The following is a 44,376-nucleotide window of genomic DNA, read 5'->3' as shown; positions in this document are numbered from 1 at the left end:
GTAAGCATCCGGCGAAGACCGCGCGCGGGTCATTTTCGGCTCAGGCGGCTTGATCAACGTTCCGGATGGCAGAGCGCCAATTCCATGGCAGCAGTTCGTCGAGCCTTTGGACGGGATGCTCGGCGATGCGCGCCAGAACGTCGGCGAGCCAGGCTTGCGGATCGACGTCGTTCATCTTGGCGGTGACGATCAGGCTGTACATCACCGCCGCCCGCTCGCCGCCGCGATCCGAGCCGCAGAACAACCACGACTTCCGACCTAAAGCGATGCCGCGCACGCCACGCTCCGCCGCATTGTTGGACAGGCAGATGCGGCCGTCATCGAGGAAGCGGGTAAATGCGCTCCAGCGCTTGAGCATGTAGTCCATGGCCTTGGCGACATCGTTGCTGCGCGAGAGCTTGGCGCGTTGTGTGCGCATCCAGGCTTCCAGATCGGCCACGAGCGGCGCGCTGAGTTCCCGGCGAACTGCCTGGCGCCTTTCGGCGCTCTGACCGTTGATGGTCCGCTCGATCTCGAACAGGGCGTCGATCCGGCGGACTGTTTCCAGCGCCAGCGGCGAGATCACTGCCGGCCTCTTGCCCTGAGCCTTGCGACGCGCATTCTCGGCCAGATCAGCCATCACGAAGAACGGCCGCCGGGCATGGACCCAGCACGCGGCTTCCAGGATCGGACCTGCGTTGCGGCCCGGTTCGTAAAGCCTGCCATAGCCGCCATAGGCATCGGCCTGGAAGATTCCGCTGTAGTTGGCCAAGTGAGCCTGGGGATGCTCGCCGGCCCGATCGCGCGAGTAATAGAACACCGCGCCCGGCGGGGCCTGCCCTCCAAAAGGCTTGTCGTCGCGCACATAGACCCAGATCCGGCCGGTGTCGGTCTTGCCTTTGGCCAGGACCGGAACCGTGGTGTCGTCCCCGTGCAATCGCTCGGCGCTCAGTACGTAGGCCTCGAGGCGCTTGAACAAAGGTGCCAGCGCCGCGGTGCAGCCGCCGACCTGGTCGGCCAGGGTCGACAGACTGATCGGCACGCCCTCCTTGGCATAGCGCTCCGCTTGCCGGTTCAGCGGCTGATGTTGACCAAACTTCTCGAACAGCACCATCGCCAGCAGGCTTGGCCCCGCCCAGCCGCGGGCAAGCACATGGAACGGCGCCGGAGCCTGGCTGATCTTCTCGCAATCACGGCAAGTAAACTTCTCGCGGACGTGCTGGATCACTTTCCAGGATTTCGGGATCACCTCCAGCGTCTCGGTGATGTCCTCGCCGAGCTTGGACAGCCGCGCGCCGCCACAGCAGGCGCACGCCACAGGTCCCGGCACGATCACCCGCTCGCGAGGTAGATGCTCCGGGAACGGCTGGCGTGACGGCCGCTTGCGCGTGAACGACGCCACCTTCGTGGTTTTGGCCGCGGCCATTTCGGCGGCGAGTTCGTCCTCCGTCGCCGAACTCTCCAGCTCCTCCAGCGTCAGTTCAAGCTGATCCAATAGCCGCGCGGTACGCTCCGAGCGCGGACCATGGCGGTCGCGGTTGAGTTTCTCGATCTGCAGCTTCAGATGGGCGATCAACGCCTGGTCGTCGGACTGCCGGGCACGGGCGGCCGCAGCCTCCGCCCGAGCAACGATCAATGCCGCTTGCAGCGTTTCGATGTCGTCTGGCAGCGATTCAAGGCCGTCACCCATGGCCCCGATGGAATCACAAAAGAGGCGATTTGAGGCGTCTTTTCTTCCGCACCTCAGAACTTTTTTGAGCCTATCCTGCGCTCTGTGGCCGCCACGTGTGCTGCGGATTGCGCCAGTCGATCGCCTCCAGCAGATAACTCATCTGCGCCGCGCTCAGCCCCACCACACCGCCCACCGTCGCCGGCCAGACAAAACGGCCACGGTCCAACCGCTTCGCGTAGAGCGACAATCCAATTCCATCGTGCCACAAGGCCTTGATCAGCGAACCGCCGCGTCCGCGGAACACGAAGACATCTCCGGCGAACGGATCGCGACCAAGGCTTTCCTGCACCAATAATGACAAACCCTGCATGCCCTTGCGCATGTCAGTGTAGCCGGTCGCAATCCAGATGCGTGCGCTCGAAGAGACTGGGATCATCGACGCTCCAGAACCTGCAGCACCCGCGCCAGGGCGGCCGCATCGACGCCCGCATCGACAATCACCCGACGATCCCGGCCAACGACGATCACCATCTGCCCGCTCGTCGCTGTGGCAGCAACCGCCGGCTCGACCTCAGCGGCAAGGACGACCCGCGCAAAGCCGGATTGCTCGCTTTGAGGGCTGATCGGCTCGGGACCGAACGAGCGCCGCCATGTCATCAGCAACGAACGTGATATGCCATGGCGTCTTGCTGTCGACGATATCGCGCGCGGCGCTTGAAAGCTTTCGGTCACGATCCGCAGCTTTTCGTCATCCGACCAGCGTCGCCGGCGACCAGTCTCGACCACCTCAAGCCGTTCAAGCTGAGTACTGCGCTTATGGCTGTCCATAAGGACTGTTACGCACCAATTGGACTAATCCAACAAGGCGGCCCTCGCCGGAGGGAGACGTGTCTGTTCATGGCGCATGATCTTCGAAATCAGGGTCTCTGATTGCAGGGCAGCGCCCTTAAATGCAGCCGGATCGCAAACCATCGCATCGCCGCCCAACTGGATGATGGCTCTGCTCATCGCGACTCTTCCGTCCAACGCCGACGCGATGCCAATGGCGCCATCCCGGCCCACCATTGCGCCCTCGGTGGTTTCGCCAGTCGCAAGCGTCACGACGAGAGACACCACCGCGCTTAGCGGGAAGTAAACGGAATTGATCGTGTCGCCAGCTTCGTACAGTACTGTTTTTTGCTTTAGGTGCGTGGCTTTGAGGTGAGGACGCAGAGCGGCCGCGTCGCTTGCGGACAGGGACGCGAGTATCGCGTTGGCGTGAATCATCATCTTTGCGCTCCCGGTTGAGGCGGGAGTGCAAGAACTCTCAGTCGCCGACGCCCAGATTAGTGGCCGGCAATGACGCACACTAACACGGGAGCAAAATCGGTTCTGCCCGATAGGCGACTCAATCGGACCTTTATCGCGATTTGCGGCGACAGGTCTCGTGCGGTGGCGCCCAAAACAACCGGAAATCCTGATTCTTGAGTCAGGTAGCGAACAGACGAGATTTTCCGAACGGACTTAGAAACGCATGGGGCGCGTGTAAGAGGACTTCCCCATGACCCAGGTGCGGAGACATATCAAACACGTATTGACCTTTGAAGAGCGGCTAGCTGAGGAGGCCAAGAGGTTTACGGAGGCGGCTGAGAAAGAGGCCCCTGGTAGCACGGCCCGCGAACTTCTTCTGCGCAGGGCGCGACAGGCCGAGACGGCTTCGCGCTTGACCACATGGCTTTCCTCGCCCGGATTGCGGTCATCGAAATGATTGGGTATCGGGCCTACGTCATGGGTCCTGACGGACATATTCGGCAACGCATCGACCTTTTATGCCAAGATGACGAGGCTGCTAAAGAACAGGCCGAAAAGCTGGTGGTCGGCCATGATATCGAACTTTGGCAACTCGATCGTAGGGTTGCGATATTCCAGCACGAAGGGTAAGCCGTTTCGGCTCGCTACCCTATCCCGAGCCTCGCGCCAAAAGGGTAAGGCTTGGAACAGAGCCGCGTCTTGAGCATTTCCAAGGCATGCCGCGCTATTTTTTCAATGTTCACAACTTGGGACCAGATACTGACGTCCAAGGCGAGGATCTGCCTGACGATGAAGCGGCGTGGCGCGAGGCCACGGTCTACGCCGGGGAGCTTTTCAAAGACGTCGATGGGAAGCTCCGTCCCGGGCAAGAATGGACCCTTGAGGTCACCGACGAGGCTGGAAACTCTATTTTCAACATCCACATCAGCACGAAGAACAAGAAGTAAGACCGCCTCTTCTGGTCTCGGTGTCCGAGTTTGAAAAAATCAAGCTAACCTGATCTAGCTTGTGTCGGGTAGCGAGCAGACGGGTTTTGGCTAGGGCGATTACCTTGAGAGCTTCCCGCCCGAGCCATTCTGCCGATGTCAAAGCCCGATCCCGAGTTGTTACCGATCCAGCGGCCGCCCTGCCCGAAGTGCCAGACGCGGATGGTTTTGACGGATTCATCACCCGGCCCCGAGGGATCTGATCGCCACCGATTCGAGTGCCGGAAGTGCGACCATTCCGAAACCCAAATGGTCGCAAGCGACCCTCTCAAGTCCGATGCAGTAGGCTGGCTACACGGCGAGCTAGGCCGTGACGATGCTGTGACTCACGAGGTCCAGGAAGGGCGACTAATCCCCAAGGACTCTGAGTGACGCTATGCGGGGACGCCCCAAACGAACCAAGTCGCAGCCGGTTGTGATCGAGATTGCAAGCCCGACTGCCCTGCAAAGAGACGGTCTGATTGTGCTTGATTTGGAGGATCAAGAGGCGGCTGTGAAAATGGCGCACAAGATTGCCGGAGCGACCGGCCGGGCGGTAACGGTCCGTGACCATGACATGGTTGAGATTGAGACGATCCCGGCGCCTAAGACGCAGTAAGTTTGCGACATATTTTTTGGCAGTTTGCTTGACGCCCAAAACAAGCCAACCGCGATTTGCGTGCATGTCCGATGTTGGCCCTTAGCCGACTCTTTAAGGTGGCTGACCATGTCTGCTCCCATGTGTAGAGCGGCTATTCATCCGAATCGAATTTGTGAGCACCCGCTAAGGAGCCGGACACGCCGCTCCGGTCTTCACCCAGGCCTCGACCAGTGCGCCGGCCTGCTCTTGCGTGCCCGGCACGGGCGAGCGGCCGAAGCCGGGCTTCCAGGCCCAGCCGACCAGGGTGTCCTTGCCGATATGGTCGATCAGGTCTTCCACCTTGCGTCCGCCATTGCGCGCGGGATCCCTGATCTGCTCGCAGATCTCGCCGACGGTCTTGCCCTCCCAGGCCATCTCGCGTGGCGCCAGATGCCAGTCGGGATGGCCGGGCATGCGGCCGGGCTCGAAATTGGCCTGCTGGTGGCAGCTGTTGCAGCGCATCGCCTCCAGGCCGTGGCCGTCGGCGCCGCGCGTGACCGGCGGCTGATGGAGGCGGGCATTGTCGCCCTGGTGTGGCCTGTCGCCGGCCGGATGGCAATTGGTGCAGCGCGGATGCGTCAGGACTCTTCCGAGCTCGGTGAAGATCGCCGCCGAGCGCTTCTCGGTGTCGCTGATCGCGGCAAAGCTCTCTGGCGAAGCCAGCGCGTGGCTCGCCGTCTCCGAGGCCGCGTAGGCCGCGCACAGGCTGCTCGCGAGCGCCGCGATCACGGCAATCGTCTTGAATCGTGCGTCGGAGATCATGGCTCGTGTGCCCCCAGGCACGCTCACTTGGTGGCGATGAGGTAGCGGTTTGAATCGGCGAGGATCACGTCACGCACCGCCTCGTGATATTTGATGTAACCGGTGCAGCGGCAGAGATGGCCATCGAGCGCATCCGCGATGGTCTGCTCCAGCGCCTCGCGCGCGACCGGCGCATGCGACAGTCGTTCCAGAAGCACCTGTCCCTCGTTGAGAAAGCCGGCGGTGCAGTAGCCGCACTGGAAGGCGAAGTGGTCGACGAAGGCTTTTTGCAGGGCCGAGAGTTCGCCGTCCTTGGCGTGCCCCTCGACGGTGCGGATCGACTTGCCGTCAAAATTCACGGCCGGGGCGACGCAGGTCGGGCTGGTGGTGCTGGTGCCATCGGGCGCGTCGACGATGATGGCGCAGCTCAGGCATTGCGCGGCGCCGCAGCCGAACTTGGTGCCGGTCATGCCGAGCATCTCGCGCAGAAAATCGTTCATCGAGAGGTCGTCGCGGACGTCCATCGGACCGTGCTTCTGGCCGTTGATGGTGAGGCTGAGGGTCGTCACGCGAGCACTCCCTTCAATAGGCTTGCGGTGACCGGCAGCGCGCGGAAGCGATGGCCGGTGGCGTCATGGATGGCGTTGATGAGCGCCGGCACGATTGGGATCATCACGACTTCGGCCATGCCCTTCGGTGCTTCGTCTGGTACTAGCGGCTTCAGCATCTCGATCTCGAGATCGCGGAGCGGCAGGTCGGAGCCGCGTGCGACCAGATAGCGCCCGAGATTCCATTCGCCGTTGCCGGGACCGCCCTCGAACGGCGGCAGCGTCTCCAGCAGCGCATAGCCGACGCCCATGGCGAAGCCGCCCTGGGATTGGCCCATCACCACCTCAGGCACCAGCGCGGTGCCACATTCGAACACGCTGTAGGCCTTGGCGATGCGCAAGCTCCCGGTCGCGCGCTCGATCTCGACGCGGACGACCGTGCCGCACATCGAGGTGTAGGCGGTGCCGATGCGGTTGTTGTCGGTCGGCGGAAACTTGACGCTGACACGGTTGATCCGTTCGAACTTGCCGTTGCCCCTGCGGATCGCCAGCGCGTCGATGTCGGCGCGGTATTGCTCGCCGAACAGCGGAAAGCGTGCCCGCGACCACGCCCAGCGGGAGAAGCTGTGCGCGACCGCACCGGTGACGAAGCCACGCGCATGGGCGGTTGCCGCAAGCACGGGGAGTGCCAGCGGCTCCAGGCCCGGCATCGTGAGCTGGCCGTTCTGCCAGCTTGCGATCGCCGATTGCTTGGCGCGGGGATCGGTCTTCGGGATGCGCCACAGCTCAAGCGCCGCGGGCCATAGGCCGAAGCGGAAAATGACGCGGGCGGCTTCCCCGGCGGAATGGGTGCCGACATGCGCGCCGATCGAGGAGCTCGTCGGCGAGCTGATCGCGGGCACCCAGCGCGGATTTTTCTCCGCGGCATCCTGGGTCTTCTGGTCCATGGTGGAGGGATCGCCGGACGTGACCAGTCCGAGCACGTCATAGCTGTCGACGCGGGCGACCGAGACCTCGTCGGCGATGACGCCGAGATGGCTTGCGACACGGTTGGCCAAGGCCGTGCCGATGCCGTTGCCCATCTCGACATGATCGCAATAGATTACGATCCTGCCGTCGGGGGCAAGCTCCACGCGTCCGAGCGAGCCGTCCGCGCCGGAGCCATAGTCTTTCGTCACGCAGGCGACCCCGGTGCCGACCAGCCGGTCCGACGATGTCTGCTTGAACTGGGCCCGCTGCTGCCAGATCGGATGCTGCTCGAGCTTGTCGAGGATTTCGGGTGTGCGCACCGAGACGATGTAGGGATTGCCGGTCATGGTCCGGCCGTTCTGGGGCAGCGCATTGCGCCGCCGGAACTCGATCGGATCGCGCTTGAGCTCGGACGCCGCCTCGTCGATCAGGACCTCCAGCGCCGTCATGGCTTGCAGGATGCCGTAGCCGCGCATCGAGCCCGCGCTCACGCCGCGCGAGTGCACCGCGACGGTCCTGACGTCGACCTTTGGAATGTCGTAGATGCCGATCGCGCCCGTGCCCGCGACGACGGCGACGCTGGCCGAGAAATGGGCGAGCCCGCCGCCGTCGAGCACGTGATCGGCGGCGAACGCCTTGATCTTGCCGGTCGCGCGATCGATGCCGATGCGCGAGCGCATCTTGATCGCGTGGCGCTTGATGCCGGCCTGAAACTGCTGGTAGCGGTCATGTGCCAGCCGCACGGGCTTACCGGGAAAGCAGACCGCCGCAAGCGCAACATAGAGAATGAAAGGCGTGTGATCGCGTCCGCCAAAGCCGCCGCCGACATGGGCGAACTGCGCGTTGATGTGCGCCGGCTTGTACGGCGCGCGGGCCTTGCCAAACAGATGCGCGATCGACTCCGCCGCCTCGTAGGGCGATTGTACGCCAAGCAGCAGTTCGAGGTTGCCGCCCTTGCCGTTGTACCAGCCGAGGCCGCATTCCGGCTCCAGGAACATCGGGTCGACCGATTGCGTCTCGAACTCGCGGTCGAGCACCAGCATGGAGGCGTCATCCGCTGCTAGCTCGGCGCGAATCTGCTCGCCATATTTCGCCGCCTTGGCGTAATCTGCCGGCATTTCCTTGGCGAGCGGCGACCACACCGGCAGCGCCGCGCTCTGTACTTTCTTCGGCGAGACCCAGCCGGCCTGGAGCGGCGAATAGACATCCGGCTTGTCAGGCGAGGGGCCTGCCACGCGGGTGAAGCGAAAGGCCCCGTAATCGGGGACGACGACAGGCCCGGTCTCCTCGCCGAATTGGACAAAAGTGCCGTCGCGCAGCGCGAGACGCGCCTGGTCGAAGGCGTCGAACTTTTCGAAGATCAAAAGCGCGACCGGCTGGCCGAGATAGAGCGGCGTCTTGCCGATCGGACAAAACAGGTCGCCCGCATAGAATTCCGGCACCTGCGTCCCGATCCGGTCGAGATCGGCGGCAGTCACCACCACCGACGGCTTGAGCGCGCCGCCGAGGCGGGCGAGGTCCATGCCGGTGTAGACATGCGTGGCGTCATTGGCGCGCACCAGGATCGCGTGCGAGGTGGTCTGCGGCCAGCCCGGCAGGTCATTGGCGCGGAAGTCGGAGGCGTAGAGCTTTGCGCCGGTGACCTTGGCGACGCCGTCGACACGGCCGGCGCCCTTTGTTGCGGGATTGAAGTTGCCGCGTCCCGGCAGCGTCTCGTGGGCTGCGAAGGGAGCTCCCGCCGCCGAAGCCAGATGCGACAGGCTGACCGAGATGCCTCCCGCCGATAACCACTTCACGAACTCACGTCGCGAAGGCCTCATGCTCAGATCCTTGTACAGGGTTTCGACGACATCATGATGCTCGCGGCATCGATGCCCGGAGAGTACGCGCCAATGCTAGCTCGAATCCGTCATGATTCGTCATACGACGATAGAAAGGGTCGGGGCGTTTACAACCGGTGAATGTCGTGCGCTTCCCGGATGGAATCGTCGTTCGCGCTTGCTTTAGAATCGAATCGAACTGAAGACGGATCGGCAACGGGGGCGAAACTCAAATGCAGCACGATCCGAACGACGTCTCTCCAGTCACGGCGGATATGACAAAGCTCTCGCGGCGCCAATTGCTCGATTACGGTCTCAAGGTGGGTGCGTTGTCGCTGGTCGCAGGGGCCGCGAAGGCCCAGCAGGCCATGCACGACCATGCGGGCGCATCGCACGCCGCGGACATGTCACCGACGATGGGGATGATTCCGGAAACCCCGGTCCCGGCGATGGATCAGCCGCTGCTCGAGCCCGAGGTGCGGCGGTCCGTCAACGGCGTGCTCAGCACCACCTTGCGCGTCGGCTATGCCTATCGCCAGATCGGCGGCGTCAGGCTCTGCGTCAGATCCTATGAAGGTGGCAGCCCCGGACCGACCTTGCGCATGAAGCCCGGCGAAACCCTGCGCATCAAGATGATCAACGACCTGCCGCCGAACCGCGATGGATTGCCGGCCGACATCAGCCATCCGCACCAGTTCAACAACACCAATTTCCATTTCCACGGCGCGCATACCAGTCCGAGCGGGATTTCCGACAACGTCATGCGCTCGATGGCTCCGGGCCGCAGCTACAACATCGAAATCGCCCTGCCGGCCGATCACACCAAGGGCACCTACTGGTATCACCCGCACCACCACGGCAGCGCCGATATCCAGATGTCCTCCGGCATGGTCGGCGCCGTCGTCATCGAGGGCGATTTCGCCGACGTTCCCGAGATCGCCACTGCCCGCGAGCGCCTCATGGTGCTGACCCAGGTGGTCTACGACGCGAGCGGCATGGTCGAGAATTTCGAGACGCTGTTTCCGGAGACTGCGACGCGCTTCCTCGCGATCAACGGGCAGCGGCGGCCGGCGATCGAGATGCGGCCCGGCGAGGTTCAGCGCTGGCGTATCCTCAATGCCGCCTATCAGGACGACATGCTGCTCGATCTCGAGAAGCACGATCTGCAGGCGATCGCCTATGACGGTATCCAGCTCGGCGCCATGCAGTCGCTCAAGCAGGTCCTGATCGCGCCGGGCCAGCGCGCCGATATTCTGGTGAAAGCAGGCAGCCCCGGCACCTACGCCTTCAACGCGGCGCCTTACGATCAGGGCCACCCTTCGCCGGTGGGGCCGCTGGCGCGCGTCGTGGTCTCAGGCGCGCCGATGGACATGAAGCTGCCGCGCGCCCTGCCGCCGGCGCCGCTCGCGGCCATCAAGGACACGGAGATCACCAACCGCCGCAAGGTGGTGCTGTCGGCAACCGCGCCGGAAGCCGACGCGGCCGGCCATTGGCAGGAATTCGAGTTCTTCGTCGACGGCAAGAAGTTCGACCCGGGACGGATCGATCAGCGGGTCAAGCTCGGGGCGGTCGAGGAGTGGACCATCGTCAACACCCATGAGCATGACGACCACGTCTTCCACATCCACACCAACCCGTTCCAGGTGGTCTCGGTCAACGGCAAGGCGCTGGCGGTGCCGGAATGGCGGGATTCCGTGATCGTGGAGCGCAAGGGCGGCGTGGTCGTGTTCCGCTCCCGTTTTCTCGATTTCACCGGCGTCTACATGCTCCACTGCCATATGATGAACCATGAGGAGATGGGCATGATGCAGACCGTGGAGGTCTACAAGCCCTAAGCTTCTGGGGGAATTGCGGGAATTTGACGAACGGCCGGGGCTGATCCGGGTCTGGCCGGGCTTCCCTTGGCGGCCGGCATGGCCTATTACGCCGCAGCGCAATAATTCCCCAAAAAGACCTCATGATCCGCCTCGACAACGTCAGCAAGCAAGCCGGCCACCAGATCCTGTTCATCGAAGCCTCCGCCGCCCTCAACAAGGGCGAGAAGATCGGCCTCGTTGGCCCGAATGGCGCTGGAAAAACCACACTGTTCCGGATGATCGCCGGTGAGGAACTGCCCGACGAAGGGCAGGTCTCGACCGACCGCGGCATCACCATCGGCTATTTCAACCAGGATGTCGGCGAGATGTCCGGCCGCAGCGCCGTGGCTGAGGTCATGGACGGGGCAGGGCCGGTGAGTGTGGTCGCGGCCGAGCTGCACGAGCTTGAGACCGCGATGGCCGACCCCGATAAGGCCGATCAGATGGACGAGATCATCGCCCGCTATGGCGAGGTGCAGCACGCCTTTGAGGAGCTCGACGGCTATGCGCTGGACGGCCGGGCGCGCGAGGCACTCTCAGGCCTCGGCTTCAGCCAGGAGATGATGGACGGCGACGTCGGAAAACTCTCCGGCGGCTGGAAGATGCGTGTGGCACTGGCGCGTATTCTTTTGATGCGTCCCGACGTCATGCTGCTGGACGAGCCGAGCAACCATCTCGATCTGGAAAGCCTGATCTGGCTCGAGAAGTTTTTGCACGATTACGAAGGCACGCTGTTGATGACGTCGCATGACCGCGAGTTCATCAACCGCGTGATCTCGAAAGTGGTCGAGATCGATTCCGGCTCGCTCACCACCTACGCCGGCAATTACGAGTTCTACGAGCAGCAGCGTGCGCTGAACGAGAAGCAGCAGCAGGCGCAGTTCGAGCGCCAGCAGGCCATGCTCGCCAAGGAGATCAAGTTCATCGAGCGCTTCAAGGCGCGCGCCTCGCATGCAGCTCAAGTGCAGAGCCGCGTGAAGAAGCTCGACAAGATCGAGCGGGTCGAGCCGCCGCGCCGTCGCCAGACCATTGCGTTCGACTTCCTGCCGGCGCCGCGCTCGGGCGAGGATGTCGTGGCCTTGAAGAATGTCCACAAGGGCTATGGCAGCAAGCGCATCTATGACGGGCTCGATTTCATGATCCGCCGCCGCGAGCGCTGGTGCGTGATGGGCGTCAACGGCGCCGGCAAATCGACGCTGCTCAAGCTCATTGCCGGTGCGAGCGAGCCGGATCAGGGCACCGTGGCGGTCGGCGGCAGCGTCAAGATGGGCTATTTCGCCCAGCACGCGATGGACCTGCTCGACGGCGAGCAGACGGTGTTTGAGTCGCTCGAATACGCGTTTCCGACCGCGGGGCAGGGTTCCCTGCGCGCACTCGCAGGCTGCTTCGGCTTCTCCGGCGACGACGTCGAGAAGCGCTGCCGGGTGCTGTCGGGCGGCGAGAGGGCGCGGCTGGTGATGGCCAAGATGCTGTTCGATCCGCCAAACTTTCTGGTGCTGGACGAGCCGACCAACCATCTCGATCTCGCCACCAAGGAAATGCTGATCACGGCGCTGTCGGATTTCGAGGGCACTATGCTGTTCGTCTCGCATGACCGGCATTTTTTGGCGACGCTGTCGAACCGCGTGCTGGAGCTGACGCCGGACGGCATCCACCAGTTTGGCGGCGGCTACACCGAATACGTCGCCCGCACGGGGCAGGAAGCGCCGGGATTGCGGTCGTAATCGGGATCGCCCTGATCGGTTGCCGACATTGCAAGTGACCGATCCATAACCGTGAACGGTCGCGACCGCGCAACCCTCGCACAATCCTCGCAGGCGAGGATCGCCTCGGGCGAGGTTGCGGGACGGGGCATGATCACCAAACTGAGACCGGTTTCCACGGCACCTCTGCCGTGCAAGATCTGTGGCGCGGAGGCCGCGCTGTTCGGCGTGGTCGATTTCGCCAAACACTGCAATGAAAAGCGCAGCAGGCGGCTGCCACTGTCGGGGACGCCGGTCTATTACCGCCGCTGCCAGCTCTGCGGGTTCCTGTTCACCGATGCATTTGACGATTGGAGCGAGACGAACTTCAAGGCCGACATTTATAACGACGGCTATATCGAGTTCGATCCCGACTACAGGGAGGCTCGACCCGCGAGCTGCGCAAAACTGGTGCAGGATTTATTCGGAGCGAGGAAGGCCGAGTTGCGCGTGCTCGACTATGGCGGCGGCGACGGCCTGCTGAGCGCAAATTTGCGCGGCTCAGGCTTCCTGGAGGCGCAGACCTTCGATCCCTTCGTGGCCGATTTCGCGCGGCCGCCGCAGGAAAAATTCGATCTCGTCACCTGCTTCGAGACGCTGGAGCACATGCCCGATCCGATGGCCGGTATCGCCGCCATCGCGTCAAGCACGGAGGAGGCCGGGCTCGTGCTGTTCTCCACGCTGGTGCAGCCGCCCGATTTCGAGATGCACGGCCTCAATTGGTGGTATGTCGGCCCGCGTAACGGCCATGTCTCGATCTTCAGCCGTGCAGCGCTTGTCCGCGCCTGGCAGCACCACGGTTATCAGACCGCGTCCTTCAACGACAATATGCACATGGCCTTCCGCACGCTGCCCGAATTCGCCCGGCATCTGCTGAAGCAGGCCTGACGGGCGTCCGACGGCGTTAGTCCTTTGTCTTGCCAGTGATTTCGGCGATCGTCTCGATCTCGTTGGTCCAGATGCCGCCGGAATAGCCTTGCGGCAGCCGGCCAAACAACTCCGGCGTATCGATGCCGGTCGAGAACTCACCTCCGCTGTAAGGACCGAGTACGAAAACGGCGCTGTTGGCGTCGTCCATGCGATTCAGGAATCGGTCAGGCCAGCCCCATAGCCAGGGGGCAACATTGATCGGAACCAGCACCATCGCGTTCCGGCAGGCCGCCGGCACCAGGCCGCTCCAGCCATAGCCGATATAGCGGGTCAGGCAGCTGCGGATTGCGCCGCGCGAAATGGTGCGGACGTCCGGAGTGAGGCGACGGATCATTTCGATCGGTTCATCACCACCATAGACCATGATCATCCGCCGTCGCTCGGCCGGCAGCGCGTTCAGCACGGCCGCGAGCTTATCGCCCTCGTTCGCGTCGCGGCTCTTCACATTGATGAGAAGCCGCCGGTCGGGGAAGGCGGCAAACACATCGGAGAGCGTCGGCATCATTCCGATGCCCTTGCCACGAAACGGGAAGGTCTTGCCGCCGTCGGCGGTGTAGCCATAGCCGATGTCGAGCATTTTCAGCTTCGCCATGGGCTGCTCGCGCGTGACACCGTGACCGTCGGTGCGGCAGTCGAGCGTCCAGTCGTGGAATACGGCGAACTCGCCGTCGGTCGTCGGATGCACGTCGAGCTCGACCAAATTGGCGCCGGCCTCGAAGCTTGCTCGCATCGAACGTATGGTGTTCTCGAGGTAGTCGTGCGTCGGCGGCAACATGCGCGCGGCAGTGCAGGTATCGTTCTTCAACTCGCGCTCATCGAAGCGTTGCGCCTTGCCGCGATGGGCGAGCAACACCGGTTTGCCGTCGCGATGCGTCGCCAGCAGGTTTGTGTTGTTGATGTAGACGCCCGCCGCAGCGGCGATCATGGCCGCCGTCGCAAATCCGCGTTTCCTGCCCACCGATTCTTCCCCAATTCCGCGATCATCGTCGGTGGCGTTTGGGGTCGATTTGCGGCGATCCTCACGCATGGGCGCTGCATGGGCGTTGCACGGCTTGAACGACGCTGTGCCGCCCGCTACGCTCTCCCAAAAAGGGAGCGAATAACCATGAAGCAGCTCAGGATCGGCGACATCACCATCGACGCGGTGATCGAGCGGGAAGGACCGTGGCGGCGGCCGCAGGATTTTTTCCCGGCCTATGACGAGGGCGTGTTCAAGCACCATCTGCCGACCATGGAGCCCGAGGTGTTCGATACCGCGCGCGGCATGATGGTCATCACCTACCAGACATTCGTCGTCCGCACGCCGCGCTACACCATCCTGGTCGACACCTGCACCGGCGAGGACAAGGGGCATCCGCCGCCGTTCGACTTTCCCGGCAAGGAGCGCTGGCGCAACGAGCTGTTCGCGCTCGGCATCGGCTTCGAGCAGATCGACTACGTGTTCTGCACCCATCTGCACATCGACCATACCGGCTGGAACACGACACTGCGCGACGGCCGCTGGGTGCCGACGTTCCCGAACGCCAAATACGTCTTTCACAAGGGCGAATACGCGGCCTGGGAGACGGAAAACGCCAAAGGCAACGATCCGCCCGGCACCGTCTTCCGCGACAATTGCCTGCCGATCGTTGAGGCCGGGCAGGCGCTGCTGGTGGATGACGATTACGCGCTCGACGACACCGTGACGCTGACGCCGACGCCGGGGCATTCGCCCTGTCATTGCTGCGTGAACATCTTCTCGAAAGGCCAGCGCGCGGTCGTCGCCGGCGACCTCATGCATCACCAGATCCAGTGCCGCGAGCCGGAATGGTCGTCCAAGCCGGATTGGGATGCGAAGCAGTCGGCGGTGTCGCGGCGGAAGTTTTTTGCTTCCGTCGCCGACACCGACACGCTGATCCTGCCGATCCATTTTCCGGCGCCGACGGTCGGACTGATCAAACCGCTCGGCGCCGCCTTTGATTACCGCTTCAAGCGGGAGTAGGGCGCTAGTAAGTGTAGAACATCCGCTGGATTTCCTTGGTGTCGGTCGTCTTGGTCAGCGCCAGCATCAGCAGAATGCGCGCCTTCTGAGGGTTAAGCGTATCCGAGACGACGAAGTCGTGTTCGTCGTCCTTGGCTTCCCCGTTGCGCGCGACGATGCCGTTGCCGACACGGCTGCTGCGAACGATCACGACACCCTTCTTGCGGGCCTCGTCGAGAGCCGGCTCGACCGCGGGCCGGGCCAGGCTGCCGTCGCCCGTGCCGGCATGCACGATCCCCTTGGCTCCGGCGGCGACAAAAGCGTCGATCGCGACCCGGTTCATGTTGGCGTAGCCGTAGACGATGTCGACTTGCGGCAGGACATCGAGGTTAGAGACGTCAAATTCGGAGTCCGCCGTGTGCCGCCGCGTCGATTGACGATAGAAGTATGGTTTGTTGCCCTGCATGTAGCCGAGGAAGCCGAGCTCCGGCGTGCGGAAGGTGTCTGCCGACGAGGTGTTGTTCTTGGTCACATCGCGAGCCGCGTTGATCTGATCGTTGAGAGCAACGAGCACGCCCTTGCCGACGGCCTCGTCACTGCCTGCGAGGATCACCGCATTAAAGAGATTGATGGGCCCATCCGCGCTGATCGCTGTCGACGGCCGCATCGCGCCGACGACGACTACAGGTTTCTTGCTCTTGACGACGAGGTCCAGAAAATAGCTGGTTTCCTCGATCGTATCGGTCCCGTGCGTGATCACGATCCCATCGACGTCGTCCTGCGTGAGGAGCGTGTTGACGCGCTTTGCGAGCTTGAGCCAGTAGTCATTGTTCATGTTCTCGCTGGCGATCTGGAAAACCTGCTCACCCTTGACGTTAGCCACCGTTTTCAGTTCGGGGACGGCGTTCAGGAGGGTCTCGATGCCCACCGTGGCTGCGGTGTAACCGACCACGGTGGTGCTGCTCGCCCCGCTGCCGGCGATCGTGCCACCGGTTGCGAGAACCATGACGTTGGGCAGACCGACGCCCCTCGCGTTCGCGGCTTCAAGACTGATGAACAGCGCGAACAGCAAGCTCACTGTCGCCATGATCTGACTACGCACTCGAAGTTGCAACATCTTGACGTCCCTCTCCTAGAAAGCCTCGTCGATCCGCCCCAATTCGCTCAGCACGCCATGATCCGTCAGCCGAGGCTTTCTGTCTAGGGTTGTGATGTCATCGAATGATTTGGATTGGGCGCTCGGCAAGCGCGGGGAGTTAGCTGATGTTCTTTGCGACACGGAAACACAAACGCAGATGGCCGGGACAAGCCCGGCCATGACGGAGTCCGTTTGCGGATTGCTCGCTAAAGAAGCAGTGAACGCGCAGCGATTACGCGCCCATCTCGCACTTCTTCAGAAAGCTGTTCTTGGCGGCGCCAGCGAGCGGCTTGCCGTCCGCGCTGACAGCCTTGGGCGTGCAGGCGTCTTCCTTGCACTTCTTCAGGAAAGAGGTCTTGGCAGCACCCGCCAAGGCCTTGCCGTCCTTGCCGACCGCCTTGCTCTCGCAGGTGTCGTCCGCGAGGGCCGAGCCTGCTGCAAAGGTGGCAACGATCGCTGCCAGGAAAATCCGCTTCATCATGGTTGTCTCCCTAAACCAAAAAAGATGGCGCACGAATTGGAGCCCGGAATCATGGCGCAATCAAGCAGGATCGGTGGACGGCGTTCGCGTCCGCCTCAATTTTTCCAACGGTCGAGGATGGCAATGGCCTTGACGAGTGCGTCATCCATGGCGGCTTGATTCCCGGGCGCGGACTGCCGCCGCGACGAGGGCTCGTCGAAATCATGGGTGGCACCGGGGTAGACGGTGACATCGATGCTGCTACCGGCTTGCCGCGACCTATCGGCGACGTGCTGGCATATCACGGGCGACACCTCCTCATCGTCGGTCCCGAGGAACATGGCGATCGGCGCTGTGGTCGAGATGGTCGATGCGAGCAGCGCGGCCTGCCCGCAGCCCGGATAGAACACGAGGGCGCCGCGATAGCCCGTTGCCTGTCTGCGTTGCCGGATCATCACGTTCAGTGCGGTGCTGCCGCCATTGGACCAGCCCTGGAGATAGATCTGGCCGGGGATGGCGTCGCCGCGTCCGAGCAGATAAGCCAGCGCACCTTCGGCATCGAGCGGGCGCACGGTCATTTCGTTGACGTCGGCGCGATCGGGATCGTCATGGGTGAAGCGGCCGAACCCGTGCGCCTTGCAGCGCGGGCCGAAACTGTCCGGCAGCAGGGCCAGATAGCCATGCGCCGACCAGTACTCGCCCCACATCGCGTGGCGTTTGGACAGTGTGGCGGCATTGCAGGGGGAAGCCGTGTCGTGACCGACATAAGTGCAGTCGGCATTGTCGTTGCTCGAATACGGCCCGCCGCGACCGTGCAGCATGACGACGGCAGGCCAAGGCCCCGGCGTGGTCGGCTGGAACAGGTAGCCGACGAGCGGCGTGCGGCCGTCGACGCTGGGAAAGTAGACGGTCTGCGGCGCGGCCGAGGCGTTCTCGACCGATAGCAGTGCCGCGATCAGGCCGATGATGATGCCAATGAGATGGTTGGGCAATTCGATACCGCCGGGCCGCAACGCGATCAAATCCCCCGCGCGAGCAGTGCCTTGAAATCGGCGCGCGCGCGTTGGGCCTCGGCGCGGGCGACCTCGGAGGCCTCGCCGAGGCCGAAATAGCCGTGGATCAGGCCGGCGCCTTCATGATGCTTCACCCGGACGCCGGCGGTCTCCAGCGCCCGCGCATAGGCCGCGCCTTCGTCGCGCAGGGGATCGAACCAGGCGGTGGTCACGACCGCGGGCGCAAGGCCTGCGAGCGACGCGGCACGCAGTGGCGAGACCCGCCAGTCCGCGGCGTGGCCGGGATCGGCAAGATAATGACCGGCAAACCACTCCATCACCGCGCGCGACAGGAAGTATCCTTCCGCATTCTCCGTTCGTGACAGATAGTGCGCGTTCTCCCGCGCATCGGCATAGCTGCCGACAACGTCCGTCACCGGATAGACCAGCAGCTGCGCGGCGAGCTTGATGCCGGCATCACGGCAGGCGATCGCGGTCGCTGCGGCCAGATTGCCGCCGGCGCTGTCGCCGGCCACGCCGAGGCGCTTGGCATCGCCGCCAAATTCCGCGACGCGGTTGAAGATGTCGCTGCTCGCGGCGAAGGCATCCTCGAACGCGCCGGGAAAGCGCGTTTCCGGCGGGCGCCGATAGTCGACAGAGATCACGACCGCGCCGGTCTCGATCGCCAGATTGCGCGCCTGCCGGTCATGGGTATCGAGATCGCCCGCGACCCAGCCGCCGCCGTGGAAGAACACCACGGTCGGCGCGGGACGGGCGCCGATCCGGTAGACCCGCGCATCGCGCGGGCCCGCGCCGCCCTTGACCTTGATGTCCTGCACGAGATCGACGGGCGGCGGCGGCACGGCCGCACGCGCGGCAGCCAGTGCGCGCAAGGAATCGCGGGCGCTCTGTGGCGTCATCGTTGTGGGATCGCGCAGCGGCAGCAGCGGAATGATCTGGGCGATGACGGGATCGAGCGGCGCGGGCATGGTAGGTCCTCACGGGGTGTGGCGGGTCCTCTTGGTCTTGCTTACGGGGTAGCATAGATTTCGCGCGCCGCATCGGCAACTGCCGAACGGGTATGCGCCAGGGAGGTAAAGAGGTGGAATTCGAGACGCTGATCCAGTCGCGCCGCAGCGTGCGCGGTTTCAAGAACGAGCCGGTGCCGCGCGCGGTGATCGAGGCGATCATCGACAGTGCCAAGCGCGCGCCGTCGTCGATGAACACGCAGCCCTGGCATGTCCATGTGCTGACCGGCGAACCGCTGGAACAGGTCCGCCGTCGCAACATGGAGGAGATGGTCGCCGGCGCCAAGGCCAAGCGCGACATCATCAGTCACGGCGAGTACCAGGGCGTTCACCGCACGCGCCAGGTCGACGTCGCCAAAAAATTGTTCGGCGCGATGGGCATTGCGCGCGACGACAAGCCGATGCGGCAGGATTGGGTGCTGCGCGGTTTCCGCCAGTTCGATGCGCCGGTCTCGCTGGTGCTCAGCTATGACCGCGTGCTCGACCCCGGCGCGGTCTGCCATTTCGATCTCGGCGCGCTCTGCTACGGTATCGTGCTCGCGGCCTGGGACCGCGGTCTCGGCTCCGTGATCAACGGGCAGGGCATCATGCGTTCCGACATCGTGCGCGAGGTTGCGGAGATCCCCGAGGACGAGGTCATCATGACCTGCGTCGCGCTGGGTTATCCCGACGATAGCTTCGCCGCGAACGCCGTTCGCTCCGATCGCGAGCACAACGAGGAGTTCGTACGGTTCGTCGGTTTTGTCGACTGACGCGACGGGCTGACTGACGCGACGGGCCGACTGGCGCGGAGCGGGAGATGATTCCCTCACGAAATTTTTCGTGCGGACTCCCCGCGGCCCCTTGCAATCTCGATCGCGCGGGAGGAACAATATGCGGACTGAAAGGTTTGATGCTGGCGCGAGGGAATTGACATGCGGCGGCTCGCTAGCCTGGTTCGACGGTTGTTCGGTACGCGAATGCGGCGCCCGATTGATGATGATCCAAGTCTTCCCTTCACTCCTGAAGAGTTCAGCAGGCTGGTTCGCAGCGGCAGACGCGAGGACATGAAGCTGCTTGCGGAAGGGCTGGCCTGCCGGTCTATCCCGCACCGCGTCAAATACCGGGCCACGCACTAAGGTGGGCTCGTGACGTCGTTCTTGGCGGCGGGTTCGCGCGGGCTCACCGTGTGAGCGCGACCTCTTTGAACGAGGTCACAAGCGCCTTCTCCAGCTTTCCGCTCATTCCGCAGAGAATATTGTAGGCCTCGTTGCGCGGCATCGTCGGCTTGTAGTGCCGGTGCTCGATCAGCGCGGCGAAGATGTCCGAGATCGTGAGAATGCGCACGATGTCGTTGATGTTCTCACCGCACAGCGCGTCCGGATATCCGCTGCCGTCGAGATATTCGTGGTGATGCCGGACGGCATCGAGAATCTCCGGCGAAATTTTTTCGTGATCCTTCAAAAACTCGTAACCCGCCGTCGGATGGGTCTCGATCATGGCGCGCTCGTCGGCATCGAGGCGGCCGGGCTTGTCCAGGATTGCAAGCGGGATTTTGGCCTTGCCGATGTCGTGGAACATGGCGGCCGTGTACAGGCGCTCCAGATCGGTCTTGCCGACGCCGAGGCTCAGGCCAAAGTCGATCGCCACGCCGGTCACGAGCAGGCAGTGCTGGTAGGTTCCCTCGTGGTGACGCCGCACCGTCGTGAGCCATTCGGACAAGCCGTGCTCGGTGATGCGATCGGCGATCTGGCGGCCGGCCTCCTTGGTGCCGTCGACGTCGAGGGGCGCGCCGAGCGTCACCGCCGTGAACATCGACGCGATGGCGGTCGCCGCGGTTTCGACGGCGTTGTCCCGTTGTGGCGTGTTGCCTGACGAAGCCGATGACGGCTCGGCCGGGTCAGCCAGCGCCGCCAGCAGCTTGATCTTGTTGATCGTGCCGGGAAGCACGAACGTGGCGCCGAGGGCGTAGGCCTGCGAGATAGTTGTGTGCGAGGAGTGCTCGACGAGGAAGATACGCTTGGTGGCCTTCGCGAGCTTGGCGGCCCGCTTCTTGATGGCTGCAATGGTGCCGGTGTCACGCAGCTCCGCGCGGATGACGATGGCGAACGGCACTTGGGACAGCTTCGCTTCCGCGTCGAGGCGCTCGCCCGCGACGGTAAACTGCTGTTCGAGGATCGAGCAGACGCCGGCCAGTTTGTCGGAAGAATCGGCCAGCACATGCACGAACGGGCGTGCCGCGTCCGTCGCTCGGATGCCTTCGTCGCCTTTGACGGGGCGGGTTATGGTTCGCGCATTCTGCACGGTTGACCTGGACTACACTGGAGTTCAACGAACTTGACGAAGTCTTGAGTCTATTTGCTCTGGGTGGAGTTCTGTGCGGCGGCAGCGCTCGGCGGTTTCTTCCTGCCGTCTGCGGTGAGGAAGTGGACGCCGGCCGTGGTTCCATCGATCCAGACCAGCTCGCAGCGCCGATAGGCCAGACCCGTCGACGACAGCAGCAAGAAGAATTCCTTGGCCTGGAGCACGTCGAGTGTGCCTTCGACCTCGATCTTGGCGCCGCTCTGCGACACGTCGAGCAGGACGCAGCTGCGTCGCCAGGTGCCGTCCGAGCCCATCAGATTGACAGCCTGCTTGTGATCCATCCGCACGCGAAGCGCCTTGCGACCGTCGAATTTCATCGGCTAACCCCCATTTTTACGCCGCGATTTCCCGCATCGCTTGTGCTGGCGTTGGCTGCGATTTCCCCCCAGCGCACTGTCCATTGGCTGGTCGACAAAAGAAGTGTTTCGAAAATGTGTTGTGCGCGTTCGCGCTCGGCAAAAGAGAGGCGTGCGCCGCCGCGATTGCTCAGGATCGCGAGCGTAGTCTGCCAGTTCAGGCGCGAAGCCCGGCAGGCCATCACCAGGCCTTCGCAATCGTCATCGGTCATGACGTGCTCGACGATCTCGATCGGCGCCCCTGACAGCACCGACAAGGCGGTGAACAAATTGGCAATCTCGCCACGGATCGCGAAGCGGTTCACCGTGGAATCGTTGAGCTTGCCGACGCGGTTAAGCGCAACGATCTCCGGCCTTGCGCTCGCATAGTCAGCGGAGCAGGGCCGCTTTGGTGGAACCGGAGCGGGCTCCGGGTTCGATGCAGGGGGCGCGGCGGAGGCGTTGGGCTTGGCCGGAGTCTTGTTGGCTGGAATCTTGCCGGGTGACGCGGAGAGCAGTTTGCGAACGACGATATCGGGCGTGCCCGGCCGGAGCGCCAGCGCCTTCGTGACTGCGTCATCCGCCGCGCTCGTCTCAACGAGCAAAGCATAGGCGGCATCGGAGAACATGGCGCCGGGGTTCCCAATCAGCGCAAGGCAGACCGCCCGGCCGCCGCGTTTGACCAGCGCCTCAACCACAACTGCTTCGATTTGGTCCCGGGCCGCGATCGCGAGTTGATGGCGTTCGCCGCACGACCCGGCGACCGCCTCGAGGTCGGCCGTTGATAGCGCGTGCGATTTGAGCAGAAGCGGGCACGCGACGTCCTGATGTTCGTGCGAAGCCAGCTGGCGCAATGTATCTTGCGGTGCAACATCCATGTCGGCAAGCGCCCGGCTGAGCTGCACCAGCGCACTCGGCGCAACGCGTCCTGTCAGGCGCAGCAGCACGCCATCGAGCACGTTGACTAGCAGTTCCTGCGGCCGGTCGCGGCTGGTTGCGAGCAGACGAACAATGCCTGCGAGAATGCGGGCACAGCGCTCCGGCGGGCACGCCGCGACCGCTTCTTCCAACTCGACAAGAATATCGGCAGGCGAATTTGCCATCATGGCAGGAGCCTGAACTCTAAAAATAACGTCGACGAAATGAACGGGCCCTATTTCGCCTCAAAGTTGTTAATTTGGATTTTAGACTTTGATCGTCTCGGGTATCAGCACACCGGCTGCTTCAGGAGAAACGCTATCGAAATTTGGCAGGAGGGGACCCGCCGCCTAGTTCTTTGAGCTGAGGGCTCGCCAATTGGTTGAAAGCGCTTAGGATGTGTCTTTCGGTGTAGCGGGGCAACCGAAAGGGGGGATCAGACCGGTACTGTCCGCCGGACGCGCGTCGTTTCGCGACGCAGCTTTTCATTTGTCATGACCAGCATTGATGATGCGCCTGCGTTGGCGCCAAAAATATTTCGATTTGCAGACGTCGACGAGTTTCGCAACGCGATCCGTGGCCTGAACTTCGAGTTCACGCCGTTCGTGCGAAGGATTGCGACTGAGCAGATCATCGTACAATTGCCAGGCTGTGACGTGAACGTCACGCGGGCGTTTCCGCGCGTCGTAGACGCGCAGCTCATCGCCGATTGCACCGCGGTCGGTTTTGCGATGGACGACCTTGACGTTCCCATTCGCTTCAACGGCGCGCAGCGCGACCGCGCGGTCATCGTCATCGGCAGCAGCGGGGCCGCCTACACCACCATCGAGGAGGTGCCGCGACAGATTGCCTCGGTCGTGTTCCGCCCCGAGGTGAAGGATCGCGGCTGGCCCGCGACGAGTTCCAGCTTCAAGATATTCGAGACCAGTCCGTTGGCGCTGCATTGGCTGCGCAAGGTGGTCAGGGAGGTGGTGGCTGCCGCGTCCGAGCCCATCGATCCCACTGAGGTGCCGCTGAAGGCGGCCGCGATGAAGGAGTCCCTGTTCGGCGCGGTCGATGCCGCGTTCGCCAATCTGGTTCCCGCGCGATGGACGGTTCGGCCGAACGACGAGCGGCAGTTCAAGATTTTTCAGGATATCCGCGCGCTCATATCCGACGATCTCTCACAACCGATCTACAGCGAGGAGGTCGCGCGCAAGCTCGGCCTCTCCGTCCGCACCTTGCATGATGTCGTCCGCCGCTATCGCGGCATGAGCCTGCACCGCTTCTTGCGCCTGCGCCGGCTGTGGCTGGTTCGCCAACGGCTATCGGGAGGCGCTGACAGCGTGAAGGCCGTCGCGCTGGCGTTCGGCTTCTGGCATCTCAGCGATTTCTCCCGAAGCTATCGCGACCAGTACGGCGAGACGCCGTCGGAAACGCTGGAGCGCGGACGCAGGCGATAGCGTGAAAATGGATCGGGGCCGGACTCCGTGCTAACCTGCCGGCCATGAGCAACCGCATCCTCGTCCTCTATGGTTCCTATCGCTCCGACCGGATGGGCATTCGCCTTGCGAATTTCGTGATCGATCGGCTGCGCAGCCGCGGCGAGGAGGTCGAGTTCATCGACGCCAAGGCGATCGGCCTGCCGATGCTCGACCGCATGTACAAGGAACATCCCAAGGGCGCAGCGCCGGAGGCGCTGGAGAAGCTGGCGGGGCAGATCCGCGGCGCTGACGGTTTTGTCTTCGTCACCGGGGAATACAATTGGGGCATTCAGCCCGGATTGAAGAATCTCACTGACCATTTCCTGGAGGAGTGGTTCTGGCGCCCGGCCGCCATCGTGAGCTATTCCGCCGGCCGCCTGTCCGGCGCACGCGCCTCGACCGCCTGGCACGGCACGCTGTCGGAGATGGGTATGGTCGTGGTGTCGAGCACGATCGGCGTCGGCCCGATCGCGCAGACGCTGTCGGCCGAGAGCGAGCCGATCGGCGAGGGCGGCAAGGCGCTTGAACGGTCGTTCCCGCGCTTCGCCGACGATCTCAATTGGTGGATCGAGGCGGCCAAGGCGCAGCGCGCGCGCAAGCCACCGCCATATTAAGCGCGCTTCGTGTCACCTCTCCCCAGCGGCCGCCTGCTTGGGGTGTGCTTCCCGTTGCGGCCCGAGCCGGTCGGCGCCGGCCCCTGAGTCGAAAGCGCCTTCACCCGTCGCGCCTCGGGCCTCGGCTGTTCCGACGCTGCGAGGATCCAGTCCTCAAAGGCGCTGACGAGGCGATCATTGCGGCCAACGGGTCGACGGACGAGATAATAGCCTTCGTCGAGCGTAACGGGCGGCGCGAGCAGCCTCAACCTTCCGCTCGACAGATGCGCCTCGAGGTAAGCCATATCGATCATCGCAATGCCGCCGCCGGCCAGCGCCGCTTCGAGGGCTTGCGCGCGGGACTCGACAACCAGGCCGCCGTCGCTTGGCTTTCCAGCGCGGCGGGACGCCGTCCACCAAAGCGACCAGTCCCGAAAGCGCGAGCGGGCGCGGATAATGGACGAGCCGTCGAGATTCTGATCGGCGGTCGGGGCGGCCACGGGGGCGAGCGTTTCGCGAAACAGCAAGGCCGCCGTCATTCCAGACCAGCGCCCCAATCCATAGCGGATGGCGCAGTCGATATCCTCGGCCTCAAGGTCGATCACACGACGGGTCGTGGTGAGCGCCACGTCGATATCCGGATGCAGGGCCCGGAATTCTGGAAGCCGCGGCAATAACCAGTGCGATGCCAAGGTCGCGACCGTGCTGATGCGCAACTGAGAGCGCCGGCGGCGGATCGGCTCGACAGCGGCCTCGATGCGGTCGAGGGCGTCGCCCATAACCGAGAGGAGGGCCTCGGCGTCATCGGTCGGCGCGACTCGGCGTCCCCGCTTTTGGATGAGGCCCACGCCGAGCTGGTGTTCGAGATCCGCGATCCGATGGGACAGGGCCGACCGGCTGACCCCGAGGATGTCGGCCGCTGCCGTGAGACTGCCCGTTTGAGACAGCACCGAAAGCGCCTGCAGGCCTCTGAGCGATGGAAGCATGATCTGTCGCTCACATTGGTAACGACAGGTGAGATTATCTCACCCTTTGACGCAAGCGCAAACTGCTATTCGCAAACTGCCATTGATGAGGCGGAGTGAACGTCGATGCCAAACCTGTTCCAGCAGCTTGCTGCCTATAATTCCTGGGCCAACGCCCGCCTTTACGAAGCGGCGCTCGCGTTGCCGGAAGAGCTGTATCGTGCCGATGTCGGCGTGTTCTTTCACAGCCTGCACGGCACACTGAACCACCTTCTTCTGACCGACAGGCTGTGGCTGACTCGGCTGACGGCCATCGGCGAACAGCCGAAGCGTCTCGACCAGATCCTCTACGAGGATCGCCTGGAGCTTACCCGCGCCCGGCTCGCCGAAGATGCGCGCCTCATTGCGGTGGTCGACGGTTACGACGAAGCAGCGCTGGCGCGGCTGCACGCCTATCAGACGACGTCCGGGAAGCCGCAGGAACAGCCGCTCGCGGATATCCTACTTCATCTCTTCAATCACCAGACTCATCATCGCGGCCACGCGCACGCCTGCCTTTCGATCACGACCAAGCAGGAGCCGCCGTCGCTCGATCTGCTGATGTTTCAGCGCGGACTACCGCAGCCCAATCTGGCCGAGCGCTTGAACGCGTCCACGGCGTAAGTCGCAAAACTGCTTGCCTGCTTCGGCGTGCGTTCAGGGTTTTTACGCGGCCCTGACTTCACCGAGGAAGCGGTCGAACTGTCCGGCGAGGTCGCGCGACTGCGTCGAGAGCTGCTCGGCTGCGCCCAGCACTTCCCTGGCGGCAGCACCGGTGTCGTCGGCGGCGCGCTGCACGCCGGTGATATTGGTGTTGACCTCCTGGGTGCCGCGGGCGGCCTCCTGGACGCTGCGGGAGATCTCCTTGGTCGCCGAGCCCTGTTGCTCGATCGCGGCTGCAATCGCGGTGCCGATCTGGTCGATCTCGGCGATGACATCGGCGACGTTGCGGATCGCGGTCACGGTCTCATCGCTCGCGGCCTGGATCGCGGAGATCTGCTCGGAGATTTCGGTGGTGGCCTTCGCGGTCTGACCGGCCAGCGACTTCACTTCGGACGCCACCACGGCAAAGCCGCGGCCGGCGTCGCCGGCGCGGGCAGCCTCGATGGTCGCGTTCAACGCCAGGAGATTGGTCTGCTCGGCGATGCTCTGGATCAGGGTGACGACGTCGCCGATCTTCTGCGCGCCCTCGGCGAGCGCACGTGCGGTGTCGCCGGTGCGGCGGGCGTTGTCGACGGCGCGGGCGGCGATCTCGCTGCTCTGTGCGACCTGACGGCCGATCTCGGCGATCGAGGAGGTCAGCTCTTCTGTCGCGCTCGCAACCGTCTGGACGTTGGTCGACGTCTGCTCCGAGGCGGCCGCCACGACCGCGGCCTGGCTGTTGGTCTGGGCCGCCGTCGACGTCATCGACTGCGCCGTGCTCTCCATCGTGGAGGACGCCTGCGACAGGCCGCCGACGAGCTCGGTGACCTTGGCCTCGAACGCGCGCGTGAGCTCGTCGAGCATCTGCGCACGGCGCATCTTGCCGTCATTCTCGGCCTGCTTCTCGGCCGCGAGCCGGTCGGCCCGGATCATGTTGTCCTTGAACACCGTCACGGCGGCGGCCATCGCCCCGATCTCGTCGGAACGCGCGGCGCCCGGGATCGCCTCAGTGACATCACCGTTGGCAAGCCGCGACATTCGCGAGGTCAGGCCGACGATCGGTGCGCAGACGCGGCGTCGTACCGTCACGACCAGCCCGACGCTTGCGATCAGCACGGCGATGAGGCCCGCGAGTGCGACCGTGAAGCTCGTGCGCGCGGCCGACGAGGCACTGGCCAGGATCTGCTCGGCGTTGTCGTAGAAGGCGTCGCGGACGCCGATCACCGAACCAAGACCGCGTTGCGATTCCACATAGAAGGTCTCGACGTCGTGCTCGTATTTGCCGCTGACCGCGCCGTCCTTCACGAGCTTCAGCTCGCGGCCAAAACCCTCGACATAGACCGAGTTCATCGTCTCGAGCGCGGAAGCGACATTGGCGGGCGTCGCCGGATTGCCGCGCAACTCCTGGAGTGACATCGCGATCTGGTCGTTGCGTCCCTGCGAGCGGGCGATGTCGGCCTTCTCGGCCTCCGTCGCCACCTTTTTGCCGCCGACGAGGTTCTTGTGCAGGCTGGCGTTGAGGCCGCCGACGTCGCGCAGCGTCATGGTGATGTTGGCGTAGCTGGCCTGACGGTAGGCGTCGCCGTTGAGGATCGCCATGCGGCGGACCTGCTCGTTGAGGAGCGCGGTCACGCCGCTGTTGAGCACGGCATTGTCGGCGACGATCTTCCTGGCGGCGTCCTTGCGCGCATCCGCCGGTCCTGCGATCGCCTTGTCGACGGCCTCGCGCAGCGCGGTGAGCTTTGCATTCAGCGCATCGATATTGGTGCCGGTGGTGTTGCCGTCGTCGAAGGGGCCGGGCAGGTCCTTGCGCAGCGCGTTCATCTTGTCGCGCGCGCCGTCGGTCTGCTTACGGAGCTTGTCGTGCTCGGTGAGCAGCGTCGGGTCGACGGTTGCGGGGCCGTAGAGGATGTTGGTGGCGAAACCGCGCTCGGGGTTGAGATAGCGCGGGATGTCGCTGACGGCGCGGACGATCGCGAGCCGCCCCTGCGCTTCGGTGATCCGGTCCATCGTCTGGTATTTCGTGACGGCGACATAGACGGCGAGACCGCCACCGACGGTCGAGAGCGAGACGATGGCGGTGGTCAGGAGCGTACCGATTTTCATGATCTGTCCGGCAATTGGCGCGGGAGAAAAATAATCTGCGCGGACAATAGGCAACCGGTGTTAAGCGCGGGTTTACGCTGATGGCAGCGGCAGTCGTGCGCCGAGCACGGGGCGGGCGAGGTTGGCCTCCGCCTCCGGGCGGGAGTCGATCCACATTGTGCTCGGACGTGGCGTTGAGGCCGAGGCCCGCGACCTTGCGGGAAAATGAACCACATCCAGTGGCCCTTGCTTCCGGCCTCGGGCAGCTCCCCCTGGACGTCGCGATAGACCGGATTTTGGGCATGGACGGGCCAGTTTAGGTCAAATGGACCGGTCTTTGGCCACCTCGGGGTGCCTCGCCGGCCGCGATTATGCCTAACTTTTGGCTCCCAATGTGGTAGCTGGTATAGAGTCTCCGGGTGGGGGTGGGTTCCCCCGGGGTCAATTTGGGGATCTGATGGTTTCCGACACCGCAGGAGCCGAGAGGCTGTTGTCGCGCCGCCGTATCGGGCGGGCCGAGACAATTTTGCTGTCTCTGGCCGCCGTTGCGCTGGCGCTGGGAGCTGCCGCCTGGGTCGCGGATATGAACGATTCGACCCCACTCGTTTCCGCCGCGCTGCCGCCGGCCAATGCGCCCTCATTCAATGACCGTTTCACCTCGTCGGGCAGCCCGCCCGCCCGCGATCTCGGCCTGCGGACGCTGGAACGTTCGGCGCTGAGCGTGGTGGAGCTCAAGCTCCGCGATGCCAAGGCGATGCTCGCCCAAAGGCTCCAGGGCGATGACTGGCGTTCGACGCTGACAGATGACGACCGGCCCGTTGATGAGAGGCGGCCCTCGCAGCAACGCGCCGATGCCGTCCCGATGCCGCGCTCGCGCCCGACTCAGGCCGACCTCTCCGCCCAGATCGCCTCGAGCCAGGCTTATGCGGAGACCAACCCGAGGGTCGACAACCGCAACTTCTTCGAAAAGTTCACTGACAAGATCAAGCTGGCCTCGCTGACCCCCGACAGCGGTCTGTTCGGCAAGGCGCCGGATCTCGCCGCCCTCGGCTACGATTCGCGCACGGCGGTCTATGACATCTCGGCCAAGGCGCTTTATTTGCCGAACGGCGTCGCGATCGAAGCGCATTCGGGCATGGGCGCGCTGATGGACGACCCCGAGCATGTCGACCAGCGCATGGTCGGCGCCACGCCGCCTGCGACCTACGACCTCAAGCCGCGCGAAAAACTGTTCCACGGCGTGCGGGCGCTGCGCATGACGCCCGCGGACGGCACCAGCGCGCTCGGCCGCGTCGGCCTGCTCACCCACACTTACATGCTCGGGCCGCGCGGCGATTCCAATGGCTGCGTCTCGATCAAGGACTATGATCGCTTCATGAAGGCTTACGACAATGGCGAGTTCAACCGCCTGGTCGTCGTGCCGAGCCTGAGCGGATCGGCAACCGCCTCGCAGCGCGCGAGCACCGACTCCTGATATTGCCCGGAACGGCGGGGCTGCCGTTTCCCCTTCGTTAAGCCGTTCTCGTCCAGAAGCAGCCCATGAGTGATCCAGCAAGTTCCGACACCCCGCTGCGCACCACGTTCAAGATCAAGCTGAACGGTGACACGCTGGCGATTGCGAGCGTCGGCCAGGCCTATCAGTTCCTCACCAACTTCAAATCGGTCGAGTGGATGGAATTCCGCTCGCTGCATGAGGACGCCGTCCACGCGCTCGAAGGCGCGGCCGACAATGCGATGCTCGTGGTGCAGGCAACCAACGCCGTGCGCGCGCTGTTCGTGAGCGCGAAGCTGCTCTGAGAAGGGCGTGCGGCGCACGGTAAAAGCCGCGCGCCGCACTTGTTTCGCGTTACTTGTCCCGCACGATGCTCAATGCCTATCGCCGCCGTGGCCGTCGTCATCGTCGTGGAAGTCGTGGTCGCCGCCGCGGTTGAAGCCGGGATCGACGCACGCAAAGTTTGCGGCATCGCTGGTCAAGCCGCTGCCCTTGTAGGCCGGAATCTTCGGGTAGACGCACAGCGGCCGCGTGCCTCCGGTCGGGAAGTTCTGGGCAATCCGCGGATCGAACACGCCGCCGGTCGGGTAGGGCGATGCGGTGTTGGTATTGGCCGCAACGATGCGTTCCGGCGCGATGCCGTTTTCGACCCAGTTCGTGATCGCCTTGAGTTCATTCTCGGCGAAGCTGGCGGTGGCCGCGCCGCCGCCGCAATGCGCCATGTTCGGCACCATGAAAAGCCGCGCGAAATCGGTCGCACGACCGTCCGTGTTCCGATCCATCTTGCGGTACCAGCGGGCAATCGCGGCGCCGGAGAAGATGCCGTCATTGACTGACGTCGAGATGATCAGCTTGCCGCCGCGCGACCTGAACGGACGCAGATCCGTTGCGGTCGCCGCCATGAAGTCCATCGCGCTTTCCGGATAGGCTGCTGTCTTGGTGAATATCTTCGGGGCGTCGGTGTCGAAGTTGAACTTGAATACGAAGGCTTCCTGGCCGTTCGGTCCGTTGACGGGCGTGACGACGGGCGGGGTCTGGAAGATCATCGGGATCGCGCCCGCGCCAAGCGTCAGGTTGATCGCGGTGTTGACGCCCGGCACCGGTGCGGTGACGACGTTCCAGAATTGCCAGCCTGCGCCGGGCGCAGTGGGCGGCGTCCAGATGCCGGCGTCCCAGAACCAGTTCGAATAGAGCCTTTCGCCCCTGGAGTTGACCGGCCCGCCATAGATCTTCTTCAGCGCATCCACTTGCGGGCTGGTCAGGCAGGTTCCGCCATGCGGCGTGCTGCCATGCGAGCCGCTGCCGCAGGTGAAGCTGGCGAGCGCCGGATAGACCTTCTTCGCCGTGCAGGCGTGATAATTGTCGATGATCCCGTCGACGAGGCCATCGAGCGCGTCGCAGGCGCTCAGGATCGCGGCCGAAGCGACCTGAAGGTCCTGCTGCGGAAAGGTGTCGGGAATATACGGCTGGCCGTTGACGTCCTTGCTTGTGGCGAGCTTGCCGAGCACCTGCTCGTTCCAAGCTTCCGCGAGACCTGCCTGCGGCAGGTTGAAGCCGGGATTTTGCGAGATCACGCCGTCGAACAGCCAGGGCGATCGCTGTGACGCGACCATGGCGTCGCGTCCGCCGTTGGAGCAACCCATGATGTAGGAATAGACGGGGTCGAGGCCGTAGAAATAGGAGATGATCTGCTTCGAGATCGTCGCGGTCTTTTCGATGCCGTTGTAGCCGTAGTCCCTGCGCGCCTGGGCGTCGATCGCGAAATGCGCGGAGCCTCCCGCATTGGCATCGTCGTCCTGATATCCGCCGACTGCGTTGCTGGCGCTGTCTTCGTGGCCGCCGTCATCGGCTGCGACCGCCCAGCCTTGACCGAGCTCGACGCCGGCCGAACCTTGCGGATCGCTTTGCAGGCTGCCGTCGGTGCCGCCGCCGCCCATCATCTCGAAGCGGCCATGCCATGTGGTGGGCAAGTTGAGGGCGAAGCCTATTCCGTAAGTGAAATGATCGGGGTCCTGCGTCGAGACCCGCTTGTTGATGATGCCGATCACGTTGCAATAACCCGACTTCTGGGTCGCACTCAGGATCTGCGTATTCGGGAGCGTAAGCCCTGTGAGGCCGGTACAGGCCGCGCGTGGGGCCACGCCGCTCGAAGGCAGTCCGTGCGCGGTCGCCTGTGTGCCGAGAGCCGCCCAACCGGCCACGATCGTCGATGCAAGGAATAGTCGCTTCATGTCAGTCCCTCCCAGTGTCATCATTGACGGTTGAACGAAATCGTCGCGACGCGGCGCCTGCCGCGAGGCGTCGCGAGCTCAGAGTCATTTGCGAGACTGCTGCCTGGGGACATGCGCGCGCGATTGCGATGCGCTGCAGCGCACATTCGGCTGTGCGCAAAACCATCCTGCCGCGATGCGTCATGGCACGCGGAGAGGCGTCCATCTCTGATGGAAGCACGGGCGTCATCCCCCATGGCCTGCTCGTGAACGGCAGGCTTTCACGATGAATATGCGAGCGATGTTGCCGTGTCAACATGACGCAACACGCGAGTCCGCAGTGCAACCTGTCGTAGAAGCTGTATACGCAGGAGCAGGTTCCGCCCGGCTTCTCGATCCGGGTCCGCTGCGATAGGCTGAGCAATCGAATCTCGAGCAACCGGGCCGGATGCTGCTGCGTCGGCGCGTGAAAGACGGTCGTCGATGGATCCAGGGAAGTCAGGCGTCAGGAAGCGATCTGCCAAAGGATCCGGCAAGGCAGCGCCGCGCGGGGCGCCGATTGCAAAGCCGTCTCGATCGCCGCCGCGCGCCGCGCCGGCCGCAAAGCCCGCCCGGACAAAACTGCTTGCCTCGGCCGACCTGTCTCATTCGCTCGGCTATCGCATCCGTCGGGCCCAGCTCTGGGTCTTCAAGGACGTCAGTAGGCGGCTCGCCGCATTCGACATCAGCCCAGCGCAGTTCTCCGTCCTGTCGGTGATCGAGGCCAATCCGGGCGTCAATCAGCTGACCATCGCGCAATCGCTGTCGATCGAGCGGGCGGGACTCGGGCGGCTGGTGGATCATCTGGAGCGCCGCGGCCTGGTGCAGCGTTCTGCCTCCGCCATCAACCGCCGCTACTACGTGCTGTACCTGACGAATCCTGGCGTCGCACTGCTGGGCCGGCTGCGGCCGGCGATCGCGGAGAGCGAGAAGACTCTGGCGGCCAAGATCGGGCCGCGCGCGTTCAAGGAATTGCAGCGGGCGCTGTCGATTTTTCTCGAGGATTCCTGAGCGGTCGCCGGCCGTCCGGCCGCGTGTCCTCTCAAAACTTGAACTCCGCTTCAGGAACGGGCAAACGGTCGGCGAAGACCGTGGCCAAAAGGCCACCCATCCGAAGCTGACCTCAAGGGAGAAACCCATCATGAAACGCCGTACATTCCTCAAGGGCGGCGCGGTGGCCGGCGCGACGACGCTGGTTGCGGCCCCTGCGATCGCGCAGTCGCTGCCCGAGATCAAATGGCGCCTGACGTCGAGCTTCCCGAAGTCGCTCGACACCATCTACGGCACGGCGCAGACCTTTGCGAAATACGTCGCCGAGGCCACCGACAACAAATTCCAGATCCAGACCTTTGCGGCGGGCGAGCTCGTTCCCGGCCTCCAGGCGCTCGATGCCGTCAGCGTCGCCTCCATCGAGATGGCGCAGACGCCGCTCTATTTCTACATCGGCAAGGAGCCGGCGCTGGCCTACGCGACCGGCGCGCCGTTCGGCATGAACCATCGCCATCAGGAATCGTGGTGGCATTTCGGCGGCGGCGCTGACCTCACCAACGAGGCGCTGAAGCCGTTCAAGGCGCACGCCATCCTCTGCGGCAATTCCGGCACCCAGATGGGCGGTTGGTTCCGCAAGGAGATCAAGACCGTCGACGATCTCAAGGGCCTCAAATTCCGCATCGCCGGCATGGGCGGCCATGTGCTGGCGCGGCTCGGCGTGGTGCCGCAGCAGCTCGCGGGCGGCGACATCTATGCGGCGCTGGAGAAGGGCTCGCTCGACGCGGTCGAATTCGTCGGTCCGTATGACGACGAGAAGCTCGGCTTCCACAAGGTCGCCAAATACTACTACTTCCCCGGCTGGTGGGAGGGTGGCGCCATGTTGCACATGATCGTCAATGACGAGAAGTGGAACGCACTGCCGAAGCAGTATCAGGCGATCCTCAACCAGGCCGGTTCTGCGGCCGGCGCCTGGATGCTCGAGAAATACGACAGCGTGAATCCGGCGGCCCTGAAGCGGCTGATCGCCAATGGCGCGGAGTTGAAGGCGTTCCCGCAGCCGGTGCTGGAGGCCTGCTATACGGCGACCCAGGAACATCTGAACGAGCTCGCCGCCAAGAGCGACCTGTTCAAGCGGACCAAGGAGAGCCACGACGCTTATATGAAGGAGCTGCTGTTCTACACGCAGATCGCGGAGAATTTTTACGACAACTATCTGCTCAGCAAGATGCGCAAGGGCTGATCGCGTTGCAACGATGTGCGGCCGATCGCTTCCTGCGTTCGGCCGCGATCGCAGTGCCTGCGATTTGCGAGCGTGGACGGAGTTGCCGGCTAGCATTTACCGATTGCGTGACACAATCTCCGGCTGTATCATATGAGCCATATTGAAGCTGGAATGCTTTGAATTTTGGCTCGCTCCGAGCCACTGCTTGTGCCCTATCATTTGTATCACGTACGCGTTGAATTGCTGGCGAGCACTTCGCCGACGAACACTTGGCCCGTGATGAGCATCGAACCTGCCACAGAAGCACGCCGGCATTGGTGGCGCCTCGCTCTGCTGTTGCTCGTGGTTCTTCCTTTCCTCCCGGAGCTCGCGATCTCCGTGGTCGGCGGGCTCGCCAAAATCGGTGGCTGCGTTGTCGACCAGAAGGAGGTGTGCCTCATTGTGGGCGTCAACGTTAGCGACGTCGTTTCCGGTCTAGTCACCGCAGCGGTCGTGATCGGCAGCGCATTCGCCTGGCTGGGGCTCGCGGCGGTGTGGCTCGTGCTGTGTTATCTGGCGATCGTTCGAGGCTGGGCGGGGCTTGCTGCGCGCCTTCTCCTTGCGCTGTTGGTCACGGTGGTTTTCGCGTTGCTGCCTTATCTCGCGCCCGGTTTTGCGATTGCTCCGTTCGTCAATGCCAACTGTCAGCCGAACGAAGGCGGGGTCGGCTCCTGCCTCATATTCGGTGGTAACGTCAGCAGCGCGCATCACACCGTCATCCTGCCATGGCTGATCTTCGCCGGTGTCCCGATCGCACTCGGCACCGCTCTCGCTTGCGCGATTGTCATGGCCATCGTCAGGGCCCGGCGCACTCGTGCCATCAAGCGATCAGCACGATCCGGCTGATTGTTGTCGCCCGGGATCGCGGTTGCGTATGGATCGTTGCACAAGCTAAAGTTATAAGCTATTTTGGGTTGGTTGATTTTAAGCCAGATGCATATTCAATCAATTTTGGAGCCTCCATCCATGGGTGATGCTCGCAAATTCGGCTTTCGCATCGCGGGAGCGACCGCGGCGCTTGCCTTCATCGGTCTCGCGCAGCCAGCCGCCGCGCAGTTCAACGACACCGTCGCGTTTACGATCACCGACGCCAAGGGCGAAACGGCGGTGCCGCCGGGATGTCCCCGGTCCCGTTTGTATTCTGTCGACCCGCGACGGCTGATCAACGGCTCGCTGCGGGCCAGCGATTACTCCTGCTACACCAGCGAGGGGGACGTACGCGGAATCGCAGCTTACTATGCGCCATACGCCATTCAGGCCGCGTTGTCGTACCAAACGATAACGGACAGCGTCGCATCATTGACGGCTGCGATAAAGAGTTCCTTTCCAGCTCAACCTGATCGCGTCCAGAATCTGCTGGTTCGCAGGGGGTGGCGATTCCAGGCCCCCGATCGCTGCTTGACGCAAGGACAGTGTGGTGCGGAATATCAGCCAGATCCGAGGGGACTATCCTATCAGATCTGGTCTCGAACCGATGCCAGCGGCACGTGCCGCGAGGCCAGTATCGCGTTTCGAGGCAGCGTTTCGGGTCTCAATAGCTGGCTTTCGAACTTCGAGACCTATGTTACGGCTTTCGATTCCGAATACAGTCAGTTTCAGCGCGAATTCAGTGTGGTTCTCAACAACGTTCAAAAGCTGCGTTGCAGGCAAATCGTCACGGTCGGGCATTCGTTGGGAGGAGGCTTGGGACAGTTTGCAGCTTTGTCAGCGCCTCGGGGACGTGCGGTCGCCAAGGTCGTCACCTTCAATACCTCGCCTGTCAGTGGTGTAAACCTCATCACCGACAAGGAGCTTTTGAATGCCAATGCGACCGGGCTCACCATCGATCGGGTGAATCAGCAAGGAGAAGCGTTGTCGTTCAACTTTTTCAAGTCGCGGCGACAGACGCGTGCCACGGTGTGCGATCCCTTGATCCGAGGCGTGGAATTCAATGCAAGTGCTGCCGGTTCAGGCATGCCGTTGCTGTCTGCTTTTGAGCGACACGAAATGGGCCCGCTTGCGTCCAAGCTGGTTGATTTGTCGTACAAGGACACGGATCCAGCCGCTGTCCCGGTGAAGCCGAAACTGCCGCCGGTGGGCAGGGGCGCTTGCGGCGATACGCGATATCAAGAGGAGCCGGACGAGCAAGCCCCGCTTGTTGCCAGCACCAGCGGGAGTGGCCGCCGTGCCTTCGGAAGCACCGGTCTCTTGATGGCGCTGCCGAGCCAGGACGTTGCTGTTTACGCGGATGCTGCCAATCGCGACGGAGGCCTCGTCAGGGCAACGGTGCGCAAGAGCGTAGCGAAGCAATATGTGCGCAGGAGCGGACGGATTCATCTGGCGCGGTCTTGACGTGGCGCATCGTTGGCCTGAGCGCGACTTCTTCGTCGCGCCAGGCTCACGCTCTCACGCCGCGCCCAAGCCCAGCTTCTCATAGATGCGGCGCGCATAGGCGCCGAAGGCGTCCGTTGTCTTCAGCGGCAGGTCGCGCGGGAAGGGCAGGTCGATAGCGAAATAATCGGCCATCTTCGCTGGTCCTGCGGTCAGCACAGCGCAGTGCGAGGACAGGAACACGGCTTCCTGGATCGAGTGCGTGACGAAGACGATGGTCTTGCCGCTCTCGCGCCAGATCCGCAGCATCTCCAGATTCATCTGCTCGCGCGTCAGCGCGTCCAGCGCGCCGAACGGCTCGTCCATCAGGATCAGTTTTGGATCATGGATGAAGGCGCGCGCGATTGCGGTGCGCTGCTGCATGCCGCCTGAGAGCTGCTGCGGATATTTCTGTTCGTAGCCGGCAAGCCCGACCAGGTTGAGCAGATCGCGGGCCCGCTCCCGGGCAGCCTTCATCGGCAGGTCGACGATCTCGGCCGGCAACAGCACGTTGTCCAGAATGGTTCGCCACTTCAGCAAAAGTGCCTGCTGAAACACCATGCCGATGTCGCGGCTGGGATCGAACGGGCTTTTGGCGTTGCCGATCTTGACGGTGCCGCCGTCGGCGTCGTGCAGGCCGGCCAAGATCTTCATCACCGTGGTCTTGCCGCATCCGGATGGACCGACCAGCGAGACCAACTCACCTTCCTGCACGTCCATCGTGACGTCGGACACCGCGAGAAACTCGGCGCCGCCGCTGCGATAGACCTTTCGGACGCCGCGCAGGCTGATGAAGGGTTCTTCCGTCATGCCAGCCATTTGTCGAGGTTGGCGGTCACGAACGCATCGTCGCTGAGGTCGGCGTGCTCGCGGCAGACGCGATCGATCTCCTCCTTCTGGCCGGGGCTCAGGCCTTCGTTGGGATCGAGGCACCACAGGCCTTGCATCAGGCCCTGGCGGCGCAGCACCTCGTGGCAGCCGGCGATGCAGCCGTGAAAATTGTTGGCGACGTCGAAGAAGGCGCTGTTGCAGTCGGTGACGCGGGCGTCGAGCGCGAGCAGATCAGCGGGTACGCTGTCCTTGTGCCGCGCCGCCTTGCAGCGCTCGAACTGCTTGATCGCGCTCGCGGTCCAGACCGACCAGTGCCCGAGCAGGCCGCCTTTGAAATAGGTGCGCGTCGTGACGCCATTGTCGCGCAGGTCAAACGGCAGCATGAGGTCGAGCAGGATGTGATCGTCATTGCCGGTGTAGAGCGCGACGCGATCGAGCGCACCGGCTGCCGCGACGCCGCGCAGCACGTCGAGCGTGCGGTAGCGGTTGAACGGCGCGATCTTGATCGCGATCACATTGTCGATCGAGGCAAAGCGCTGCCAGAAGTGGCTCGACAGGATGACGCCGCCCACGGCGGGCTGGAGATAGAAGCCGACAAGCGGGATTTCGGCGGCGACCGCGGTGCAGTGCGCGATGATCTCGTCCTCAGAGGCGCTCTTCATCGCGGCGAGGCTGAGCAGGCCGGCATGATAGCCGATGTCACGCGCGGTGCGCGCCTCGGCAGTCGCTTGCCGGGTCGGGCCTGCGAGCCCTGCGACCATCGCCAGCGGCCGCTTGGTCCAGCTCGCGGCAGTCTCGGCAGCGAGTTCGAGCACGGGACGGTAGAGGCCGACGTCGCGGATCGCGAACTGGGTCGTGTGCACGCCGACCGCAAGGCCGCCTGAGCCGGCGTCGATGTAATAGCGCGTCAGCGCGCGCTGATGGGTTTTGTCGAGCTGGCGCTCGGCGGTGAGAGCCAATGGGTGTGCCGGCAGTACGGTGCCCTCGGCGATCAGTTTGCGGATGTCGCTGTTGATCTGGCTGTGGTGCATGATGTCCTATCCGAATTCAGGGCCGGCGACGGCGAATGGCGTTTTCTCACCAGTCGTGGTGGCGGGGCCGAAGCGCATGCGCTGGAACGGCCGTTCGATGGTCCAGCCCGATGCGGTCAATCCTTCCAGGAAGGCGGCCTGCGACGCGACGGCGTCGACCAGGAATGGTCCGTTTTCAGAGCGCGCTATCGCGTGAACCAGAGCCAGCGCTTCCGCGGCATTGTCGGCAAACAATGGGCCGATATGACGTGCGGTTCTGCCGTCCCGGACCAGCGCGATGCATCCATTCGCCGTCGTGATGCGCGAGCCGGAGCGCTGTGCGAAGGCGGTCAAGAGGGCGGTCCGGTCGAAACCGGTGGCCCGCCGGTCCCGTGCGCGAAGCGCGTCGAGCGTCGCGACTGAGGGCGTCGGCGAGGACACCTGCGCGGATTTCAGGAGTTTCAGCCGGCGCAACTGAAGCGTCGGCGTGAACCCGAGCGGTCCGTAGACGGCCGCGCCGGCAGGTGTCGCGTCGAGCCAGCTCGTCAGGCCGTTCTTGCGTGCCGTTTCCAGGCAGGCATCGACGAGACGGGTGGCGAGGCCGCGGCGGCGATGCGTGCCTGATACCAGCACCATGCTGATCCAGGCGTTGTTGCCGGAATAGGGCAGCAGCGCGGCCGTGGCGACCAGGCGCATGCCGTCGCGAATGCCGAACACGACGCCGTCGCGCAGGAAGATGCGCCAGTCCTCTTCGGTCTGGTTCCATTGCGCTTCCGTCGAGAGCGCGAGCCCTGCGATCGCGTCGTCGACGCCGAGCTTGAGGATGGGCGGGCCGTCAGTAGCGTCCATCGCGCACCTCGTATTTGGTGGGCTTGCCGAGGCTCGGCATAGCGCGGGACACCCAGTCCGCGGTCCAGGCGATTAACTGCTCGGTGTCGACGACAGGGAGGCCGAATAGCTCGACCGCCTGCGACGTGTCGGTCAGCCATGCGGTCGGCTGCTCCTCGCCGACCAGCACCGGCGCGCGGCCGAAGCGGGCGCCGAATTTGGCTGCGAGATCGCGCACCGCCAGGATTTCGTGCCCACTGACATTGATCGGCGAGGTCGGTGCCGTGCAATGCGCAAGGCACCGCAGCGCTTGCGAGGACGCGTCACCCTGCCAGATGAAATTGACGTGACTGATGCTGACGTCGATCGGGGTGCCCGTGAGCACCTTTGTCGCGATGTCGTGCAGCACGCCGTAACGCATGTCGATCGCGTAATTGAGCCGGAACAGCCGCCCTGGCGTTCCGAGCTTGTGCGAAAAATACTCGAACATGCGTTCGCGGCCGACGCAGGACTGGGCGTATTCGCCGGGCGGGTTCGGCGCCATGGCCTCGGTCGAGCCTTTGCCGTCGACGGGGACGAAGGGATAGACGCAGCCGGTCGAGAACGCCACGATCCGGGACGACGGGAAGGCCTGTGCGACCAGCGCCGGCACATGCGCGTTCATCGCCCAGGTCAGCGACAGATCGCCCTCGGCGCCGAACTTGCGGCCTGCCATGAAGACGATGTTGGGCGCCTTCGGCAGCGCGTTGATCGCGGCCTCATCCAGCAGGTCGCAATTGATGGTCTCGACGCCGCGCGCTTGCAGCCAGTCCTTGACGCCGGCATCGCTGAAGCGGGCGACGCCGATGACGCGTCGATCGGGCGCGGCAGCTTTCGCAAGCCCCGCCAGCGTCGGGCCCATCTTGCCGGCGACGCCGAGGATCATGATGTCGCCGTCGACCTTGGCGAGGTCGTCGATGAGCGCCTGACCCGGCCGGCACAGGAGATCGTCGAGCGCTGCGATATCGGGAATCGTCTTCGGCAGCGTCTGGCGGGTGAGCAGCATGGATCGGTCCTTCGTCAAGTTTGCGGTCTTCAAGTCTGTCTTGCATCGCCGACCACGAACATGCGTTCGAGGGCGAGGACCAGGCCGTAGAGAGCGACCCCGAGCAGCGTCAGCAGCACGACGGCCATCACCATCGCGGGCGTGTCGAGCGACGACTGCACCTGGATCATGAGATAGCCGAGCCCGCGCTCGGAGGCGATGAACTCGCCGACGATGGCGCCGGCGACCGCGAGGATGGCGCCGACCTTCATGCCGGAGAAAATGTAGGGCAGCGATCCCGGCAGCTGGATCTTGCGGAACAGTGTCCAGCGCGAGCCACGCAGTGATTTGACGAGGTCGAGCAAATCAGGCTCGACCTCGCGCAGGCCGCGCGCGGTGGTCAGCAGGATCGGGAAGAAGCAGATGCTGAACGCGATCAGGATGTTCGGTACGATGCCGTAGGAGAACCAGACGATCAGGAGAGGTCCGAGCGCGACCTTCGGAATCATGTTCAGCGTCACGAATAGCGGCAGCAGAACGAGGCTCACCAGGGGCGCCCAGCTGAAGATCACGGCGAATGCCACGCCGACGACCGCGCCGAGCGCAAAGCCGCCGAGGATCTCGATCGCCGTCACCAGCGTGTTGGCGCCCCATGCGTAATTCGCAATTCCGAGCGTCTTCACCGTCGCGAGTGGGGAGGGCAGGATGAACTTCGGGACGTGGAAGGCGTCGACCAGCACCTGCCAGAGCACGAGCACGGCCAGATGCACGATCAGGATGATCGCAAAGCTGCGCGCCGGACTTGCCCCGTCACCTGCCACCGGTTTCTCCCTGTTGGCGGCCACCCTGCCGCAACGACAAGCCTAACCGGCTCCGACGGAAGTTTCAACCAATTGGTTGATTACGGCCGGAGCGACTGCAACACCAGGTCTGCGACATGCCTGCGGCGGGCGCGCCGCTGGGCCCGGCTCGACAGGTCTTTGCCGAAGATCGCCGACAGCGTCGGCGTGTTGGAGAAGAAGAAATAGCTCAAGCCGGCGATGGAGATATAGAGCTGGACGGGGTCGATCCCCTTGCGGAACACGCCCGAGCGCACGCCCTCGTTGAGGATGTGGGAGACGCTTTTGACCAGCGGGGAATGCATCGCTTCCAGCCGCGTTGAGCCGCGGACATGGCGGGCGCCGCCGCGGTTCTCGTCGTTCAGAAGCACAATGAAATCGGGGTTTGCCGCGAGATGGTCGAACGAGGCTTCGATCAGTTTGCGGATCGCCTTTTCCGGCGGCAGGCCTTCGAGATTGAGCCTGCGCTCCTGCTCGCGGATGTCCTCATAGACCCATTCGAGCACGGCGAGGTAGAGCGCATCCTTGTCGCCAAAGTAGTGATAGACCAGCTGCTTGTTGACGCCGGCGCGCTCGGCGATCTCGTCGACGCGGGCGCCCGCAAGGCCGTGCCGGGCGAATTCCAGGCGCGCTGCGCTGAGCAGCTTCTTGCGGGTGGCCACGGGGTCGCGCCGCTGCGGCACGGTGTCGCCAGATCGTTTTGCGGCCATTTCCAACCAAACAGTTGACAAGTTGAGGGCGGGCTTGTTGCATTGGTAGCCTCACATGGGGAGAGCGACAAGCCGGGTCGCGGGAATGAGGAGAGATGCGATGAAGCGTTTGCAGGCGGCGGGCTCGACCCTGTTCTTGACCCTGATGCTCGGTCTTCCGGCGGTGCCGGTAAGCGCCGGCGAGGCGGTCAATCTGATCCTGAACTGGACCCCGACAGCCGACCACTCGCCGTATTATTACGCCAAGGCGCAGGGCTGGTACGAGAAGGCCGGCATCGACCTCACCATCGAAACCGGCAAGGGCTCCGGTGTCTCCGCAGCCAAGGTCGGCTCCGGCGGCGCGCCCTTCGGCGTCGCGGATCTCGCCACCATGCTGGTGGCAAAGAGCAAGGGCGCCGACACCGTCGCTGTCATGAGCGTCTACGCCAACACCGGCCAGACCTTCTACTGGCTGAAGAGCTACGGCGTGAACGGGGTGAAGGAGTTTGCCGGCCACAAGATCGGCAATCCGCCCGGTGACGCCTCGCGCGTGATGTGGCCTGCCTTCGCCAAGGCCGCAGGGCTTGCCCCCGACTCCGTCAGCTTCGTCAATATCGGGCCTACCGCGAAGATCGCCGCGCTGAAGAGCCACACCGTCGACATCATCAGCGACTTCTACAACGAGCACGATTCGAAGGTGATCGAGTTCGGGCCCGATCTCGGCTACGTTAACTGGAAGGACATCGGGCTCAACCCTTACGGCAACTCGCTGATCGTCAACGGCGCCTACCTCCAGAAGAACCCCAAGGTCGTCGAGGATTTCGTCCGCGTCTCGCAGAAGGCGTTTGCAGCCTGCGTCGCTGACGCCACGCCCTGCCTGAAGGCGCTGCTCGACCAGGTCTCCGGTCTCGACAAGGAGAGCCAGGAGCGCCAATGGGAGCGCATCAAATATCTGATGACCGACGAGTTCACGACGACGAAAGCGCTCGGCTGGATCGACGGCGAGCGGATGAAAAAGGACTACGAGTTGGTCCAGACCTATCTCGGCATGGAGAAACCGTTCGACGTGAGCACGGCGTTCACGACCAAGATGCTCGATCCGAGCATCAAGATGGATGCGAGCAAGGTGAAGAAGTAGGGCTACCGATCAAGGCGTTGCTCTGTCTCCCGTCACCCTGAGAGCTTGTGACGCTTTTACTTGTTCGGAACGGAGTGGAGTTTCTTGTCGCGGTAAATGGCGGGTCTGAGTTCGTCGATGAGCTCTCGTTTATGCGCTGCGGAGGCGGTTGCCTTGCAGGATGTTGTTGGTGAGGGCGTACCAGAGCACGACGGCGCGGACCTTTTCGATCCCGCGCACGGTCAATTGCCGTAGGTTCCAGTTGCGCCAGCGGGCATGGATGCACTCGCATATCGAACGGGGCTTGTACCGGGCCTTGCCCTCTTTGCTCGCCATCCGCGCACGCCAAGCCAGTACCCCCGCGCCGTCGCCGCGTCGCGGCAGGTAGGGGTCGGTGCCGTGCTTGGATTGAGTGGGCGGGCAAAAAACCTCTATGCCCTCGGCATGCGCCCACTCGATGTCTTCCGCACTGCCAAAGCCGCCATCGACGAGATGGTCTTTGGGCAGGCCGCCAGGGCGCGTGCGCTGCCGCTCCAGCATGGGCCGCATCAGCCCGCGGTCGGACCCCGTGTTGCATACCTTAACGTCAGTGACGAACTGCTCGCCGGCCGCACTCGTCACCTGCACGTTGTAGGCTGGGCGGAAGCCGCCATCCGCCATCTTCATGACCCGTGCATCGGCGTCCGTCGTCGACGCGCGCGGCTCCTTCGGCGTCTTGCCATTGCCTTGCTTGCTCTCGCGTTCCTTGCGCTGCTGCTTGATCTCGGCAAGCGCCGCCTGCGCCGCTTTCACGCGCGCGCTGCGTTCCTCCGCGGCTCGCTCCTTGGCTGCCCGGGCGCGCTGATTGCTGGCGTCAGAGCGCACGTCGACTTCGCGCTTGAGGTCTTCCACCACCGTCTCAGCCAGGGCCAGATGCCGCTCGAGTGTCGCCTCGCGCCGGAACGAGGCGGCTCCCGCGCTGGCCCGGACCCGCACCCCGTCCTGCGCCAGTGTCGCCAGATTGACGAGACCAGCCTTCGCCAGCGCCGCCAGATGCTCGCTGAGCAGCCGGTCCAGCAGGTCGGCGCAACCGACCCGGAAGTCCGCCAGCATGTGATAGTTCACCGACACCCCGCCGCACAGCCAACGATAGGCATCGTGGCTCTCGCACAGTCGCTCCAATGCTCGCGCGCTGCCGACGCCCTCGCTGGTGGCTGAGAGCCACAGCGCCAGCAAAAGCCGCGGCGAGGTCGCGGGGTGACCGGGGCGGTCGCCCCTGGCCTTGATCCGGTTCTCCAGCTCACTCAGATCAAGCTCTTCGACATAAGACCAGATCAGGCGCACCGGATGGTCTTCCCCGATCAGGCTCTCGATATCCACCGCTCGCAACGCGATCTGGTCGCGCTGTGGCTCACGCAGCCGTGGCGCGCCGAGCGGCGCCGCGTCGGCTTCAGGCTTCGATTGCGCCGGCAGATCACCGAACAATTCATCGGCAGCCATCTTCGCCTCCCGCCAATCCATCATCGCCAGAGAATCACATGCCACCGGCATTCGGACAGATTTACCTGGCACGCTGCCAAAAAATCACACGCTCTGAGGTGGCCG

The 44,376-nt window shown here is 63.8% G+C and carries 44 protein-coding genes; 18 read left to right on the top strand and 26 right to left on the bottom strand.

Annotation, left to right across the window (positions count from 1 at the left end; all coding sequences use genetic code 11):
- Positions 1 to 40 precede the first annotated feature (40 nt).
- From tnpC to UB31_RS18510, 4 genes are all read right to left on the bottom strand, one after another.
- Complete coding sequence (gene tnpC / locus UB31_RS18525; protein WP_044999807.1) at positions 41 to 1,669, bottom strand: IS66 family transposase; 1,629 nt, start codon at positions 1,667 to 1,669, stop codon at positions 41 to 43.
- A gap of 70 nt (positions 1,670 to 1,739) precedes the next feature.
- A complete protein-coding gene (gene tnpB / locus UB31_RS18520) occupies positions 1,740 to 2,087 on the bottom strand; it encodes an IS66 family insertion sequence element accessory protein TnpB (RefSeq protein ID WP_044999806.1) in 348 nt (115 codons plus the stop codon).
- Positions 2,084 to 2,479, bottom strand: a complete 396-nt coding sequence (gene tnpA, locus UB31_RS18515; protein WP_044999804.1) for an IS66-like element accessory protein TnpA — start codon at positions 2,477 to 2,479, stop codon at positions 2,084 to 2,086. Before tnpA ends, tnpB begins: the two co-directional genes overlap by 4 nt.
- Positions 2,480 to 2,503: 24 nt before the next feature.
- Positions 2,504 to 2,920: a cyclic nucleotide-binding domain-containing protein gene (locus UB31_RS18510; RefSeq protein WP_197090832.1), complete on the bottom strand. Its 417-nt coding sequence runs from the start codon at positions 2,918 to 2,920 to the stop codon at positions 2,504 to 2,506.
- 441 nt (positions 2,921 to 3,361) lie between these two features.
- On the opposite strand from UB31_RS18510, the gene UB31_RS41500 reads away from it, so the two are divergent.
- The 3 genes from UB31_RS41500 (at position 3,362) to UB31_RS18495 (ending at position 4,525) form a co-directional block, all read left to right on the top strand.
- On the top strand, positions 3,362 to 3,571 hold the full coding sequence (locus UB31_RS41500) for a hypothetical protein (RefSeq protein WP_045011930.1): 210 nt from the start codon (positions 3,362 to 3,364) through the stop codon (positions 3,569 to 3,571).
- Positions 3,572 to 3,657: 86 nt separating this feature from the next.
- Positions 3,658 to 3,888, top strand: coding sequence for a DUF6894 family protein (locus UB31_RS18500; RefSeq protein ID WP_045011929.1), 231 nt, complete (start codon positions 3,658 to 3,660; stop codon positions 3,886 to 3,888).
- A gap of 454 nt (positions 3,889 to 4,342) precedes the next feature.
- Positions 4,343 to 4,525: a hypothetical protein gene (locus tag UB31_RS18495; RefSeq protein WP_156175414.1), complete on the top strand. Its 183-nt coding sequence runs from the start codon at positions 4,343 to 4,345 to the stop codon at positions 4,523 to 4,525.
- Positions 4,526 to 4,690: 165 nt separating this feature from the next.
- Here UB31_RS18495 and UB31_RS18490 read toward each other — a convergent pair whose 3' ends face one another.
- Genes UB31_RS18490 through UB31_RS18480 form a run of 3 tightly spaced genes read right to left on the bottom strand, consistent with a single transcriptional unit; the run spans position 4,691 to position 8,624 of the window.
- Positions 4,691 to 5,308: a hypothetical protein gene (locus tag UB31_RS18490; protein WP_045000200.1), complete on the bottom strand. Its 618-nt coding sequence runs from the start codon at positions 5,306 to 5,308 to the stop codon at positions 4,691 to 4,693.
- A 23-nt stretch (positions 5,309 to 5,331) separates the two neighbouring features.
- Entirely contained in the window at positions 5,332 to 5,856 is a 525-nt protein-coding gene (locus UB31_RS18485; RefSeq protein WP_045000198.1) for a (2Fe-2S)-binding protein, read from the bottom strand.
- On the bottom strand, positions 5,853 to 8,624 hold the full coding sequence (locus UB31_RS18480; RefSeq protein ID WP_045011927.1) for a xanthine dehydrogenase family protein molybdopterin-binding subunit: 2,772 nt from the start codon (positions 8,622 to 8,624) through the stop codon (positions 5,853 to 5,855). Before UB31_RS18480 ends, UB31_RS18485 begins: the two co-directional genes overlap by 4 nt.
- A 233-nt stretch (positions 8,625 to 8,857) precedes the next feature.
- Here UB31_RS18480 and UB31_RS18475 point away from each other — a divergent pair, with 233 nt between their 5' ends.
- The 3 genes from UB31_RS18475 (at position 8,858) to UB31_RS18465 (ending at position 13,110) form a co-directional block, all read left to right on the top strand.
- Positions 8,858 to 10,459: a multicopper oxidase family protein gene (locus UB31_RS18475; protein WP_045011926.1), complete on the top strand. Its 1,602-nt coding sequence runs from the start codon at positions 8,858 to 8,860 to the stop codon at positions 10,457 to 10,459.
- 122 nt (positions 10,460 to 10,581) lie between these two features.
- Entirely contained in the window at positions 10,582 to 12,204 is a 1,623-nt protein-coding gene (locus UB31_RS18470; protein ID WP_045000193.1) for an ABC-F family ATP-binding cassette domain-containing protein, read from the top strand.
- A gap of 129 nt (positions 12,205 to 12,333) precedes the next feature.
- The gene (locus tag UB31_RS18465) at positions 12,334 to 13,110 is read left to right on the top strand and encodes a class I SAM-dependent methyltransferase (protein WP_045011936.1); all 777 of its coding nucleotides are present in this window, start codon (positions 12,334 to 12,336) and stop codon (positions 13,108 to 13,110) included.
- Positions 13,111 to 13,126: 16 nt separating this feature from the next.
- On the opposite strand, the gene UB31_RS18460 is transcribed toward UB31_RS18465, so the two are convergent.
- Positions 13,127 to 14,110: a glycerophosphodiester phosphodiesterase family protein gene (locus UB31_RS18460; RefSeq protein ID WP_045011935.1), complete on the bottom strand. Its 984-nt coding sequence runs from the start codon at positions 14,108 to 14,110 to the stop codon at positions 13,127 to 13,129.
- A 147-nt stretch (positions 14,111 to 14,257) separates the two neighbouring features.
- Between UB31_RS18460 and UB31_RS18455 the strand changes: the two genes are divergently transcribed.
- A complete protein-coding gene (locus tag UB31_RS18455) occupies positions 14,258 to 15,133 on the top strand; it encodes an MBL fold metallo-hydrolase (RefSeq protein WP_045011925.1) in 876 nt (291 codons plus the stop codon).
- A 4-nt stretch (positions 15,134 to 15,137) separates the two neighbouring features.
- Here UB31_RS18455 and UB31_RS18450 read toward each other — a convergent pair whose 3' ends face one another.
- The 4 genes from UB31_RS18450 to UB31_RS18435 all read right to left on the bottom strand — a co-directional run bounded on the left by UB31_RS18450 (position 15,138) and on the right by UB31_RS18435 (position 18,691).
- Positions 15,138 to 16,229 carry a type II asparaginase gene (locus UB31_RS18450; RefSeq protein WP_045011924.1) on the bottom strand — a complete coding sequence of 364 codons (1,092 nt, stop codon included), beginning with the start codon at positions 16,227 to 16,229 and terminating at the stop codon, positions 15,138 to 15,140.
- A 253-nt stretch (positions 16,230 to 16,482) separates the two neighbouring features.
- Complete coding sequence (locus UB31_RS18445) at positions 16,483 to 16,731, bottom strand: hypothetical protein (protein WP_045000191.1); 249 nt, start codon at positions 16,729 to 16,731, stop codon at positions 16,483 to 16,485.
- 95 nt (positions 16,732 to 16,826) lie between these two features.
- A complete protein-coding gene (locus UB31_RS18440; protein ID WP_245306015.1) occupies positions 16,827 to 17,732 on the bottom strand; it encodes a dienelactone hydrolase family protein in 906 nt (301 codons plus the stop codon).
- The gene (locus UB31_RS18435) at positions 17,729 to 18,691 is read right to left on the bottom strand and encodes an alpha/beta hydrolase (RefSeq protein WP_045011923.1); all 963 of its coding nucleotides are present in this window, start codon (positions 18,689 to 18,691) and stop codon (positions 17,729 to 17,731) included. Before UB31_RS18435 ends, UB31_RS18440 begins: the two co-directional genes overlap by 4 nt.
- 113 nt (positions 18,692 to 18,804) lie before the next feature.
- On the opposite strand from UB31_RS18435, the gene UB31_RS18430 reads away from it, so the two are divergent.
- Complete coding sequence (locus tag UB31_RS18430; protein ID WP_045011933.1) at positions 18,805 to 19,482, top strand: nitroreductase; 678 nt, start codon at positions 18,805 to 18,807, stop codon at positions 19,480 to 19,482.
- 409 nt (positions 19,483 to 19,891) lie between these two features.
- Here the strand turns inward: UB31_RS18430 and UB31_RS18425 are convergent, their stop codons facing one another.
- From UB31_RS18425 to UB31_RS18415, 3 genes are read right to left on the bottom strand one after another with little or no spacing between them, the layout of a single operon-like run.
- Positions 19,892 to 21,013 carry an HD-GYP domain-containing protein gene (locus UB31_RS18425; RefSeq protein WP_045011922.1) on the bottom strand — a complete coding sequence of 374 codons (1,122 nt, stop codon included), beginning with the start codon at positions 21,011 to 21,013 and terminating at the stop codon, positions 19,892 to 19,894.
- A 50-nt stretch (positions 21,014 to 21,063) separates the two neighbouring features.
- On the bottom strand, positions 21,064 to 21,390 hold the full coding sequence (locus tag UB31_RS18420) for a PilZ domain-containing protein (protein WP_045000186.1): 327 nt from the start codon (positions 21,388 to 21,390) through the stop codon (positions 21,064 to 21,066).
- Positions 21,387 to 22,514 carry a DUF2336 domain-containing protein gene (locus UB31_RS18415; protein ID WP_045000184.1) on the bottom strand — a complete coding sequence of 376 codons (1,128 nt, stop codon included), beginning with the start codon at positions 22,512 to 22,514 and terminating at the stop codon, positions 21,387 to 21,389. Before UB31_RS18415 ends, UB31_RS18420 begins: the two co-directional genes overlap by 4 nt.
- A gap of 306 nt (positions 22,515 to 22,820) precedes the next feature.
- Between UB31_RS18415 and UB31_RS18410 the strand changes: the two genes are divergently transcribed.
- Positions 22,821 to 23,768, top strand: coding sequence for an AraC family transcriptional regulator (locus tag UB31_RS18410; RefSeq protein ID WP_045000182.1), 948 nt, complete (start codon positions 22,821 to 22,823; stop codon positions 23,766 to 23,768).
- A gap of 44 nt (positions 23,769 to 23,812) precedes the next feature.
- On the top strand, positions 23,813 to 24,403 hold the full coding sequence (locus tag UB31_RS18405; protein WP_045011921.1) for an NADPH-dependent FMN reductase: 591 nt from the start codon (positions 23,813 to 23,815) through the stop codon (positions 24,401 to 24,403).
- Here the strand turns inward: UB31_RS18405 and UB31_RS18400 are convergent.
- The gene (locus UB31_RS18400; RefSeq protein WP_063775635.1) at positions 24,400 to 25,368 is read right to left on the bottom strand and encodes a LysR substrate-binding domain-containing protein; all 969 of its coding nucleotides are present in this window, start codon (positions 25,366 to 25,368) and stop codon (positions 24,400 to 24,402) included. The two genes, UB31_RS18405 and UB31_RS18400, sit on opposite strands and share 4 nt — an antisense overlap.
- Before the next feature lie 105 nt (positions 25,369 to 25,473).
- Between UB31_RS18400 and UB31_RS18395 the strand changes: the two genes are divergently transcribed.
- Positions 25,474 to 26,010: a DinB family protein gene (locus tag UB31_RS18395; protein ID WP_045000179.1), complete on the top strand. Its 537-nt coding sequence runs from the start codon at positions 25,474 to 25,476 to the stop codon at positions 26,008 to 26,010.
- 42 nt (positions 26,011 to 26,052) lie between these two features.
- On the opposite strand, the gene UB31_RS18390 is transcribed toward UB31_RS18395, so the two are convergent.
- Together UB31_RS18390 and UB31_RS42590 are read right to left on the bottom strand one after the other, a co-directional pair.
- Positions 26,053 to 28,134, bottom strand: coding sequence for a methyl-accepting chemotaxis protein (locus UB31_RS18390; protein WP_045011920.1), 2,082 nt, complete (start codon positions 28,132 to 28,134; stop codon positions 26,053 to 26,055).
- Positions 28,131 to 28,754 (bottom strand): DUF1810 family protein, encoded by a 624-nt coding sequence (locus UB31_RS42590; protein WP_245306014.1) that lies wholly within the window; start codon positions 28,752 to 28,754, stop codon positions 28,131 to 28,133. The genes UB31_RS18390 and UB31_RS42590 overlap by 4 nt, the downstream gene beginning before the upstream one ends.
- Between UB31_RS42590 and UB31_RS18385 the strand changes: the two genes are divergently transcribed.
- The gene (locus UB31_RS18385) at positions 28,640 to 29,587 is read left to right on the top strand and encodes a DUF2778 domain-containing protein (RefSeq protein ID WP_045001086.1); all 948 of its coding nucleotides are present in this window, start codon (positions 28,640 to 28,642) and stop codon (positions 29,585 to 29,587) included. The two genes, UB31_RS42590 and UB31_RS18385, sit on opposite strands and share 115 nt — an antisense overlap.
- A 65-nt stretch (positions 29,588 to 29,652) precedes the next feature.
- Positions 29,653 to 29,910, top strand: a complete 258-nt coding sequence (locus UB31_RS18380) for a hypothetical protein (RefSeq protein WP_045000176.1) — start codon at positions 29,653 to 29,655, stop codon at positions 29,908 to 29,910.
- A gap of 69 nt (positions 29,911 to 29,979) precedes the next feature.
- On the opposite strand, the gene UB31_RS18375 is transcribed toward UB31_RS18380, so the two are convergent.
- Entirely contained in the window at positions 29,980 to 31,836 is a 1,857-nt protein-coding gene (locus UB31_RS18375) for a tannase/feruloyl esterase family alpha/beta hydrolase (RefSeq protein WP_045011919.1), read from the bottom strand.
- A gap of 462 nt (positions 31,837 to 32,298) precedes the next feature.
- Here UB31_RS18375 and UB31_RS18370 point away from each other — a divergent pair, with 462 nt between their 5' ends.
- From UB31_RS18370 to UB31_RS18355, 4 genes are all read left to right on the top strand, one after another.
- Positions 32,299 to 32,865, top strand: coding sequence for a MarR family winged helix-turn-helix transcriptional regulator (locus UB31_RS18370; protein WP_045000172.1), 567 nt, complete (start codon positions 32,299 to 32,301; stop codon positions 32,863 to 32,865).
- A gap of 130 nt (positions 32,866 to 32,995) precedes the next feature.
- The gene (locus UB31_RS18365) at positions 32,996 to 34,084 is read left to right on the top strand and encodes a TRAP transporter substrate-binding protein (protein WP_045011918.1); all 1,089 of its coding nucleotides are present in this window, start codon (positions 32,996 to 32,998) and stop codon (positions 34,082 to 34,084) included.
- Positions 34,085 to 34,249: 165 nt separating this feature from the next.
- Positions 34,250 to 34,951, top strand: coding sequence for a hypothetical protein (locus UB31_RS18360; RefSeq protein WP_156175411.1), 702 nt, complete (start codon positions 34,250 to 34,252; stop codon positions 34,949 to 34,951).
- A 120-nt stretch (positions 34,952 to 35,071) separates the two neighbouring features.
- Complete coding sequence (locus tag UB31_RS18355; protein ID WP_045011916.1) at positions 35,072 to 36,436, top strand: Tle-like phospholipase domain-containing protein; 1,365 nt, start codon at positions 35,072 to 35,074, stop codon at positions 36,434 to 36,436.
- Positions 36,437 to 36,490: 54 nt separating this feature from the next.
- Here the strand turns inward: UB31_RS18355 and UB31_RS18350 are convergent, their stop codons facing one another.
- From UB31_RS18350 to UB31_RS18325, 6 genes are all read right to left on the bottom strand, one after another.
- Positions 36,491 to 37,273, bottom strand: coding sequence for an ABC transporter ATP-binding protein (locus tag UB31_RS18350; RefSeq protein ID WP_045011915.1), 783 nt, complete (start codon positions 37,271 to 37,273; stop codon positions 36,491 to 36,493).
- Positions 37,261 to 38,316 carry a dihydrodipicolinate synthase family protein gene (locus UB31_RS18345; RefSeq protein WP_045011914.1) on the bottom strand — a complete coding sequence of 352 codons (1,056 nt, stop codon included), beginning with the start codon at positions 38,314 to 38,316 and terminating at the stop codon, positions 37,261 to 37,263. Before UB31_RS18345 ends, UB31_RS18350 begins: the two co-directional genes overlap by 13 nt.
- A gap of 6 nt (positions 38,317 to 38,322) precedes the next feature.
- Positions 38,323 to 39,144, bottom strand: coding sequence for a GNAT family N-acetyltransferase (locus UB31_RS18340; protein ID WP_045011913.1), 822 nt, complete (start codon positions 39,142 to 39,144; stop codon positions 38,323 to 38,325).
- Positions 39,131 to 40,168: an NAD-dependent epimerase/dehydratase family protein gene (locus tag UB31_RS18335; protein ID WP_045011931.1), complete on the bottom strand. Its 1,038-nt coding sequence runs from the start codon at positions 40,166 to 40,168 to the stop codon at positions 39,131 to 39,133. Before UB31_RS18335 ends, UB31_RS18340 begins: the two co-directional genes overlap by 14 nt.
- Before the next feature lie 29 nt (positions 40,169 to 40,197).
- Complete coding sequence (locus UB31_RS18330) at positions 40,198 to 40,968, bottom strand: ABC transporter permease (protein ID WP_045011912.1); 771 nt, start codon at positions 40,966 to 40,968, stop codon at positions 40,198 to 40,200.
- A gap of 80 nt (positions 40,969 to 41,048) precedes the next feature.
- The gene (locus tag UB31_RS18325; protein WP_045011911.1) at positions 41,049 to 41,696 is read right to left on the bottom strand and encodes a TetR/AcrR family transcriptional regulator; all 648 of its coding nucleotides are present in this window, start codon (positions 41,694 to 41,696) and stop codon (positions 41,049 to 41,051) included.
- A 100-nt stretch (positions 41,697 to 41,796) separates the two neighbouring features.
- Here UB31_RS18325 and UB31_RS18320 point away from each other — a divergent pair, with 100 nt between their 5' ends.
- On the top strand, positions 41,797 to 42,813 hold the full coding sequence (locus UB31_RS18320) for an ABC transporter substrate-binding protein (RefSeq protein ID WP_045011910.1): 1,017 nt from the start codon (positions 41,797 to 41,799) through the stop codon (positions 42,811 to 42,813).
- 129 nt (positions 42,814 to 42,942) lie between these two features.
- Here the strand turns inward: UB31_RS18320 and UB31_RS18315 are convergent, their stop codons facing one another.
- A complete protein-coding gene (locus UB31_RS18315) occupies positions 42,943 to 44,271 on the bottom strand; it encodes an IS1182-like element ISBrsp9 family transposase (RefSeq protein WP_045010194.1) in 1,329 nt (442 codons plus the stop codon).
- Positions 44,272 to 44,376 lie beyond the last annotated feature (105 nt).

This window comes from Bradyrhizobium sp. LTSP849 (genome assembly GCF_000938255.1).
Taxonomy (GTDB): domain Bacteria; phylum Pseudomonadota; class Alphaproteobacteria; order Rhizobiales; family Xanthobacteraceae; genus Bradyrhizobium.
This window is presented reverse-complemented; position numbering and strand designations above follow the sequence as displayed.

What these genes read in the sequence shown, in the direction of transcription:
- tnpC (WP_044999807.1), bottom strand. Translation starts at nt 1,669, where the DNA reads ATGGGTGACGGCCTTGAATCGCTGCCAGACGACATCGAAACGCTGCAA.
- tnpB (WP_044999806.1), bottom strand. Translation starts at nt 2,087, where the DNA reads ATGATCCCAGTCTCTTCGAGCGCACGCATCTGGATTGCGACCGGCTAC.
- tnpA (WP_044999804.1), bottom strand. Translation starts at nt 2,479, where the DNA reads ATGGACAGCCATAAGCGCAGTACTCAGCTTGAACGGCTTGAGGTGGTC.
- UB31_RS18510 (WP_197090832.1), bottom strand. Translation starts at nt 2,920, where the DNA reads ATGATGATTCACGCCAACGCGATACTCGCGTCCCTGTCCGCAAGCGAC.
- UB31_RS41500 (WP_045011930.1), top strand. Translation starts at nt 3,362, where the DNA reads ATGGCTTTCCTCGCCCGGATTGCGGTCATCGAAATGATTGGGTATCGG.
- UB31_RS18500 (WP_045011929.1), top strand. Translation starts at nt 3,658, where the DNA reads ATGCCGCGCTATTTTTTCAATGTTCACAACTTGGGACCAGATACTGAC.
- UB31_RS18490 (WP_045000200.1), bottom strand. Translation starts at nt 5,308, where the DNA reads ATGATCTCCGACGCACGATTCAAGACGATTGCCGTGATCGCGGCGCTC.
- UB31_RS18480 (WP_045011927.1), bottom strand. Translation starts at nt 8,624, where the DNA reads ATGAGGCCTTCGCGACGTGAGTTCGTGAAGTGGTTATCGGCGGGAGGC.
- UB31_RS18475 (WP_045011926.1), top strand. Translation starts at nt 8,858, where the DNA reads ATGCAGCACGATCCGAACGACGTCTCTCCAGTCACGGCGGATATGACA.
- UB31_RS18470 (WP_045000193.1), top strand. Translation starts at nt 10,582, where the DNA reads ATGATCCGCCTCGACAACGTCAGCAAGCAAGCCGGCCACCAGATCCTG.
- UB31_RS18465 (WP_045011936.1), top strand. Translation starts at nt 12,334, where the DNA reads ATGATCACCAAACTGAGACCGGTTTCCACGGCACCTCTGCCGTGCAAG.
- UB31_RS18455 (WP_045011925.1), top strand. Translation starts at nt 14,258, where the DNA reads ATGAAGCAGCTCAGGATCGGCGACATCACCATCGACGCGGTGATCGAG.
- UB31_RS18450 (WP_045011924.1), bottom strand. Translation starts at nt 16,229, where the DNA reads ATGTTGCAACTTCGAGTGCGTAGTCAGATCATGGCGACAGTGAGCTTG.
- UB31_RS18445 (WP_045000191.1), bottom strand. Translation starts at nt 16,731, where the DNA reads ATGATGAAGCGGATTTTCCTGGCAGCGATCGTTGCCACCTTTGCAGCA.
- UB31_RS18435 (WP_045011923.1), bottom strand. Translation starts at nt 18,691, where the DNA reads ATGCCCGCGCCGCTCGATCCCGTCATCGCCCAGATCATTCCGCTGCTG.
- UB31_RS18420 (WP_045000186.1), bottom strand. Translation starts at nt 21,390, where the DNA reads ATGAAATTCGACGGTCGCAAGGCGCTTCGCGTGCGGATGGATCACAAG.
- UB31_RS18415 (WP_045000184.1), bottom strand. Translation starts at nt 22,514, where the DNA reads ATGATGGCAAATTCGCCTGCCGATATTCTTGTCGAGTTGGAAGAAGCG.
- UB31_RS18410 (WP_045000182.1), top strand. Translation starts at nt 22,821, where the DNA reads ATGACCAGCATTGATGATGCGCCTGCGTTGGCGCCAAAAATATTTCGA.
- UB31_RS18405 (WP_045011921.1), top strand. Translation starts at nt 23,813, where the DNA reads ATGAGCAACCGCATCCTCGTCCTCTATGGTTCCTATCGCTCCGACCGG.
- UB31_RS18400 (WP_063775635.1), bottom strand. Translation starts at nt 25,368, where the DNA reads ATGCTTCCATCGCTCAGAGGCCTGCAGGCGCTTTCGGTGCTGTCTCAA.
- UB31_RS18395 (WP_045000179.1), top strand. Translation starts at nt 25,474, where the DNA reads ATGCCAAACCTGTTCCAGCAGCTTGCTGCCTATAATTCCTGGGCCAAC.
- UB31_RS18390 (WP_045011920.1), bottom strand. Translation starts at nt 28,134, where the DNA reads ATGAAAATCGGTACGCTCCTGACCACCGCCATCGTCTCGCTCTCGACC.
- UB31_RS42590 (WP_245306014.1), bottom strand. Translation starts at nt 28,754, where the DNA reads ATGAGGGCGCATTGGCCGGCGGCAGCGCGGCGGAAACGAGTGGGGTCG.
- UB31_RS18380 (WP_045000176.1), top strand. Translation starts at nt 29,653, where the DNA reads ATGAGTGATCCAGCAAGTTCCGACACCCCGCTGCGCACCACGTTCAAG.
- UB31_RS18375 (WP_045011919.1), bottom strand. Translation starts at nt 31,836, where the DNA reads ATGAAGCGACTATTCCTTGCATCGACGATCGTGGCCGGTTGGGCGGCT.
- UB31_RS18370 (WP_045000172.1), top strand. Translation starts at nt 32,299, where the DNA reads ATGGATCCAGGGAAGTCAGGCGTCAGGAAGCGATCTGCCAAAGGATCC.
- UB31_RS18365 (WP_045011918.1), top strand. Translation starts at nt 32,996, where the DNA reads ATGAAACGCCGTACATTCCTCAAGGGCGGCGCGGTGGCCGGCGCGACG.
- UB31_RS18355 (WP_045011916.1), top strand. Translation starts at nt 35,072, where the DNA reads ATGGGTGATGCTCGCAAATTCGGCTTTCGCATCGCGGGAGCGACCGCG.
- UB31_RS18350 (WP_045011915.1), bottom strand. Translation starts at nt 37,273, where the DNA reads ATGGCTGGCATGACGGAAGAACCCTTCATCAGCCTGCGCGGCGTCCGA.
- UB31_RS18345 (WP_045011914.1), bottom strand. Translation starts at nt 38,316, where the DNA reads ATGCACCACAGCCAGATCAACAGCGACATCCGCAAACTGATCGCCGAG.
- UB31_RS18340 (WP_045011913.1), bottom strand. Translation starts at nt 39,144, where the DNA reads ATGGACGCTACTGACGGCCCGCCCATCCTCAAGCTCGGCGTCGACGAC.
- UB31_RS18335 (WP_045011931.1), bottom strand. Translation starts at nt 40,168, where the DNA reads ATGCTGCTCACCCGCCAGACGCTGCCGAAGACGATTCCCGATATCGCA.
- UB31_RS18325 (WP_045011911.1), bottom strand. Translation starts at nt 41,696, where the DNA reads ATGGCCGCAAAACGATCTGGCGACACCGTGCCGCAGCGGCGCGACCCC.
- UB31_RS18320 (WP_045011910.1), top strand. Translation starts at nt 41,797, where the DNA reads ATGAAGCGTTTGCAGGCGGCGGGCTCGACCCTGTTCTTGACCCTGATG.
- UB31_RS18315 (WP_045010194.1), bottom strand. Translation starts at nt 44,271, where the DNA reads ATGGCTGCCGATGAATTGTTCGGTGATCTGCCGGCGCAATCGAAGCCT.